38 protein-coding genes and 1 pseudogene (2 of these 39 running past the window's edge) are annotated in these 57,671 nt (G+C 45.7%); 15 read left to right on the top strand and 24 right to left on the bottom strand.

Annotation, left to right across the window (positions count from 1 at the left end; genetic code table 11):
- On the bottom strand, nucleotides 1-429 hold the 5' portion of the coding sequence (locus F1728_RS19275; RefSeq protein WP_145043838.1) for a hypothetical protein. The gene continues 66 nt to the left of window position 1, outside the view; 429 of the gene's 495 nt are visible here — the first part of the coding sequence; its start codon is at nucleotides 427-429; the stop codon falls past the left edge of the window.
- A gap of 620 nt (nucleotides 430-1,049) precedes the next feature.
- Between F1728_RS19275 and F1728_RS19280 the strand changes: the two genes are divergently transcribed.
- On the top strand, nucleotides 1,050-1,274 hold the full coding sequence (locus tag F1728_RS19280; RefSeq protein ID WP_145043836.1) for a hypothetical protein: 225 nt from the start codon (nucleotides 1,050-1,052) through the stop codon (nucleotides 1,272-1,274).
- Between the two features lie 11 nt (nucleotides 1,275-1,285).
- Here F1728_RS19280 and F1728_RS19285 read toward each other — a convergent pair whose 3' ends face one another.
- The 4 genes from F1728_RS19285 to F1728_RS19300 form a co-directional block, all read right to left on the bottom strand.
- Complete coding sequence (locus tag F1728_RS19285; RefSeq protein WP_145043834.1) at nucleotides 1,286-1,555, bottom strand: hypothetical protein; 270 nt, start codon at nucleotides 1,553-1,555, stop codon at nucleotides 1,286-1,288.
- 78 nt (nucleotides 1,556-1,633) lie between these two features.
- Nucleotides 1,634-2,425, bottom strand: a complete 792-nt coding sequence (locus F1728_RS19290; protein ID WP_155365450.1) for a hypothetical protein — start codon at nucleotides 2,423-2,425, stop codon at nucleotides 1,634-1,636.
- A 399-nt stretch (nucleotides 2,426-2,824) separates the two neighbouring features.
- A complete protein-coding gene (locus tag F1728_RS19295; RefSeq protein ID WP_145043830.1) occupies nucleotides 2,825-4,057 on the bottom strand; it encodes an aspartyl protease family protein in 1,233 nt (410 codons plus the stop codon).
- Between the two features lie 1,089 nt (nucleotides 4,058-5,146).
- A complete protein-coding gene (locus F1728_RS19300) occupies nucleotides 5,147-5,323 on the bottom strand; it encodes a transposase (protein ID WP_145043828.1) in 177 nt (58 codons plus the stop codon).
- 710 nt (nucleotides 5,324-6,033) lie between these two features.
- Between F1728_RS19300 and F1728_RS19305 the strand changes: the two genes are divergently transcribed.
- The 5 genes and pseudogenes from F1728_RS19305 (at nucleotide 6,034) to F1728_RS19325 (ending at nucleotide 12,955) form a co-directional block, all read left to right on the top strand.
- Entirely contained in the window at nucleotides 6,034-7,032 is a 999-nt protein-coding gene (locus tag F1728_RS19305; RefSeq protein WP_145043826.1) for a DUF1559 domain-containing protein, read from the top strand.
- A gap of 154 nt (nucleotides 7,033-7,186) precedes the next feature.
- Nucleotides 7,187-7,591 (top strand): transthyretin-like family protein, encoded by a 405-nt coding sequence (locus F1728_RS19310; RefSeq protein WP_145043824.1) that lies wholly within the window; start codon nucleotides 7,187-7,189, stop codon nucleotides 7,589-7,591.
- Nucleotides 7,592-8,566: 975 nt separating this feature from the next.
- On the top strand, nucleotides 8,567-10,102 hold the full coding sequence (locus F1728_RS19315) for a sensor histidine kinase (RefSeq protein WP_145043822.1): 1,536 nt from the start codon (nucleotides 8,567-8,569) through the stop codon (nucleotides 10,100-10,102).
- A 3-nt stretch (nucleotides 10,103-10,105) separates the two neighbouring features.
- A complete protein-coding gene (locus tag F1728_RS19320; protein ID WP_145043820.1) occupies nucleotides 10,106-11,560 on the top strand; it encodes a sigma-54-dependent transcriptional regulator in 1,455 nt (484 codons plus the stop codon).
- 220 nt (nucleotides 11,561-11,780) lie between these two features.
- Nucleotides 11,781-12,955: pseudogene (locus F1728_RS19325) on the top strand (IS3 family transposase).
- A gap of 490 nt (nucleotides 12,956-13,445) precedes the next feature.
- On the opposite strand, the gene F1728_RS19330 reads toward F1728_RS19325, so the two are convergent.
- The 5 genes from F1728_RS19330 to F1728_RS31745 all read right to left on the bottom strand — a co-directional run bounded on the left by F1728_RS19330 (nucleotide 13,446) and on the right by F1728_RS31745 (nucleotide 16,509).
- Nucleotides 13,446-13,703 carry a hypothetical protein gene (locus F1728_RS19330; RefSeq protein ID WP_145043818.1) on the bottom strand — a complete coding sequence of 86 codons (258 nt, stop codon included), beginning with the start codon at nucleotides 13,701-13,703 and terminating at the stop codon, nucleotides 13,446-13,448.
- 24 nt (nucleotides 13,704-13,727) lie between these two features.
- Nucleotides 13,728-13,982 (bottom strand): hypothetical protein, encoded by a 255-nt coding sequence (locus F1728_RS19335; protein ID WP_145043816.1) that lies wholly within the window; start codon nucleotides 13,980-13,982, stop codon nucleotides 13,728-13,730.
- Between the two features lie 768 nt (nucleotides 13,983-14,750).
- Nucleotides 14,751-15,188, bottom strand: a complete 438-nt coding sequence (locus F1728_RS19340) for a hypothetical protein (RefSeq protein ID WP_145043814.1) — start codon at nucleotides 15,186-15,188, stop codon at nucleotides 14,751-14,753.
- Between the two features lie 510 nt (nucleotides 15,189-15,698).
- Nucleotides 15,699-16,061 (bottom strand): IS66 family transposase, encoded by a 363-nt coding sequence (locus F1728_RS31740; protein WP_145043812.1) that lies wholly within the window; start codon nucleotides 16,059-16,061, stop codon nucleotides 15,699-15,701.
- 196 nt (nucleotides 16,062-16,257) lie between these two features.
- Nucleotides 16,258-16,509 carry an IS66 family transposase gene (locus tag F1728_RS31745; RefSeq protein WP_145043810.1) on the bottom strand — a complete coding sequence of 84 codons (252 nt, stop codon included), beginning with the start codon at nucleotides 16,507-16,509 and terminating at the stop codon, nucleotides 16,258-16,260.
- Nucleotides 16,510-17,499: 990 nt separating this feature from the next.
- Here F1728_RS31745 and F1728_RS19355 point away from each other — a divergent pair.
- Both F1728_RS19355 and F1728_RS19360 read left to right on the top strand, forming a co-directional pair.
- Nucleotides 17,500-18,174: a hypothetical protein gene (locus F1728_RS19355; protein WP_145043808.1), complete on the top strand. Its 675-nt coding sequence runs from the start codon at nucleotides 17,500-17,502 to the stop codon at nucleotides 18,172-18,174.
- Between the two features lie 158 nt (nucleotides 18,175-18,332).
- Nucleotides 18,333-19,481 (top strand): cysteine desulfurase family protein, encoded by a 1,149-nt coding sequence (locus F1728_RS19360; RefSeq protein WP_145043806.1) that lies wholly within the window; start codon nucleotides 18,333-18,335, stop codon nucleotides 19,479-19,481.
- 206 nt (nucleotides 19,482-19,687) lie between these two features.
- Here F1728_RS19360 and F1728_RS19365 read toward each other — a convergent pair whose 3' ends face one another.
- The 4 genes from F1728_RS19365 to F1728_RS19380 are packed head-to-tail and all read right to left on the bottom strand — an operon-like array spanning nucleotide 19,688 to nucleotide 24,036.
- A complete protein-coding gene (locus F1728_RS19365; RefSeq protein WP_145043804.1) occupies nucleotides 19,688-20,251 on the bottom strand; it encodes an HNH endonuclease in 564 nt (187 codons plus the stop codon).
- 7 nt (nucleotides 20,252-20,258) lie between these two features.
- Nucleotides 20,259-21,071 (bottom strand): phosphoadenosine phosphosulfate reductase family protein, encoded by an 813-nt coding sequence (locus tag F1728_RS19370; RefSeq protein WP_145043802.1) that lies wholly within the window; start codon nucleotides 21,069-21,071, stop codon nucleotides 20,259-20,261.
- Nucleotides 21,072-21,074: 3 nt separating this feature from the next.
- Nucleotides 21,075-21,992, bottom strand: coding sequence for a hypothetical protein (locus tag F1728_RS31340; protein ID WP_194242445.1), 918 nt, complete (start codon nucleotides 21,990-21,992; stop codon nucleotides 21,075-21,077).
- Nucleotides 21,985-24,036 (bottom strand): ATP-binding protein, encoded by a 2,052-nt coding sequence (locus F1728_RS19380; RefSeq protein WP_155365452.1) that lies wholly within the window; start codon nucleotides 24,034-24,036, stop codon nucleotides 21,985-21,987. The genes F1728_RS31340 and F1728_RS19380 overlap by 8 nt, the downstream gene beginning before the upstream one ends.
- Before the next feature lie 221 nt (nucleotides 24,037-24,257).
- On the opposite strand from F1728_RS19380, the gene F1728_RS19385 reads away from it, so the two are divergent.
- From F1728_RS19385 to F1728_RS19405, 5 genes are all read left to right on the top strand, one after another.
- The gene (locus F1728_RS19385) at nucleotides 24,258-25,712 is read left to right on the top strand and encodes a hypothetical protein (protein WP_155365453.1); all 1,455 of its coding nucleotides are present in this window, start codon (nucleotides 24,258-24,260) and stop codon (nucleotides 25,710-25,712) included.
- Complete coding sequence (locus tag F1728_RS31750) at nucleotides 25,709-30,979, top strand: FtsK/SpoIIIE domain-containing protein (protein ID WP_228030247.1); 5,271 nt, start codon at nucleotides 25,709-25,711, stop codon at nucleotides 30,977-30,979. The genes F1728_RS19385 and F1728_RS31750 overlap by 4 nt, the downstream gene beginning before the upstream one ends.
- A gap of 1,020 nt (nucleotides 30,980-31,999) precedes the next feature.
- On the top strand, nucleotides 32,000-32,641 hold the full coding sequence (locus F1728_RS19395; RefSeq protein WP_145043786.1) for a hypothetical protein: 642 nt from the start codon (nucleotides 32,000-32,002) through the stop codon (nucleotides 32,639-32,641).
- Between the two features lie 490 nt (nucleotides 32,642-33,131).
- On the top strand, nucleotides 33,132-34,487 hold the full coding sequence (locus F1728_RS19400) for a GYF domain-containing protein (RefSeq protein ID WP_145043784.1): 1,356 nt from the start codon (nucleotides 33,132-33,134) through the stop codon (nucleotides 34,485-34,487).
- A 73-nt stretch (nucleotides 34,488-34,560) separates the two neighbouring features.
- Nucleotides 34,561-35,898, top strand: a complete 1,338-nt coding sequence (locus F1728_RS19405) for a PrsW family glutamic-type intramembrane protease (protein WP_145043782.1) — start codon at nucleotides 34,561-34,563, stop codon at nucleotides 35,896-35,898.
- Nucleotides 35,899-36,220: 322 nt separating this feature from the next.
- On the opposite strand, the gene F1728_RS19410 is transcribed toward F1728_RS19405, so the two are convergent.
- Entirely contained in the window at nucleotides 36,221-37,336 is a 1,116-nt protein-coding gene (locus F1728_RS19410) for a hypothetical protein (RefSeq protein WP_145043780.1), read from the bottom strand.
- 179 nt (nucleotides 37,337-37,515) lie between these two features.
- Between F1728_RS19410 and F1728_RS19415 the strand changes: the two genes are divergently transcribed.
- Both F1728_RS19415 and F1728_RS19420 read left to right on the top strand, forming a co-directional pair.
- Nucleotides 37,516-39,084, top strand: coding sequence for a tyrosine-type recombinase/integrase (locus F1728_RS19415; RefSeq protein ID WP_145043779.1), 1,569 nt, complete (start codon nucleotides 37,516-37,518; stop codon nucleotides 39,082-39,084).
- A 328-nt stretch (nucleotides 39,085-39,412) separates the two neighbouring features.
- Nucleotides 39,413-40,804: a tyrosine-type recombinase/integrase gene (locus tag F1728_RS19420; RefSeq protein ID WP_155365454.1), complete on the top strand. Its 1,392-nt coding sequence runs from the start codon at nucleotides 39,413-39,415 to the stop codon at nucleotides 40,802-40,804.
- 220 nt (nucleotides 40,805-41,024) lie between these two features.
- Here F1728_RS19420 and F1728_RS19425 read toward each other — a convergent pair whose 3' ends face one another.
- The 9 genes from F1728_RS19425 to F1728_RS19465 all read right to left on the bottom strand — a co-directional run.
- Nucleotides 41,025-44,462: a DEAD/DEAH box helicase gene (locus F1728_RS19425; RefSeq protein ID WP_155365455.1), complete on the bottom strand. Its 3,438-nt coding sequence runs from the start codon at nucleotides 44,460-44,462 to the stop codon at nucleotides 41,025-41,027.
- A 9-nt stretch (nucleotides 44,463-44,471) separates the two neighbouring features.
- Nucleotides 44,472-45,353, bottom strand: a complete 882-nt coding sequence (locus tag F1728_RS19430) for a hypothetical protein (RefSeq protein ID WP_155365456.1) — start codon at nucleotides 45,351-45,353, stop codon at nucleotides 44,472-44,474.
- Nucleotides 45,354-45,403: 50 nt separating this feature from the next.
- A complete protein-coding gene (locus tag F1728_RS19435; protein WP_155365457.1) occupies nucleotides 45,404-48,295 on the bottom strand; it encodes a type I restriction endonuclease subunit R in 2,892 nt (963 codons plus the stop codon).
- Nucleotides 48,285-49,517, bottom strand: coding sequence for a restriction endonuclease subunit S (locus F1728_RS19440; protein ID WP_155365458.1), 1,233 nt, complete (start codon nucleotides 49,515-49,517; stop codon nucleotides 48,285-48,287). The genes F1728_RS19435 and F1728_RS19440 overlap by 11 nt, the downstream gene beginning before the upstream one ends.
- Entirely contained in the window at nucleotides 49,514-51,022 is a 1,509-nt protein-coding gene (locus tag F1728_RS19445; protein WP_155365459.1) for a type I restriction-modification system subunit M, read from the bottom strand. The genes F1728_RS19440 and F1728_RS19445 overlap by 4 nt, the downstream gene beginning before the upstream one ends.
- Nucleotides 51,019-51,990: a hypothetical protein gene (locus tag F1728_RS19450; RefSeq protein WP_155365460.1), complete on the bottom strand. Its 972-nt coding sequence runs from the start codon at nucleotides 51,988-51,990 to the stop codon at nucleotides 51,019-51,021. The genes F1728_RS19445 and F1728_RS19450 overlap by 4 nt, the downstream gene beginning before the upstream one ends.
- 310 nt (nucleotides 51,991-52,300) lie before the next feature.
- The gene (locus tag F1728_RS19455) at nucleotides 52,301-53,812 is read right to left on the bottom strand and encodes a type I restriction-modification system subunit M (RefSeq protein ID WP_155365461.1); all 1,512 of its coding nucleotides are present in this window, start codon (nucleotides 53,810-53,812) and stop codon (nucleotides 52,301-52,303) included.
- Nucleotides 53,813-54,223: 411 nt separating this feature from the next.
- Entirely contained in the window at nucleotides 54,224-55,129 is a 906-nt protein-coding gene (locus tag F1728_RS19460) for a hypothetical protein (protein ID WP_155365462.1), read from the bottom strand.
- Nucleotides 55,130-56,621: 1,492 nt separating this feature from the next.
- Nucleotides 56,622-57,671: the 3' portion of an IS91 family transposase gene (locus F1728_RS19465; protein ID WP_145043935.1), read on the bottom strand. The gene runs 174 nt beyond the window's last position; only the last 1,050 of its 1,224 coding nucleotides appear in the window; its start codon lies off the right edge, out of view; its stop codon occupies nucleotides 56,622-56,624.

A 57,671-nucleotide genomic window follows, 5' to 3' on the forward strand; every position in this document is an offset into this window, starting at 1 on the left:
ATACTCTTCTGATTCATGCTTTCGTAGATCTTCGTAAAAACTACGAAAACGCCTAATAAGATTGGTTGAGACATTTTCACTGTGTTCTGAGGCTAATAAAGTATCAGCATTTTCAGCAATTGCACTAACTTCCAAGTATAGTTCTTCGTGCTGCGATTTAAGACGCGTAGCTTCTTTGCTGAGAACCGGAATAATATTTGACGGACCGATGAAATAACCTAGTGCATCTTCAAGTGAGAAATGCATTGCTAAAAGATCACGTAATTCGTGGATTAATTCACTAAACCGCTTGGGTTCAAGAAATGTTTTATCATTTACTGAGCAAAGTGTATTGAGCAATTCTAATAGTTCATCAAGCTGTAAATTATTATCCTTTATTTCTTGTAGAAAAGCGGCATTAACTGTGATATTAGGTCTTTGTGTAATCATAATTATAAATCTTCCTGAATATTGAAAAGAGTATTGAAAGCCATTCAAGAATTATGATTTAAATCTGTCCCTAATACGGCTTGCTGACTCAGAGATATAAATCAAGTTTTAGTTCTTGAAAAGTGAACCAGATTGTTTCGAAGTATTTTCCTATCAAAGCAACTTTAACCAGATAATACATGCTATTAATAGGCAGGTGACAACAAGGCACTTTATACAGACCCAGACCCAACGATCTGCTTTCGAATGCTTGCGAGTTATCTGAAATCTGTCATGGATATCTAAACGATTTCTATTTTTTTTATATGGTACTTCTAGTGGCATAAGTTTCTCCTGAACCCATTAACAAACTAATCTTATTCTCCTTATCCATTGGGTTGCAAAATACGTACCGATGCGAATCGTTAAACTCGAAAATATAATAGAGAGAAATACTTTTCTAATTTCCCAATTTGTTTTAGAAGCAAAAATCTCCAAAAGTATCTCACTAGTTTTTCTAAGCTTAATTCCCAGACTGACATCTTGTAGAATATTGATACAGCCTGAGAGTAAATCATCAACATTTGGCCCTCATATTCTTTGCATGAGGATCAACTACCGTTACTCAGAAAATCAACGGTATGACCTCCGATGGAATTAGTGAAATGGAAAATAATCCAAACGCAAATAAGACGTTTACATTTAGATTTGCAGGGCATATCACAATGACAGTCCAAGAACTGATCACTAGAATGGATACAAAAGAAATTGTAGAAGGGGCGATGCTTTACAAGCTGGAGCTATTTGCTGTCTCGGACGTCTTGAATATTCAGCCTAAAATCGCGCCTAATTCTGAAGAAGTATGAAAGAGTTTTACTTACCAGTCACGATGATTGTAAACATTTGAAGCCGAGTTACTTTCATATTCAAGATCTTCATACATCTCAACTTTGTTTGTATCTTTCAACCATCCACGTTCAGCAGAAATTAGAATTCTTGTCTTGATTCGTTCAGAGGGTTCTATTTGAAAAACTGGATAATCAGCTAGGGGCTTTCCCTCAACATTATTAAGGATCTTGCTATTAATTTGTGAAACACCTACATTAACAACCATAATCAGTACAATCACAATCAGTATCTCTTTCATCGCTTACCTCATATTTCAGGATGCTTTTTGTCTGAAATGAATCACAAACTCAATTGGAGGCCAACTGGAGAACATTCTTTACCAACTAGCAATCATTCGTAAAATGAATGACTGTTCTTGACCTCCAGAGAATGCTCCGAAGCCTAATCCAGATTGGATTTGCAGTCCTTCCATTATTTCGTAGTGAATCTGGGGTACCACAATGAAACTAGACTCACCGTTGAGTTTTGAAGCATAGTTCGTTTCTACTCCCAGCTCCGTACTTTTGGCGACATTTGCAAAAATAGAAACATTCAGAATTCGTTCAAATGTTTGTGCGTTTTGTGATCCCTCCAGATCCATCCTGCCACCGAGCATAAATAGAGCGCTCCAGGTGTCATTGAAACGAATGCCTCCGAGATACAAGAGAGTCGTATTCCAATTGGCCCACTCCACCGTTGGCTCAACCAGCATTTGAAAACCGTGTATATAGTGATTGTTGAAGGCCGTTCCAATTGTCCATTGAAGTCCTAGTTTGTACTCTTCGAGAGTTGAGTTTTCAAATGGGAATTCAAACTCGATCGCGAAGTTATCAGCGATTGCGTACTCTAGCTCCGGCGCCCACTCAATTCCTTTTCGATCGGGCGTTGTCGGACCAAATCCAAATGGATCACTGTCCTCTGGATTAGTATTCGATTTTGACCATGGAAAGAGTGACAGTGTGTTTATCTCTATTTCACCTTTTCTGGCCCCAAGCGGCCTCACTAAATCAAACAGAAGGGGTTCTGGGATTTCAATACGGGAGTCATCGTTGTACTCAGGATATTCGTTTTCCACAGATTCCCATAAAGCAAGAGATGGAGGATCTTTTAAAACAGGTGTAGCATCCATTGGGTAGTCCGAGTTAATCAAGTTGGTATCAAGATGCTTTATATCTGCCCCCATGGCTGAGCTGGCAGTAATGGTTCCGAAAAGACAGCTGCCACAAGTTGTTAGCCACGTAAGACTGAAAAAAAGATTCCTCAACTGTATTCTCCTTTACTTGTTTGGGAATCAACGCAAGAAATAAGTGATAGCTACAGTGCTTCAAACCCAGGCGGATAAAGTGAGTAGCAATTCCTTAAATAAATTTAATCAATGTTTCTGATTTCAAAAACGATGACAACTCTCTCAAAATTTATGAGGTCCTTAGGTGCCTATTATCAAATTGATTTGTCAAAACAGAGAGGGTCCTTAGTTCTCAAATCGCTTCATGAATCTTCTTGTTTTGCTCCTAGTGATTGATTCAAATTATTGAGTAATCTTCGAAATCTGCTTTTCTAATTTTATGAGTACTGATCGACTTTCATCCTGTCGCAAAAAGATGAGACTGATAACTTCCCCTGGTTTCGTGGTGAGTAATTCATATAGATCAAACAGATCATAATCACTACACGAACCATATAGATCAAACAGATCATAATCACTACACGAACGGCCATTGATTTTTACCAAAATATCTCCCGGCTTGACCCCGGAACTTCCGGCAGGGCTTTTAGGTTTTACTGCATAAACTACTTTTGCTCCTTTAATCTGAATTAGTGACATCCCACTAGTGGCAGTGGAGTCCGGCAGTGAATATTTTGTACTTTTTTGGAGGTAAACATCTCCCTTAGGGAAGTCAATCAGAACTTTATAGCGTGATAGGTACCTGAGCCCAAACCTGCTATCACTACCTCGATCTAGATGCACGCTCTGATGCACGAACGGACCGACGGAAAGTTGTTTAACATAGCCAGAATTTGATTGAATTTCGCCGCCTAATGTAAAACTACGCTTAGATGCCGAGAAAGTAAGATTCCCTTCTTTGTCAAGAGAATCAAAAATCTTTTTATTTAAGCAAGATGCATTAGCACCAGTGTCGATGATAAAACTCGAGCTTTTATTTCCAGGTAAATCAGCGAAAACTCGTGGGACCCCATCCTGTATCGAAACTGGAAATTTTTCGCTTGTGTTTAACCATTGTCGAGGAAAAGTACTCCAGATTCGAAATCTACCTCTATCAAAATCAATTTCGATAATATGTTTTCGCAGAAAATCGGTTCCCAGAATTCCAAATATTTCCTCACCTGTTGCGTATCTAAGTGGTCTCAAATCACTCAGGATAATAGTTCCTACAAAGTTGAGATTTATATTACCAATCTTAGCATTGGGGCACTTGAATAGATCCGCTGATACACGTCCTCCTGGGGTTCGAATTAGATTCTGCTCTAATGGTTGCCCAAGTTCAGCTTTCAATGATTTGTCGAATACTGATTTGCTCGAACCTGTGTCGACTAGAAATGAAATTGTCCGTCCGTTTAAAGTGACAGGAATGAGTAATGGTCGACCAAATTTTCCCACAGGATATTCCAGTGCAGCTCGATTGGGAGCTAGATTCAGTTCTTCGTCCCCCATGAGTTCATTCAAGGGGAAAATTCCCAAGAATATGATATTCCAAATGCTGAGAATAAACCTGATTCTCGCTTTATAAATTCGTTTCATGTTCTTCTCGAGGATAGGATTCTTATAAATTGTGAGTGGTATGTACTGAGCCCAGCAATTTTATGAAAAGAAAGCAAAATCAATTAGAAATCGTCTGATTTGTACTTTATTCAGGGTTTTTTATAATCTTAAAATTTCATGTAGGTTTTTGCGGGAAGAAACAACTTCTGTGTATGTCTCAATTCTGAATAAATAGAAAAGAACTATTTTGCATATAGATAAAGTCCTTCAAAATGAACTGAATCCAGCTTACCTATATGTAGCAAACACAGGGTGGAACACCTTGAGAAAGAATTGAAGCAGCATTGCGAAGAAAACTTGATTCGTTTCGCGTTCCTTTCAGATATAGGCTGAATATTTAGGATGTGTCTCGAATTGCATATAACTGTGCCTGGCTAAAAAACGCAAACGACATGGATGTTAGGGGAGGGGTACACTACCTTGTTTTTAAATAGTGATGAATCGGTCTGTCATACACAGGAATGCCACAAGGTAAGGATGTACTATGGATTCACAGCAGCCTTGACCAAATATAGCATGATGATGCAATGCAGGCTCCAGTCAAGACCATCAACAGGGCGTTAATGGATCGGTTTGACTTAGAATCTATGTTAATTAATTGAAGTTGATCTGAGTGATCACTTTGCTTCCTATCCTTTAACGAAAGCAATTTAATTCTCTCAATGCCATTCACTTGCCTTAACTTTGACAAAGCAACCTGTTGATTATCTATTTTGCTTTCTGGCCTTGGGGCAATCATTTTACTGACTCCAAACTCAATTCTATTGACTGTATTTTTAACTGGGATGCTTATGAGTTCTGGAAGGCAAAACATATGCCGAATTTAGTAGCTCAATAAATATATTAATATCAAAAGGGTTAAAGTGTTTTTTTGAAGAGGTTTAATCTGTTTTGCCCTACTTGTAATTATTTTAATCGGGGTTCTACAGAAAGACTGTACCCATCGTATTGGCTGCCAGGTATTTGCCTCCTTGAAAAAAAAACGACAGGGTATTTATAAACATGACGCTGTAGTATGGAACTCATCCTGGATCGCTTTGACGGCGGCTCGTTTTCGGGAAGGACTTATCAGTTTCCCTCCGAGATATATTTCAGCATTTTGTTGTCCAGAGACAAATCGAAGGCCAGTTCTTTCAGTCGTTTGTTTTCGTCTTCCAGCTGTTTGAGGCGATTGGCTTCTTCCGATTTCATACCGCCGTACTGATTTCTCCAACGCAGATAAGTCGATTCATTGACTTCCAGGATCTACAGCATGGATGCCAGACCTTTACCAGCATTCAGCATCGCATCCGTATCACGCCGCTTGCGGAAAATTTGCTCGGGTTTATGACGTTTTCTTCTCTTGTTCATCAAAAGTTCTCCTCGTCAAAAGGACGCTAAGAGCCTTCTTAACAATTGGACCAGTTTTTGAAAAGCAGGCCAACTCCAGATTGGTAGGCGCTAAATTTCGTGTCGCATTGGAAGCAAGACTGTGAATTTCTCGCGGGCCTGCTACTGCCCAATAGCGTTTGAGTCGAACGGATGAACCAACTAGAGGCATATCGATTCATGAGTGATGAGTAGTACACTTATCATTGCATGCTGGTATTCGGCATGTCAGCCAGGCATTCTTGGTGCAGCACGAAAAAGTGTTAAAGGGCATGCAATTTGCATCTAGCCATTTCCAACAGAAGGCCTAGGAGAATGCTCGACTTCATTGGTAAATGGCTGTCGAAATATGCCCACCCTGGCCGTTTTTCGACAGGGCGTGCAGTGGTTACTTAAATGACACATTCTAAGTAACCGTATCAAATCACTCTGTATAAAGTATCTCTGAAGACGTACTGAAAATTAGAGGGCTTGCAGGGTTAGTATGGCTTTGGCGTGAAGGCCAGATGTGAATGCTTGAAATCACTTTTCAGGCGATACCGTCCCTTCTTGGTGTTTTTATTTAATCTTAAAAATCAGGAAATGTTATGAACAAAGAGCGAATGAAAAATGTGAATGGTTTTACTTTAATAGAGTTGCTCGTCGTTATAGCGATCATTGCAATTCTCATTGCTTTGTTGTTACCCGCAGTGCAACAGGCGCGGGAGGCAGCACGACGATCACAGTGTAAAAACAATCTGAAGCAAATCGGTTTGGCAATGCACAACTACAACGACACGCATCGAGTATTTCCCCCTGGATATGTAAGCGTTGACCCAGCAAACACTGGTTCTATTGAACAAGGACTTTATGGCTGGGGAGCATTCATTTTACCATTCCTGGATCAGGCTCCATTATTCCAACAGTTAAGAGTTGGTGATGTTCGACTGCAGGCTAATCTTACCAATCCGATCACAAGGGGTATTCTTGAAACACCAATTCCCATTTTTAACTGCCCCTCCGATATCGGCCCCGCCTTGAATACTTGGAACAATACGTCTGGCTATGATCGACGTGTTACGTCGGACGGAACAAATCGAATTGCGATTGCCAAGTCTAATTATGTAATGGTGTCAGGATCTGGAGACAGTACTACCCCCGCTGTTACTCCTGTCACCTATGGAGCCCACAACGGGATTGGTGCTCAGAATTCCAATACACGTATTCGTGATATTACAGATGGCACAAGCAATACTCTCGCAGTAGGTGAGCGTGCCTTTCAAGTGGGTCAATTACAAACTGGAGCAGGGACCGTTATGGGGTTCAGCGCGGTTACAAATAGTGGAATCAAAAATGGCGGAACTGCGGTACTTGGGATTGCTTATTGGGGGATCAACCAGACTGTAATTCAGTCAAACCATCAATCACGTAGTTTTAGTAGTCCACATGTTGGTGGCGCCCATTTTCTTATGTGTGATGGTGCTGTCCGTTTTCTGAGTGAGAATCTCGATTTCAGGGGAAACAGCATCGGTTCCGGCTTTCAAATAGACAGTACATTTGAAAGACTACTTTCCAAAAATGATGGACAGGTCATCGGAGAGTTTTAATCATACTTTGCAAGAATCGTATTCAACACTTGCTATCTCAACTAGACAACCAAACCTAGAGAGTAAAGGGGCTTATTGATTTGCTATGTCTAATCTTGCTTGGGCTCTATGGAGCTCTCAATTTAAAGTGACCGTACATAGAGAGGTTAGATAGATGGTTTCAATCAGTAGATTTTCATCACAGTTTTTACTTTTTATGATTATTTTCATTGCTCTGGGATGCGGTCAACGGGGAAGCGATCAGCCAGATTTAGGCTACGTTCAAGGAACAGTTACAATGGATGGAAAACCTTTTGTTGGCGCCATTATCGTATTCTCTCCGGAAAATGGTCGCCAATCAGCCGGAACCCTGGATGAGAACGGGAAATACGAACTTGAATACATGCACCACTCAAAAGGAGCCAAATTGGGAAGTCATACAATAGGTTTTGGAACCCCAACAGGCGAAACACTCGCCGTTCCGATCCCCAAAAAATATTTGTACGGTACAGAGACAGGATTAAAAGCAGAAGTAAAACCTGGAAACAATTCTTTCGATTTTTCATTGAAATCAAAATAGTCAGTTATTCCCAAAGATATAATCGATCATTCAATAATATGGTAAACCCATTGATGGAAACGCTGATTTACAATAAGACTGTATGGGCTGGTGGCCATTCGTGTGTGCTATAATTATTGTCGCGCACACATTCTGCTCCAGCGGGGGGCTAATGCGTAAAATGCAAACTGGTGGATCGTTCCTACTCTGAAGAAGGCCTGTAGATCAGTTACACTCCCCATCGGGATAACAAGCTGTACTGTTCGTTGCGAGTGACTCCAGCCCGTCAGTCCAATGAAAGCAAAAGTATGGAATCCAATCAGCTGTATTCTGGACGGAAAGATTAGCTGTTGATGTCAGACGATGACTTTGACCGTGAGGGGCAGATAATGGAGCATGGCCAGGCTGTTGTAGTTATAGATGTTGTCCGGTATTGTCAAACGTCGTATGCCAGAATGGTGCTCTTTTTAAAATGTTTCAAGTCAATGGCAGCTTCGAATACATTTCAAAGAACTATGTTGGCGATCTAGCTGGCATCGGGTGAAGCTTGGCTGTAGTCGTCCTGGAAAGCCTGCAGATAATGCGTATGTCAAATTTGTCTATAGTCACTGTGACAGTAATGTCTGAACCAGCACAGGTCTTTTCGCTGTAAGGTACTCATCAAAAACAGGATTCCTGACGGAAAGTTTGCAATGAGTGGAGCCCCAACTGGCACAGAGTTGAAGGAAGGTCAATCTACAAAACCTTATCTTATTTCATCTGGCTCACCAATCGAAAGGAGTGATCGGGTGGCCACCGATCTAAATGCATTATTGTATCGATATTGCTTTCCAATCACTTTTAAATCGAAGACATAGGCGTTCGTGTTTCCAGATAAAAAGAGCCCCTGGCATTCAACTCTACAGTAAACAGAATGAGAACCAACGGTAGTTTTTGATATTATCGTCGTTTATACGAACTTATTCTGTCACGTTTCATATAGCTTAGGATGGCAGATTGAAATTTACGACAACAATTCGAATCGCAGGCCCCATTGTGCTTGTCAGTTTGTTACTACTGGTTGTCGGAGTATCTGGAGCATGGTACGTGCAGAGATTGCAACGACAAACTTCTGAAGTTTTGAACCAAAACGTTGCCAGCATACGTGCAGCAGAAGAGCTCAATGTATACTTGCTGCAAATTCGTTTTGGATTGAACAAATTTTTGATTGGAGGCAATCGTGATCGAATTGATCATGTTAAGAAAATGAAACCTCAAGTCGACGAATGGCTTAATAAAGCTAGTCAATTGGCTAACTCTTCTGAAGAACAGAAAGCCATAGAAGTGATTAAAGGAGGTCTGGAAAAGCTGTTCTCAAAATTAAGTCAACTCACTCTCTCCTCTGATCTATCAGCTCTAAGGCAAATTGTCGAGATTCTTGTAGAGGAAGAGTTGTCAAATCATATTCTGCCTGCTGCAGCTCATTTTCTAAACATCAATGAGCAGAAATTGGAAGCGAGCAGTAGTGAGAATAAACTGTTCGCCAATCGTCTAGTCCTGGTGCTTTTTCTATTGGGAACATGTGGATCAATTGCCGGGTTGATTACCGGCTATGGAGTGGCAAGTACCATTAGTCGATCAATTGTCAAACTAACTTTGCCCCTGAAAGATGTAGCAGGGCAATTAAACGAAGTCGTGGGGCCAATAACAATGTCGGCTGACTTGGAGATCGAAGATATCGAAAGTGTGTTGAAGACTATTTCTGATGAAATTGCAACAGTAATCCAGCAATTGCAGGACCGACAACGAGAATTAATCCGCTCTGATCAATTAGCAGCCCTAGGACAATTATCAGCGGGCTTGGCTCATGAGCTTAGAAACCCATTGATGTGTATGACTGTATTAGTACAATCGGCACTCTCTGATCAAAACCGAGCGCTGGATGAGAAAGATCTGCGTGTACTTGATGCTGAAATGCAGAGACTTGATCGTCTCCTACAAGAGTTTCTCAATTTTGCACGTCCCGCAGCTACAGAATTAACAAGAGTTGACCTCCGTAATCTAGCAGTACAAACAGTTGAGTTCCTAAGGCCAAAAGCAGATTTGGTTGGAGTTAAAATCAGAGTAGAAACTACTACCTACCCTATTTTTATTCTTGCTGATGACAAACAAATGCGTCAACTGATACTCAATCTGTTGCTCAACGCAATTGATGCAATCTCAACAGAGGGTACTGTCGAGCTAGAATTATCAATCGATCCTATTAATTCACAATACTGCCTCCTTGTAATCCGGGACGAGGGATGCGGGCTCGCACTAGAAGCTCTCAATCGCGCGTTTGAACCATTCTTCAGTACCAAGAATGAGGGACTTGGAATGGGACTGGTTACTTGTAGGCGAATTGTTGAAGCACACCAAGGAGAGATTACGATTGCAAATGGCGTAGAGAAAGGTGCGGTAATAACAGTTCGCATCCCCATGACCACTAGAGGTATCCTGTCCATGGGAGAGGATTACTCTGAACTTGATAATAGTCCCAAGAACGGAGCATGAACCTTGGCAAGGCTACTCATTATTGACGATGAACCAAATTTGCTTTACTCATTACGGAAAACTTTGCAGGATACGGATCTCGAAATCATTACTGCAGAGACAGGTAGTGCAGGAATTAATTTAGTCAAAGAATTCCAGCCGGATACTGTCATTTTGGATGTCCGCTTGCCAGATATGTCTGGGCTAGACGTATTTAACGAAATTCGTCTAATTGACAAAAGGCTCCCAGTAATAATATTTACAGCCCATTCTACAACTGAGACGGCAATAGAAGCGACAAAAAGAGGAGCATTTGATTACTTGCTCAAGCCAGTTCAATTTAATGAACTCCGGGAAATTATGAACCGTGCTCTTGAAATAAGTCGAATGAGCCATGTTCCAACTCTCTTTGGTGATACAAAATATAATTCAACTGCAGATACTATTATTGGCCGTTCATCAGCTATGCAAAAAGTGTACAAAGCAATTGGACGTGCAGCACCTCAAGATATCACTGTTTTGATTCAGGGAGAAAGTGGAACAGGAAAAGAAATGGTGGCCAAAGCTATCTATCACCATAGCCAGCGTAGGGATGGGCCTTTTATGGCAATAAACTGCGCCTCGATTCCAGATGCATTGCTAGAAAGTGAGCTGTTTGGTTATGAGCGTGGAGCATTTACTGGTGCGGATCATCAACGAGTGGGAAAGTATGAGCAAGTGGATGGGGGTACGTTGTTTCTTGATGAAATTGGAGACATGTCTCCATCCACACAAGCTAAAGTATTACGGTTACTTCAAGACGGAAGTTTTGAGCGAGTCGGTAGCAATAAGACTGTCCAATCTGATGTCCGAATTATCTCTGCAACGAATCGTGATCTTTATCAGATGGTTGAATCAGGTGAGTTTCGCCGGGATCTTTACTATCGCCTGAATGTATTCTCTATAGAACTACCTCCGCTCAGACAACGCATTGAGGATATACCTGCTTTGGTTGAATATTTTATTAAAACGGCAGGTACTCAAGTTGCAAGTTCCGTTCGTAGTATCACCGAAGATGCTCTAGAAATACTGATGGGACATGACTGGCCTGGAAATGTACGCGAACTTCAAAGTACCATTAAGCATTGCCTTATTCAGTCTGTGGGGGAGTTGATCACACGTGAATGTCTCCCTTCAAGCTGTCTGTGTAAGCAGGTTCATGAAGATTCAACAACAAATACAATCGGTAATCTTAATTCTGATTCACTCTTAGAGATCCACAAGCTTGTCGAAGATCTTCTATCAACTGGAGAAGAGGATCTACACCGAAAAGTACACTCTGAGATTGATCGAATCCTACTGCCATGTGTGTTGGGACACGTAGATGGTAGCCAGGCTCAAGCAGCAAAGATTTTAGGAGTTGCACGTAGTACCTTGCGAAACAGGATAGAAGATCTGGGAATAAGTATTGAAAAGCGAATACTCACCGAAGAAGGTTGAAACATGACCCTTGCAATTGTAAGTAGCTTGTTCTACCCGACTCTAAAAATGAACTATATCCCCTCGGATTGGCATGCGCCCCTTGAATTGATGATCTAATGGGTAAAGACAAGGTGATGTCGCCCTTTAATCGATTTCAATCAATTGACCTGCCCCCCTTAACCGCGTCCAGAACTTGATATACTAATCAGGATTCTGCACCAATTGAGGAGGAGGCAGCATGCCCACCATACCTCATTCATCCGAACAAATCATTTTAAAATGCCGGGAAGCGGAGGTCCATCTCGCTCAGGGGATGACGATTCCCCTGATGTGAAAGAAACTGGGAATTCACCAGCAGACGTACTACAAGTGGTGTCGTGAATACGGCGGTTTGCGGATGGATCTGGCCAAACGTCTGAAAGAGTTGGAAAAGGAAAATGCCCGACTCAAAAAACTGCTGGCAGAGTCTGAACTGGATAAAGCCATTTTGCGGGAAGCTGCCTCGAGAAACTACTGAGCCCGTCGAAACGGAGTAAGGCGGTGAATTTCGTAAGAGATTCCCTGGGACATGATCAGGTCTCGGAACGCCGGGCCTGTCGTGTCCTGGGACAATACCGTTCCACGCAACGGAGGCAGCCTGTGGTTCCCTCAGATGAACCCCGGCTGGTTCGGGAGATCATCGATCTGGCGAGCCAGTATGGCCGTTATGGTTACCATCGCGTGGCCGAGTTACTGCGACGGCGAGGCTGGAAAGTGAATCACAAGCGAGTGGAACGGTTCTGGCGACAGGAAGGCCTGAAAGTACCACAAAAACAGCCGAAACGCCGGCGACTGTGGTTCAATGACGGCTCCTGTGTCCGGCTACGTCCCCGGTATCGCGATCATGTCTGGAACTACGATTTTGTGCATTGTCGCACACACGATGGCCGGGCCTTCCGGATGCTGACCGTACTTGATGAATATATCAGGGAGTGCCTGTGCATTGATTTGGAAAGGAGGTTGAACAGCGAAAGTGTTCTGGGGCGTCTGAGTGACCTGTTTGTGCGTCGTGGAGTCCCGGACCATATTCGCAGTGATAATGGCCCAGAGTTCACGGCTGAGCGTGTTCGTGACTGGCTCCGCAGGGTAGAAGTGAAGACCTTGTTCATTGAACCAGGCAGTCCCTGGGAAAACGGTTACATCGAATCGTTGAACGGAAAACTGAGAGATGAATTGCTCAACGGTGAAATCTTCGATACGTTATGGGAAGCCAAAGTACTGATTGAACGCTGGAGGAAAGATTACAACTCCATCAGACCGCACAGTTCACTGGGCTGCAGAGCCCCGGTACCGGAAGCGAAGCTGTTCTGCTCGCCTGCTTCCGCTCCGCTCCAACAGGCGAGCAGAACAGCCATGAAAACAACAGAACACTAAGTCGCATGACTGGTGTCATTCGTGGGGGCACGTCAGGGAACGTCCTGTAAACCGACGGCAGTCTGCAAGGAAGATTACAAAAGGCAACTTCCACACAGTTTACAGGGATACATTACGTCGGCAAAATTTGTAAGTTGCTGTGAGTTTCCGCTCGGGCTATGTTCTCATTTCAACTGCACAGCGAAATTACCCAATCCAACCTTCATAAGACTTCATACAAGTTTTTTAAGAAGGTCAGTACTAACATGAATCAATGCCGGATTAGATCGATGTGATGCGAAAACTTTAAACGATCGTTATTTAGCAGATCCGGGAATCTAAATGAGGCTTCCGGTGAGTATCTGGGGAGTCGACTCGTCAATTTTATACATCGATCTTTAAAACTGATGTAAGTTGGAGACGTTCCTTCGCCTTTGTGTTTTGTCGAACTGCTGTGCGCTAGGTTTGACGCTTGGGAAACATAACAACCAAGATCTCGGAGCGACTCTCGTTATTCTACGATTTCTGCGAACCACGCTTCTGCTTGGCCTTGATCATCCACACGAATGACGATCGGCATGTTTGTGCGCGACACCCATTCTGCATACAGCGGATTAATCGCATGAATACGTGCTTCTTCAGCGAAAGGCAAATTCAGTGATGGAAAGTCTGACGGGCGGTTAGGGATTTTTAGGTGCTTTGGTTCCTCGGTGAAGTTTCCGATAACAGCCTTACCACCATCAATCATGACACCGTAATATCGCGGCATTATTTCAACTCTTCGTCAAGTGGTTCATTCATTGTCAATATACCAAGCATGCACCATACCATTGTCATCTACTCGACACAAGATGCGGTTTGAATCATGGCGAACGATAGCAAAGTTACCAAGATAATGCCCTAGATTCTCGCGGTGATAGTCGACATTCGGAGTGATCTGCAGTCCGAAGTCAGCTGGCCGATCCGGTGTTGGGATCGGAGGCTGACCACCGTGTGACGTGACCATGATGTCGCGAATAGATAAACCGTGAATCACATAATATCGCATTGAATTTGTTCCTTTGTTTGGCAGATAGGTTCTGCCATCCATTGTGTGTTCCAAGTAACAGGGGAATTGAGTTGTGCAGAAACGAAGCAAATATGTCAGATTTCATTGGTGATGTGCAAGCTGACACCTTCACTTGACGGCTTACATCGACTCGATAGTCGCCTACATCTCCGACGTGCGCTCCACCGTGTTCAACGGCATCTATAACGTAATCGGTAACTGCATCTCCAAATTTATTTCGTACAGGTCGGAGTGGATCACGTTCAGGGGCGGGGGAAGCAGGCGATGGGCGGTTCTCAAAACGGTAGCGAAATTTTCCCCAGGAAAAAGATCGCTGTAGCCTAAAGGTTCGTCACGTGGCATAATTGAACCCTTCTCTTAGTTTATATGCTTTTGAATGTTTATACCCGACGAAAGCGATGAAAAAACTAAAATGCCATCTAATAGCGGGTTCGTTGGTGCAGAATAGGAATCAGTGGCTAATGTTAAGTGTGCTAGCGTTTTCTTAGGTCTTGTACTTGATCGTTTGGTTAGACGTTATGTTTTTATACATAACTAATCAGCACCAGGGTGGGTATAAATATGTTTAACTGTGAGTGGGCCGTCAAGCGAAATTTTAGTAATTTACAATGAACAAAGAATTTGATTGAATAGCTCAAGTTGAGTAAGTGGAATTCTGGAAGCCCCAAAACTCATTGAATAGGTACGACAGCAGTTGAGGACGATACAATATGACTACCTCAAAGGGGGCACGTCCTAAGAATCTAGTTATAATAATAATGAATGACAGAATTCCATGTAGTCAGCAAGTAGCTCGTAAATAATTAGATTTTTATCTCCAATCCACAACAAGGGAGAATAAAAAAATTCAAATGATTCAAATTCACCAAAAAAGGAAGTTACTCCGGGATGAATCAAGGTGTTAGGGTGTGCACTCTCTAATATTGAGTTTGTAACTATCGCATAAGCAGGACCAATGCTCAGTATATAAAACATTAAAAAAATCAGGATTACATAACTTAGAAATCGGATGATTTTTCTCTGCTCTTTCTTGATAATTTTACCAGCTTTACTTGTATCAGTGATTTGGAATTCAAATAGGATTTGTATCTGCATTTGAAGCGCATCTATTACTGTATTCGTTTGCATCGGCAGCCGCTTTAAGAGTTTACTTCTCGGCACTGCATAGCCTGGTCGATCCAACATTTTATATTTACAACCTTTGTCATATTATACGTCTTGTTTACCGATCGATTCACCTCTATGAGCATAACCTCTCTCCTTCTTGTTCTCATCTAAAAATGTATCTTCTTCAACTTTTTGGACTCGCATGTTTTGTAGGTTTCCCACCAGTTTTTGAAAGGTAAGACCAAGGGGTTTTTCCTATAAGACTAGGCTTACCATTTGCTAATTTGAACCTAAGAACCCTTGAGCGATATGCAGCCTTTTTTAAACTGCCTGTAAGAACAACAACTGCAATTTCCTTTAATCATACCTTGGGACTGAGACACCAGTTTGCCCAGAATACGTATTGCAGAAATAATCCCTGCGGATAGAATTTGTGTATTCGTCATCAGCAATCAAAAAGTAGTCGCCATCAGGAATCATAATTGCAACCTCCAGATTATTTGTAACCGTTTCAGGAAATACACGGTCTATCAACGGGCATCGAAAGATATGCCTTTGAGAGTCATGAGTAACTGAATCACGGTCGGTTCAGCGTCGGCGGGTGTAATGGGCTTCGGGGTGTTGCTTCAGCCATTGGTCCGGCAGCAGTTCTTCCAGACGATCGGTGGCGTGATCGGTGATTCGACTCAAGACATCACGCAGATAGGCAAACGGCTCTACCTCGTTTGCTTTGCAACTGGCCATTAGACTGTAATGCACTGCGGCCGCTTGGCCGCCCCGGTCACTGCCGACGAACAGATAATTCTTCCGGCCAATAGCACAGGGACGCAAGGTGCGTTCGGCCAGGTTGTTGTCAATCGACAGAATGCCCTCCGTACAATACAGCGTAAACCCGGACCAGCGGCTTAACAGATATTGAATCGCGACTGCCACCGGGCTTTTCGGTAACAGACTGCGCGGTTTCCGTCAACCAGTCGCAAAACTTTTCCAAAATCGGTAACGCCTTGTCCTGTCGCAACTGTCGGCGGTGTTGCCACCAGCGTTCGCGGTCCGCCGACTGTTCCATATCCGACTTCAACTCGCCGGCTTCCCGTTCAATCGCGTATAACTACTGGATAAACGATAATGCCCGGTGAGCGGCTTCCGGCTACACGGTCCGCGCATCGTAAGACTTGCGTCGCGCATGCGCCCAGCACAAAACCTGGTGAATCCTGCCTGACCGGTACAGTTCTTCGTAGCCGGCATACGCGTCTGCCTGCAGATAACCGCGAAAGTGCTCTAAAAAGGCCTGAGGACCGGCACGTTCCCGGTTTGGGGTAAAATCATAGACGGAATACGGATGCCCGGGATCGCCACAGTAAACCCAGAACCTACTTGATCGGTTGCGATATGAAAGCACACCCTCATAAGATGGTCTATCAGGCTATGGGGTGGGATAAACAATTAACCGAATGGCAGCAAGCGAACTGTACAGTTTAGAAGAACCACATGAAACCACTTGGGATTTATTGAAAAATACTTTTAGTTGGACAAGTGGGGTAAGGACAACGTAGAATTATTTGGTGACTGAGAAGTCCTCAATTTCGTATGATTTAGCGAGAGAAATTTATCTGTCGGAGGTCTACTGAATGGTGAGATAAGATGGGGCGATGATTGTGTGAACTGAGTTGTTAAATCGGGTGAAACTGCAAAGCATAGCGTAACAACACTACCCGAATAAACTCAATGTTATCTGAAATCCTTAATTTTCTCTGAGAACTATCCGTATGTAAACTTTTTTGACTTGTCCTATTATTTTGTCCGAAGCCGTTAACTTAGTAGCCATTTACCGCTTTTCTGCCGTTCGCTCTTAAGGAATCTGTGCGTGACCGGCGAGGAGCAAACAAAGGAAGATGCGGTGTGCTCCTCTTAAGAGGCTTTTCTTGGCTTTGACAAGCCACGTTTGGTCGGTTTCTTATCGCCAGAGGACGTGTCTAAATCCCGTACTTCGCTGGGGGAGCAGCAAGGGGCAATATTGTGATGTAAGTTAAGGGCTTATTTTGCAATCAATTGAACCTATTTCAGCACATTCCGCTGGTATGCTTGAATAGACGCATAAGACTGGCTCTACTAACAGCATATAATCGTTTGGGTAGGCTGAGAAAACACCAATATAGAGGGCGAGTTGGTGGCATTATCTGCACGTGTCGATAATTTATGATGCCAATCGCGCTGTGATCCAGCAGAGCGATATCACGCAGCGTGTGACCGAATTTACTCCAGATGGATCTGTTTGTTCGGTGAAGGATGACGTTCGGCGATGAAGGGAAGCTAGACAATGTGCAACTCGAAAAATCATTCCCCTGGCTGTACCTGCGGTTTTGGCGGTTACGGCCATCGAGGAAGGCGAGTGTCTTCGCCTGGCAGTGCGAATGCTACTTACAGCTATACACCGTCATCAGTACAGACCAAACCACACAAAGAGCTATTTCTTGAACGGTTTCCTGAATTCACCAAGACACGACGAGTTGCGGCATGCTTCGTCAGGCCGAATGCAACTTGTCCCGTCTGTGGCGAACGAGTATTTTACTACCAAAACGATAATGGCAGTCGAGTTTTCTTCGATGAACTTGGACCTCCTTGGCCAAAGCATCCGTGCACGGAAACGGGAATTATTTTGGCCCCTGGAACTCAGTTGGACCTGACTTTTAGCATTCGCAGTCAAGCAGTGGTAACGGAGATCCTAACGTGGCAGAAGCATTATCGTGCCGAATTTGAATCTGAGTTCACGACGAAGTATGGGACCAAGCCGTGGCAACTCGCCGTCATAACCAAGCGGATGAAAGCGCAAAAACAGGTCTTCACCATTGCCAAGCTGCTGAAGCAAGGGCGTGTGACGAAAGTCTACTTCTCGTGTAAGGCCCTGCCGAAGTGCTGTAAGAGTGGGTTTCTCATCGCAATTGGCAAGCGGAAAATCAGTTTCATCGATACAGTGACGCTGGCTCCCATTGAGATCACGATCAATCGTTATCGCGGCGCTAAGCCTTTTTTGGATGCAATGGAAGACACGGAGATCTTGCCATAGTCTAAGAGAAATGATGCTGAGCCAGGCGATTCTGAGTTAGGGGCGTTCGGCCTCAAGGTAGATTCCGCCTCGCGACGGACTTTGTAAGCATGCTTTGTCAATATAAGCCGCAAAGCGTAAACTGATCGTTTTGCTGCAATATCAAATAGAAGTTAATTATGAAATTGATCTACCTTGACCATTGTTCTACGACTCCCATTGATCCGAGTGTGCTGGATGCAATGCTTCCTTTTATGCGCGAGTCCTTTGGTAATCCTGGAACACCACATCCCTTAGTTGGTGGAGTTGTCCAGCGAGCTGTTCGTGATGCCCGTGAAGCTGTGTCTGCTCTGATCAATTGCAGACCGAACGAGCTGATTTGGACGAGTGGAACAACGGAATCAAACAATCTTGCGATTCTTGGTCTGGCAGAGAAGACCCCTCTGAATAAAAGGCATATCGTCACCCAAGTGACTGAGCATTCTGCTGTTTTGGAACCATGCCAATATTTGAAGTCGAAAGGATGGCAGGTAACCTATCTACCTGTCGATCAGTTTGGACAGATTGATGCTCATCAGCTTGAAGACGTTCTCACGAATTCCACATCGCTTGTATCGATCATGTGGGGAAACAATGAAATTGGCACGATCCAGCCTATCGCGGAAATCGCGAGAATATGCGCCGAGCGCGGCATTGTGTTTCACTGCGATGCGACACAGGCAGTCGGAAAGGTATCGGTAGACCTAGAAAGTGTTCCCGTTTCGATATTGACTTTTTCAGCCCACAAACTTTACGGGCCAAAGGGTGTTGGAGCCTTATTTATTCGTGATTTAAACAAAAAGCAATTGATCGCACCACGCCAATTTGGTGGTGGACAAGAGAAATCGTTACGTGCTGGAACCTTGAATGTCCCTTGCGTTGTTGGCATGGGAGCCGCGTGCTCACTTGCAGTCGAAAACTACTGTCGGTGGAGCGAAGACACGGCAAAACTGCGGGATTACTTTGAGGCCATACTTCTTGATCGCTTGACACAAATCTCGCTCAATGGCCAACCTACCAATCGATTGCCACACATTAGCAACATTGCTTTTCATGGCGCCGATAACGAAGGAATGCTGACAATGCTGCCCGAGCTGGTTGCCAGCACGGGATCGGCATGTCATGTCGCGGATTTCGCTCCCAGCCATGTGTTAGCGAGTTTGGCGAAGGTTCCTGACGTTACTGAGTGTTCCCTGCGATTCGGATTCGGGAAGGGAAACACCAAACAGGAAGTACTCATCGCAGCTGATGCAGTCTTCAACGCCGTCACGCGATATCGTGCAGAGTAAAGCCATTCTATTTTGTCACACGACCAGGTGCTCACGGTGCATCTGCAAGTATTGTTCGGTGTCGATAGTCGGCTTGGTTCGAAATCGCAAATCGCTTGCGATACCAAGAAAAGTCCATTCATGTTCCGGCAACTGAGTGCTCAGTATGATTCTTCCGTCAGTGTCAAACGAAATCAAATAAGAATCAAATAAGAATCAAATAAGAATCAAATAAGAATCAAATAAGAATCAAATAAGGCATCAAGTGTTGCCACAAGTGGCAATCCATTATTTGGGTCAATGCGTTCGTCATCACTGCAATCTCGCCAAGGCTTTATATGCGATGCCCTAACAGCGAAGGTTGTACCAGTCACCGCACATCGGTCGTTCCATAACGCAAGAACTCCTTTGCGGAACTGTCCCTGTCCGACGCGGGCAAGGATCAACTGCTCTTTCGTTGTTGATGTTGGTTCGCCTTGCAGTATCCCACGAACGTCGCCTTCAAATTCAACAGATAGTTGAGAATCGCCAGTTTGTTCTTCACTCGTGTCCAGCCATTCAATCAGTCCGTATGTGGCAGGGGCAGCCCGATAAAATCGTTTCCCTAGACTTGAATGAACGATGTCGACGTTGTTTGATCTTCGACTGAGTTCGATTGCAAGTGCTTTCTCAGGGGTTTGTGCCCCGAACTCGTAGTATCCTTTATCTTCTATGTGGCTATGTAGCATTGATACATGAGTAGGTACGCCTCGTTCCTTCAGAGCTTTTTCAGCAGCCTCATGAATAAACATTTATGCCTCACAGTTGGCAGATCAAGCAGCCATCTTCACGCCCGGGGTCGTCTTCAAACTCAACATCCGTGAGAATCTGAATAAGCTTTGGCGATTTTCGCTTCTTGCTCTTCTTCTCCTCCCATTGTCGTTCGATCTCAGCCATTCGCTCAGGCCTTTCAAGTGCTTCGAGCGTTTCATCGCCACACCAGTAGAACGCGTTACCATCTTCGTTGTACTTCAACTGGTCAAACTCGTAGGCCTTTGCTTGCTCGAACAAATCCGGATAGGTCTGCTTCAGTCGCACCCATTCGATCTTCTGTTGATAGAAGCAGAAGAAACAACCCGATCGCGTCCTTCCCCAATCTGTATACTTCGGCAATCCCAAACCGGACTCTTCCAAGATGCGCATCACATCCTCGTATACAAGGCCGTCTTCACGGAACGGATACACCGTTTCGATGTTCGGCTTCGCGCTAATGTATCCTGAGCGACTTTCGTCCGCCCGCAGACCGATGTAATTAACGACAGGATCGTCGCCAATCCATTTCTCAAAGGGCTTCAGTTTGAGGTTCTTAGTACACCATCGTCGCATATTCGACGGGATCATCCCTCGGTAGACCTTTAACCAGTGGTCGAAGCCACGATTCGAATTGCTCTTGAGTATCGGCTTACCAAGAATCGCTTCCAATCGGTCAAGATACTCGTAAGTTTCATCCAATTCTTTGAACGTGTCGTGGAAAATGTACTCCATCTCCGGCACGCGATCTCGCATATAAATTGCGAGCGCTGCACTGTCTTTTCCGCCGGAAAGACTTAGGATGTGTCTTTTCTTATCCATGTGCTATTTCTCGCTTATAGAAAGTACAACTGAAATTTTCTTTAATTTGTCGCGGTGAGTAGGCTCCCCCAGCGACACGCCAAATTGTTGAACTTCGCTGGTCACGTTATCTTCCAACACCTTCAACTTCGTGATGTTACTTCTCGTGGAGTCAGTCACGACAATTTTGTCTGGTACAACGATTGGCAACTTGTGCAATTTGAAGAATCGCGTCTTAATTCCGTCGTGTGCTGCTGCCACCTCCGACGTTTCTAGCACAACCTTCCTGAGTAGTGATAGGGAATCATACTTGATTACCGCAACACGGCTCTGGCGTGAATGAAATGCGATAGCTTCAATTTTGGAATCTTCTCCGATCGGAAACAAGTCGCCGTTGATATTTGCAAACAGCTTGATTGCCACTTCACGATGCAAAGGCGGCTGCACTTCTAACCCAACCCGGCTGTGCTGTGCGAAACACGCCTGTTGCAATTCAATAGCTCTGGACATTTGAAGGCGGGATTCGTGCCGGTATCCGCGATCTTGAAGTACGCGTCGAATGGCACCATGGGGGATAGAAATCATCTGATTGGGGAACCAATCAACTGCTTTCCATTCAGAGTCGATCCGCAGTAGTCCAGTGGTAAGCTGGCTTCTTGGCGATTGAGTCGGTTCGCGAAACGAACCCGGCACAAGCAGAATTGAATCTAGCCTGTCTCGTGTGCGTGCGTCCCGCTCTTTTACCTTCCGTGCTTTCCATACATGTTCAGGAACGAATTGTAGGTCACAAGACGCATTCACAACTGCGAAAGCGATGCTGTCTGTGCTGTGAAAGAAAAGGTCACCCAACTGAACGAAAGGGAGATCGCGATCATCGATGGCTTCCATTCTAAGTGTTTGAAGGACATTTTCGTATCCATCCTGTGAATCGGAGTCATTCATCAACATCTCCGGGAGCGCTTTCTTTTTCCCACGGATGTGATCCCCAAGCATTTGTAATAGGCTCCACCAGTGATGCAGCATATAATTCCCTCAATGAGTCTGACGGATTCGAGGCAACTGGAAGAAACTCGGTAAATCTCAACTGATCCAATCTTTTCAGGCTTCCAGCAACAGCGACTGTGGTAAACACTTGATCAACAAGGTAAGCACCAAAGAGCCGTCGAATGTAATCGCCAAGTGGATGTCCCTCATCCACCAATGTTAATTCACAAAGAATTGCGTAGTCCTGTAATGGCAAAGTGCGAAGAACATTCATGAATCGTCGAACGGCCTGCCCTTGTACCAATTCTTCCTTTATCTCACTCAGCTCCAACTCCTTTATATTACCGCCAAGAGTAGTTTCTAATGCATCAACAAGTTCGTGAATAGTATGGCACACGTCTGAATTGTCAGGAACAAAAAGCAATGTGCGATAGACAGTCTCAGCATCGATAAGTCTGTGCTTGGGCAAGTACCTGAAAAATCCTCGCAGAAGCTTCGTCTCCCGCCGGAAATTTTCTTCATCTTGTTCCACATCTGGCTTATCTGACATGAGAACAATAAATGCGCGGTGTGATTTGTAGATATCACGTGCAACTTCCTGTGATTCTTTCTTGCCCCTCTTGAGATCGTAGTCCAAGAACACCACGCTTAGGCCATCCACACCTTCCAATGCTTCTTTCGATGCGAATGTTTCGACCTTTACTCGCGGAAATAGTTTGATTCCTTCAATGATAGCGTTCAGGTCACTCCGCCGTCGGTTGAAGTCAGCGAAAACATTACTAATCTCCTGAGAAATTGCTTTGAACTGGTCTTGAGAATCAAATAGTGCAGCGACTTGCTCATCTGAGATGGAATTTGGGTCTTGAGTAACAATTCCTGTCGTGGTGAGGAGCAAGTCGGTTAACTCTTGCTCGTCGGTAACTTCACACAGTGCTTGAAGGTCGCTGAACAGACCACACAAATCATCATAGCAGTAGTCGAACGTGGCACGGCGATCGCGTAGTTTCTCCCCAGTTGCACTCGATACGAGGTAGTCGATGTGTCCACTGAACCTGACATCCTTTGTGCCGTTCTTGCGCTCCACTAACTCAAACTGAGTCTCAAGGATCCCGTGAGATCTCTCCGTTAATATCTCGTTCATTCGGGGAACAGGCACTCGTTGCCCGTTGAACTTTAGTGTTACAGAGATTCGTCGGCTACTTATGAAGGGATCGAGGAGCCTCGCGATATCATCATTGGCGATTTCGGCCAACTTGGAGTAGGACCAGTTTTCGTGTAGGCGCGAAATCCAGATCATCGTCCCCCGTTTTTCCCCAGCACCGATTTTTTCTCCTTTTTTAGGTTCAACATCAACATCTTCGATTAGCTGTCCAAGTTCATCACCAAAGTCATCCCAATTAATTTCAAGCACATTCCAATACTGGTCTGCTTCAGAAGCGGTACGCACCCAGAGGTGTTTTCCCAACCGCATTGTCGACAGACGACCAATTCCCTTTTCTCCGAGAATTGTCTTGTTTGAATTGAGTCGTTCGAGTTTTCGATGCGGGGTTCCAACGGTCAGATAATTGGTATCTAGATCTTCAAGTGACATGCCGTGGCCGAAATCGGTGAAACTAATCGAGTTCGCGTCCAGCAATAGCGATGCAAGTTCATCCAGATCGCAGGTGGCTTCGACATCACCAAGCCATTCCACGATGCCTTTAGCTGTCGGTTCCGCATTCTCGCGGATCAGGTTCTTCGTCCGCGTCAATGTCTCAGCAGCGACGTCACGTCCTTTATCGCGGCGTTGGACGTCAGGCGAATCTGTTTCTCCAACATTGGAGATTTGATCCAAAATCGATTCAACAGTCTCAACTGGGAGGCGACTAACAACATCGACAAGAACTCTCTTGGAGCCAGCATCGAAAGCGTTTTTGATCAACTCGTAAAACGCAATCCCATCGGAGCTGATTAGCTCACCCCCGAGTTGCAGAATCGTCCGGGCTGTCACTTTGAATGGCATGTCTAACTCTTAACCCCTAGAACTGAGGGTAGATGTGTCAATATGACTTGCGACGCTACAGCGACTGCTAAACTGGGATTCTCTTCAAATAGGCGTTCCATTTTGTTTGTCAGTGCTGCTGCCTGTTTGTTATTAGGTATCTCTACGACGCAGCTCGCCTCCTCACCGCTTACCTGCAGAATGCCGATGCGCATTGACTGACGATTTGGGGTCACCGAATCTTGGACAACCAGACGCCTTGGTTGATCTTCCTTGAGTTGCTTGGCATTGCTGAATCAACTAATCGCAATGGTCAACTGCTGGATGAGAAAGGCAAGTTCTATCCGTTAGTATTCCAGCCGTATCGGAGAATGATGCTGCGGAACATCCTGTACAACAATCAGATCATGCCCTACATCCTTGACAAATTTCCGGATGACAGTCGCGCTTGGCGAGAGTGGGAAACATGGATGAAGGAGAATGCTCGCGGGATCGTCGAACGTGACTTTAGTTACATCGCAAAGCGATTTACAAGTTTTGAGGAGTTTACGAAACTGATCGCGATGCTCCGTTCGGCGACCGTCGAAAGTGAATCAAATCGGCGGTGGTCCTCGAGATTTCTCTTTCCATTTGGTGAAGAATGCCTTTACGAAGATGTCCGAGTCACAAACAAGGGAACCCCATCTCGTGAGTACATCAATTTTGGCCGTACTGGTGAATTGCTCTACCTGATGCTCTGCAGATCGACGTCAGCCGATCAACTGAAGCCACACCTTGCCGGCGTAGTCACAAGTAAGAATCCTTGGAATGCCTTAGTCGCACAACTCCAGCATGGCAAGCACGATTATACTGATCCAAAAGGAAGGAGTTTTCTGCCATACAAGGCGCACTCTGCATTCGATCTTCTGGGCGAAGATATATTGCATGTGTTTGATCTGAAGTTACCACGTTTCGATGCCTACCCACATATCACGTTGCTGTCAGCACTTCACATAATGTTGTATCAGCTGACCGTTGCACATGAGGTTACAGGAACTGATCGCCCCATCATGGTCTGTGAAATCGTCGCTCCCCGCAAAACACTTGTGCGAGAGCTGTCAATTCAGAGCTTCCAGGCCAACAGTCAGCTTTCGGAACGTGCGATTACTGCGTTTATTGATGTAATCCCAAAATCGGATCAGTGGCAGAACGCCACAATGACTACTGATGCGTACCCCAGGTGCAAGGAATTGCTAAACCACGAAGTCGCTTGGCCCCGTGATGACAGCGATTACGCTGGCCCGCCAGACCCAGATTCGCTAATCAAAAGTCTTCGTCAGAGGGCAATGAACAAGCATCGTCAGAACGCAGGGAACGTTCATCGTTCGTATGGAAGATCAGTCGGACTCGTTTCCAAACGCGGCACTAATAAACTCCGATATGCACCGAACGATGCGTTTCTCAAGGCTCTAATTTTGGCGAACGTGCAAGATCGTCTGGAATTCAAAGCGTTCTTGCGGTTGCTATTTGACCGGTACGGAATCGTGATTGGCGAACGTGAAGCAGAAAGTGTGATGGAAGATACCGACTTCGACAAGAAGGTGTTTCAAGCGAACGCAATCCGATTGGAACAGCGACTTAGTAGCCTCGGAATGGTCAAGCGACTATCAGATGCCTGTGCTTACGTTCTTAATCCTTATGCGGAGGCGAGCCGATGACACCTGCCGAATTGATAGGGGATGTTTTCACTCGACACCTTGACTCAACAATCGAATATGTGAATGACGAAGGCACTGCTCGTTTGATGATCGACCACCTTTCGGCTCATCAGACAATTGAGATTGCGACAGCAGTATTGAATCACAATGTTTTGAAACACATTGTTGAGCTTAAAATCAACAAAGACTTTGTCGGAGAGACTGATCTCCCTAACGAAGTATTGACGACCGACCCAGCAACATACTTCCGAAATTACAAATGCTGTCAGCCGATTCTACTGGTCGCCAGTACCGGTGACGACGAGGACCAATCGCTAAAGGAGTTAGTCCGGATCGGTGCCGATGAATTGAAATCAAGCCCTGATCTTTGGATCGCTGCCGCGAGTGCTGGGTTGGCGATCTCTGATGATCACAAGCAATGGTGGGAAAAAGCAATCACCGGATTATTTGAATTGCGCGTCGTCGCGTTGGAGCGGCTTGCGGAATTCATCGTGCGCACCCGGCAACTAATCAATACCGAGGGGCTACCAATCGGAACGGCTTTAGGGCAAGCCTTACCAGCTCTGCGCTTTCCAAAAGATTCCACCTTCTTTGACAAAATTAGCGAAACCACTCGAACTCACAAGTCGGCATGGAATCGAGAATTTACACGAGTGTATCGCAAGAATGCCTGCTTCTTGGAAAAGCAGACTCCTTCGCAACTCTTACTTAACGAAGAGGATTTGGCAAAGTCGTTTGAAAAGGTGCGGGATGACATCGGCGAACACTTGCACCCGATCATCGAACGATTTATCGCAGCTCCAAGCGGCTGGAATCAAGAATCTGCTGCGTTAGCAAACTGTGAATGGGAGGACGTTCGGCCCCTGTTCGATGGACTTCGTCGAGTGAAGTTGAATTTGGGTGAGGAGACTAAGCAATTCTATGATGAACTCAGCCCCGATTTACTGAGTGAAGAAGACAACGATTACCTCGATCTACTTGCTAAACGCAAGAAACTTGGGGAATCAAACGAGGAAGACCAGGCTTTCTACGAATCACACCGAAACGAGATCAAGGACGAGCGTAAACTCCGATCCGCTTGGGACAAGTTCATTTACGGTCAAGCGAGAGAATGCACTGATTTCGTGGCTGGTTTGGCTGCAGGTATCGAATCCCTATTCAACCAAGCGTCGGAAGCTAAGAAGCGTACACTTTTGATTCGCTGTGACAGCGCGAACAAACGAGACTTGCGAGGCCTGAACATTCAAGCTGGTGAATACTTTGCAACCCGATACGCAGGACTGAAGTCGCTACTGGGCAGCAAGGTGAAATGGGATGTTAGCAAGTTATTTGAATTCCCGGACCTGATTAAAGAGTGGCGAGACAACAAGAAGATCAAACTAAACACGTCACAAGCCAAAAAGGCATTGCAACTCAAGTTCTTTCTGGAGGTCGAAACCGAGACGTCCGAAGGTGCAACCGATAAGTCATCTACTCAGCTCGTATGGTTTTATGATCCAAGTTCGGTCAGCAGTGAATTTGTGGCTGACTGGAAGCGGTTGGTGAAGCACCCGCTCGTTCGATGTCAAACTGGTCTCGATCCGATCAGCTCGAAGGGAATCTATCAGGCGGTCAGCTTATCCGATGTGCGTACTTTTCGACCTTCTTACGACCGAAACAAAGGCTCGTTCGTCGCAGCGTACAATAAAAAAGATGATCTTCAAATTTGTTGGCGCGACAATTTAGCGACGGTGAAATCCAACGGCTTAGTTTCTGACGCAGTCGCAGCAGACTTGGAACAGAAGTTTGACCTGTTTGTCGACGACTACGTCAAGGCAATACAGGGCTTTACCGAGTTGGGAGTCACGGGTGAGGCACTCATAAAGCAGCTTCGATCGTACGCGTCACTGCTGACATCGATCTACACCGACGCAAAAGGGGACAGCAATCGCCAACTACTTCTACGGCCATTATTGGAAATTGGTTCCGTTGCGATTGATACCGACGTTGCGACAGTCGTTGTCGCTCCGTGGCATCCACTGCGGATGGCTGCGATTGCTCGAAAGGCTCAGCTCGTTGGAGAAATCATCCAACGATTGTTGACGGAAAAACAAGTTGAGTTCGGTGACCAACGTCTTTACTTCAAGGAACTGATCCGCGAATTGGAACACCCCTTTTATCCGGAGGTTGTAATCGGATGGATAGAAAATGAAGCGCACTTGCTTTCGGTTACTGATACGGTAGGCGACTATAGCTTACACGAACCTCCGGTTCAGCAGAAGAAACGGATTGCGGCGACGAATGAGAATCCAGCGCCTGCCGCAGCACGAGTCATAGAACTGCTTAATCAGTACGTCAAGCTGCATCCGCATGAGCGGGCGAACTTGTCACTCGTTCTCTTCAACAGCGACTCATCAAAGCTGCCACAAGCCGTCGTAAACAAAATAGGTACTTTGCATGAAGATGACGAAGAGGTTCACTGCCAGATAATTCTGCGTCATACTGAATCCAAGAGACTACGACACCTGTATCAAGAGATAATCGAGTCAGCGGACGAGGACGTTGATTCTTACAGCCCCAGTGAAGCTACGCAAGATTTTCTGGCCAGGCTGAGGATTGGTATTCTCGTCGATCAGGCAGCCCCGCCCGATCCGAAAGATGGCTGCCCTTATGATGTATCGTTCTCACAAGATGTGATTGCTCGCCATGCCGAGCTTGACTGGTGTCTTGAAGCGTATAGCCCTGTTCCGCTCGATGAACTCATTCCACCACGTTGGTCACGTCGTCGTCCAGCAGCGAAAGACGATTTGAAATCCATTGTCTACTTGTGTTGTCCGGTGCAAAGCAAAGAAACTTGGGCGTTTCTTACCGCAGTGACCACTTTCAAGAAAGGGGACTGGGACGGAAATCCAGACGCTCGTCTGTTACCTGTCAGGCAACTTGACTTCAGCAACAGTCAGACTGCTCAAATCTTTGAAGAAACACATAACCTTGCAAACTGGGTTGTAAATTACGATGAACTACTTGATCGGCGACAGTTGCAAAACCAAAGCGTCCGCATCATCCGATACAAGCAATCCGCAACCCAGGGCCGTAACCTTGTGATTTCGTCCAAGGCTAGTTCTGGCTTGCTCAAGACGATGCTCAAGAGCCGTCTTCGCCAGTTGCTTTTAGACTTGAGTGACGAAGATTACGACAAACTAGCTGAGAAGCTGATTGACGATGCTAATGCGATCTCAGGCGATCTCGCTCTTCGAGCAGCAAAGCGAGGCCGAAGTGCTAACGAGTTGATCGGAGTCGTCTTGAGTCGATATTTGATTCGTCATGAGTTTACGGGAGAACGCTACTTCGGATGGTATTTCCTTGATGACTATGCCGAATGGCTTGGTCAACGCGAGGAACAAATTGCCGACCTCATGATAGTCAGCCCAGAAGAATCTGATGATGGTTTGCTAATTTCAATCGTGGTTTCTGAAGCCAAATTCATCAACGATTCTAGTCTGGCCTCGAAGAAAAAAGAGAGTCAAAAGCAATTACGTGACACTGTGCGACGAATCTACGAAGCGTTATTCGGTAACCCCAACCGTCTGGATCGTGAACTGTGGCTTGCAAGACTTTCTGATTTGGTTCTTGATGGCGTTCAGTTTTCCGCAGGACAATCTCCACAAGTCAGTGTGTGGAGGCACGCAATACGCGCCGGTGAATGCAAGATCATGTTACGAGGATACTCGCACATCTTCGTCCATTCTTCAGATTTCTCTGATACAAACTCATTCCCATTGGAGCAGGTTGAGAATTGCTATCAGGAGGTATTCGCCCGCAAAGAGCTTCGTGATTTAATTCTCACGTATTGGAACGATGATAATCCGACAGATGTGCGCAATCGTGAATTTGATTTTCCACCATCAGACGATGACCACAAATTCCTTCCGCCGACATCCGTCAAACGTAAGGTGGATACCATTTCGCGGCGGTCTAGTGCAGGCGACATCAGTGCCCATACACCAAAAAACGCACCTGATAAAATCGAAATGCCAGTTCGGACCAATGAAACTCTAGAAAACAACAGCTCCTTGGAAGTGACTGACAACGGGATCGCTGAAACTATTGTTGATCCAATAGATAGTTCTGATGGGACAATATGGGCTTTTAGTAGCCTAGAGTTAGTCGTCAATCGTCACGTTGAGGAACGTCAAGTTACCGAAGCAGATACAGAGTGGCTGAACCAAACTGTAAAACAAATGAAGACGGGGCTTCAACAGTTCAATTTGCAAGCCAAACTGAAGTCTGAAGCGATGACGCCGAATGCTGCGCTCTTAAAGTTTGAGGGTAGTTCTCACTTAACAATCGATCAGGTTGCCAAGCGTCAGTCAGAATTTATGACCACGCACGGACTGAATATCATTTCAATCCAGCCTGAGCCAGGAATTGTTTCAATCGCAATCGCACGTCCCCAGAGAGAAGTTGTCGACCTTGCTACGATTTGGAAGCAATGGACTCATGTAAAGTGCGATGGTAATCAGAATATCGCCATTGCAGTACAGGAGAACGATGGTTCAATCTTATTCCTTGACCCAAGTCAAAAGCACGCGCCGCACACGCTTATTGCTGGATCAACCGGTAGTGGTAAGTCGGTTTTGATGCAGAACATATTGCTGGGCATTGCTGCGACAAACACGCCGCAACAAGCCGAGATAGTGCTGATTGATCCGAAGCAAGGCGTCGATTACTTCCAATTTGAGGACTTACCACACCTCGGTGGCGGCGTGATTGTCAACGACCAAGAAGCAATTACCCGGCTACAAAAGCTCGTAGTCGAAATGGATTCTCGCTATCTGAGATTCAAAAACGCCCGCGCCAACAATATCACGTCTTACAACGCCAAAGTCGACGCTTCTGATCGGATGCCTACCATTTGGCTTATCCACGACGAATTCGCCGAATGGATGATGGTCGAAGAATATAAGGACGCAGTTTCAACGACGGTCCAGCGTCTAGGAGTCAAAGCCCGTGCCGCAGGCATCTACCTCATCTTTGCCGCCCAACGTCCCGATGCTAACGTGATGCCCATGCAGCTCAGAGCCAATCTCGGGAACCGCCTCATACTCCGCGTTGACAGCGATGGCACGTCCGAGATTGCTCTCGGAGTGAAAGGTGCTGAGAAACTACTCGGCAAAGGACACCTTCTCGCAAAACTTGAAGGCGAATCTAGTCTTATATATGCACAAGTCCCACTCGCATCGGATGATTTCTCAAATGCAATTATTGAAGCCACAATAAAACGATAAAAAACTGCATTATTTCAGTAACCAATTAATGAAGCGTTCTGGCCTACGAGTTCCTTCAACATTTATTATGATAGCAATAGTTATACAAGATGTTCAGTGGGAAGCATGTATTGCTGACTTTAATCAATTCTGGACAGACATTCATGGGTTAGAAAACAAGCTCAAACAATAGTGGTGCATGCTTCGAATGTGGCAAACAGACACCCAACTCCTCTGTAATGCCCTTGCATTTTGACGACACTACGATCTTTGGTCTTTTTGATAATGACGGCTATTTTTGGATCGGTGACCGCGATCCTAAGGCCATTGGGAAGTTGATTCTGCAACGACTGGTTATTGCAGATAAAACAAAAAATCTTTAGTTGGTCAGTCTAGTTCCATGTTTTCTCAGGTCGAGACGACTGCTGCCCCCCCTGACTGAGATATTTGGGGCATAACGAGTAGTGAGGTGATATCGTACTGAGCTATGTGCGAAGTTTGGTGTTCAAGAAAGATCAGTAGATCAAATAAGAGTTATCAGAGCCTTACCGGGATGTGTTGAAGATCACGGATGACCGAATTAATCCGGTAGCGCGGAGGTTGACATGACAGTGTCTTTTTCCGAGCAGAATTGGTTCATCCATGTAGTCCGCCGCGTGATACTGTGGATGTTTGTATTGCTGAAGAAGAAGGATTTCAAGTTTTCAATCAAAATAAGAAAAATCAATTTCAAAACCTCAAAATCCTTGACACGCATGTACATTTCTATATATTAAAACTCATCGGTTCTGTAGCAGGCATTATCCTCTATAGTAGGCACTAAAGCTGGCGCACGATACCCCTTCCTTTCGCGATTTGCGGATTTCGTTAGAGAGGAAGGGGTTATCTATTTCACCCTTTGTATTTTTTGTAACTGGCATCAAGAGTTCTAAGTATCATCCTTTAGGGACTCGAATTCCTCTGTCGTTTGTTTCTATTTAGTGCCCGTGACATGGATTTATCAACCCTGATTACTCATGAATAAATATTCTAGAAAAACAAATGTGGAGAACACAAACTGGAGTTCGAACGCTAAAATGCGCTGAGGCTAAATTGATACGTGAATCACTTGCCCAAATGTGTGACATGCTCAGAAAAGAGCATCTACAATATGCAGAACAATGGGAATACGACGTCCGTGTTTTTGATCATTTGGCCTGTAACCAGAGAATCGCTCTTCTAGCTGAAGTTGCAAGATACCTGCTGACTGAAACTGATAATTACCCCTCTTTGAATGCTATAAATGAGGGAACTGTTGGTGCAATCTATGCGAATATCAGGGTCAATATTATTATTGAATTAGATGAGTCAAATTTCAATGATAAACCAGAAATAGCTGAGATTAGTAGTTGGAGATCGCTCATCCTAGCTGCCTGTGCGGAAGCTGGATTCGAAGATCTACCTGATACTAATAATCATGACTATAATGAGTGGAAAATAAACTTAGATATCTTAGAAGAGCAAGTATTATGGGATCGAGATTTTGAGAGTAGTAATTTTTATCTTGATCTTTCTCCGGAAACCGGGAAGCCTCTAAAAGACTATATGCGATTAGATGATGACTACTTTATTGCAATTCCAGCTGCCCCAACTGATAAAGAGGTGGAAATTGCACTTGAAACTCTTATGAAATTGACACGGTAGCCTAAATGTAAACAACGATCAGAAAAAGTCTATTAAGCCTGCAGAAAGTTTGAATTGGCTGTTCTGAAAGAAGATTCAGGGAAATGGTCTTTGGAACAACCGGGATATCAACTCACTGGTGGGCATATATAGAGCGAAATCTGTAATGATGAAATAACAATCAATGCCCCAAATTATCTTTAAGGAGTATTAGATACAATAATCGTGGCTTAGATTGACCACAAAAACAATACAACTTGATTGACGCGCGAGCGTCAAGAACTGCTTCCTCAGAAACGACCAACCTGAGCTCACAAAGCTCTTGTATGTACAGAAGCAGTGCTTGAGCCGCGCCCCGTACGGGGCGTTGGCCAGGTACTGTTCTGTACGCCCCTTGGTCGGGGTCTGAGGAGCGGGCCTGGTCCAGCGTCCTTATTTTTTGCTCACCAGCGTTATCGACACTCGCGATCCACAGTTTCTCATTTCCTGAATAGAAATGAGAAGTCCTTTGATGGGAGTGAGTGATATGGAGTTCCCACGGGTAGATTCCAAATGGTGGCTGGCGAATGGCGATCAGCATGAGGGTCCGTTCTCTGTTAATGAAATTCTTGCTCGGGTGGCTCAGTCCAACCTACGTCACGATCAACTGGCATGTCCCGTTGGAGGCAGTAAGTGGAAACCTCTCACAGAATGGGACGTATTTGCTGAAACTATAGATCGTTCTGAACACATCCCGCTTCCCCCTCCGTTACCGTCACAAAAACCGGGAAATGTTCCCTGGAACCCGACTCATCTCTGGTACCTGGGATTGCTTTTCAGCCCTCTGTGGCTGGGGATTCTAACCGCTCTTAACAGCAAAAGACTGGAACAGAAAATATCAGTCTGGGCACCTGTCGGATTGGGATGCGGCTGGCTCGTTGCGGACATCTTATTTGATCAGTTCGTTTTAAGCTCCTTGATTGTCTCAATCTTGCTGCTGGGGGGATTTGCGTTCGCGTTTTGGTATTTGCTCCTTGAAAAACAGCAGGAACAGTTTGATTCGATTACGGAGACCAACAAGAGCCCTGGTAGCTGGTTAGTCCCTTGTCTAGCCGGATCTCCGTTGGCCCTGCTTCAGCTGGTTGGACTTGCCGTTGCATTTCTTCCAACTAGTCCACGGGATGTCTGTAGTGAGTTTCTAGCCGCTGATTCTCCCCATGAAGCAAAACAATATACCACACTTAACATGACTCCGATTCTTCGGCAGTTTGAACTTCTCGAAACTCTTACCAAGCAGCTTCCAGAATCACAGGAAGACGAAAATGAGATTGAATACTTTCAACTGACTGACGAAGCTGAAGCTGCTCCCGATGTCGGGGGGTATTTAGTTGGTTACCGATCTACTATGCCGGATGAAAATGGTGGTGCTTTCACCCTGAATGGATATTTTCATTTATTAGAAGTTAAGGGGGAATGGAAAATTGACAGCTGGATCATTACACACTTCAACAATCAACCCCTGGATAACGGCCCCACATCGATGTTGACCTTTTTCAAGGGGATCACAGACGAAATGCAGCGGCAGATTGATCAGAAATCTTCAACCGCAAAAGGTAAAAGCCCGCTGAAACGAGATTACTCTATTTATAACTATGGGATCACACCGACAAACAACTCTCTCTCGTCTGCTCCCGTGAAGCAAGAAAACTCACAGCCCAATCCAGCTCCTGAAGACTCAAAGAAAAAGACTGAAACCAAGAGAAATAATCTTCCTACTCTGATTGTTTCGTTACTACAAAGTATTTTCGGTGAATCGGGAGGCCGAATTGTGTTCATTCTGATCATCATCGGAGTGCTCACTTATAACTGGAGAAACAGCCATTCCTGATTCAGTTACAGGAATTCTATCAAAAAGTCTAAATTGCAGATGTGATTTATTTTTTTTTAGCGGAACACCAGCGATGCCAGATCGAATAGTCAAACCAAAATGGTGGATCTCGAACGGTGAGAGGCCAGACGGTCCGTATGACGTTGATATCGTACGCGAACGAATCAGGACACGCGAGCTCTTTCCGGATAACCTTGCCTGTCCGGTTGGCGGAGAGGAGTGGAGACCACTTAGAGATTGGAAGGAAGTGTTCGCAGACGCTATTTCTGTTGCCGTATCACGACTTCCACCACCTCCCCCGATCAACACCACCGATGATCGTTTTCAGGTGAGATCTGCACCAGAAGAGTTAACTCTTCAACCAGGTAGAGAAAGGAGACCAATCTCAGAAAATACAGAGGGGCAACCTATCACCTCATCTGAACCTTATCCCAATATTGCCTACGGCGCTGATGTCGCATTTGAACCCTATCTCCAGAATCTCCAGGACCTAAAAAAATACGTGAAATCGGGCTGGATCTTATACCTACTGATAATGGTTCCGTTTTTTCTGCCAGACTTTGGTTCGACTCCCGGTAGTCCCTGGTTCCTTGCTATCATTGCGACAATCATCGGTGGCATTCTCTTCTCTGTTTTGATTCAACCCCAAGAAAATGATTATGGGATCGGTATCAGTGTATTCGTCTTTACATTCATCATTGCAATACCGTTGCTTTTTTTCTTCCAAGAAATGGCTTCCAAGTATGCAGGAACTCCTTTTACGGAGGTCATGCAGTCCGGCGGGGGGCGTTTCAAACTTTTTATGTGTCTGACCTGGTTAATCGGAAATGGCTATAACCAAATCTCTCCTGAAGATATGGGAGCGAGCCTACCTTTCTTTTACCATTTAGTTGCAATGTTCTCAAGTGTCGCTTTATGCGAAGAAGTGTTGAAACTCATTCCAGTATTATACGTGGCGAAACATACCGTGGGGGACTGGAAGCAGAGATGCTTGTTTGTAGGAGCCATGTCAGGGCTCGGATTCGGTGTTGTGGAGGGAGTGCTGTACCATTCCCAGGTATATCAGCCCCAGGCAATGTCGCTCTCGATCTATTTGATTCGTTTCTTCTCAGTAGCGACGCTTCATGGCTGCTGGACGATTATTTCTGCTGCCTGTTTTTATCATCTAATAGAAAATCCAGATGATAATACTCATAAACCACCAGAAGATATCTTTGAATGTACGTTTTTGATTCTAGTTTCGGTGATCTCTTCGATGATCTTGCACAGTCTCTATAATGTGCTCGTTACTTGGTCATTGTTCCTGGGATTATTAGTGGCCTGGTTGACAGTTTTTATCACGGTACGAGTATTTGACGCTCGATCAGAGCTTCAGAACCTGCCTTGTACGGATTCAACTGGAACGAAGTAGTCACTCTGTTGCCTTAAATTCAAATTCCGCCTCGCAAAACAGCGGAATCAAGAGGCGCATCGTGGACCCAACACGGAAAACTGGTAATATTTAGCTGAATGAAGCATATTTTCGCTATTTCTCACCTGGTGGCAGTCATCTTTTTCCCCATCGTCTCTGTCTTGATCGCCTTATCCTTATCAGTAGCACTGTAGACCTAAATTTTGGCCAAAAACGTGTCATAATAAATAGGATGGAAAATGCTTATCTATTGCTTTTCCAAGCCGATTAAATGGGACGATAAATTCTCAGATTCTTAGTACTTGGTGACTGTTTATTGACTTCATGTTCCCACTGCTTCCCGACATTTTTTCAATCGACGTTGTAATTCTTGTCTGGTTTTTCGGGTACTCTGAAAATTTTTATCCAACTCTAATGGATCGAGCTCAGCACCCTCTAGGAATTCTGTAAACGCTTCATCGATATTTCTTACCTTTCGGTTCAATCGCTCTCTATATCTGGCATACAAACCACATTCCAGGAAAACAAACATTTTCAGCATGGTCGAAAATCTGTTGTATCCCCACCCTGGTTTATCTTCTCCCGGATTATCTTTGCCGAACCAACCCTGAAGATGTTTTTTATGACCATACATCAAATGATGATTTGCGATGTCATGTAATTTCAGATCCTGATCAGCAAGTAAATACCAGGGAATAAACAGTGTCAGTCCTGCTGCTCCATCGACTTTCTCGCTGTATTGGGAAGCCCCGACTGGATTCGAATGCATCGGAACCGGAAGATGTGGTGTCGCCAGTCTTTCCAGACTCCAATCGTAATAAAACTGAGTATAACCTGCATAAAAGGGTCTCTGACTTTTGGGCAGCGGGGTAGTGTCTCTCAGCATCTTCATAGGAGGCACACTAGGGAACTCCCCCCTTTGTTGAATCATTCCCCACCACTCCCCCAGAAACACTGTGTTGGAAAGCTGAAACCCAGAATCAGTCACCAACCAGCCAGCATATCCAATTTGGCGTTCCTGGGCCTGTAACTTATACTTCTCTTCCTCCTTGAAATAGTTTTTGATCATGAGCTCAGAGCAACCATTGCTTCTCATGCAATCTTCAATCGTTAAACGAAGATCATGACTGATTCTAGTATGCTCAGCCTGGAAATGGCGGGTACCGTCATTATAAGGAGGAAAATATTCTTTTAGCAGGGGATACCAAAAAGGCTGTTTTAAAAAGAGCCCCATCCCTGCGATCTCATTCAGATCATACTCAAACTGAAGTTCTTGTTTACTCCACAGACCGGGAAGATGTTTATTCAGGGCATGTATAAAATCAACTGGCAAGGCATAAATTACATCTTTATCCAGGCATAATCGATCTGGATATCGCCTCTTCAGCTCGTCCCAAGCGGTATGGTTCTTTTCTTGAATCTTTGAGTCCTGCGACATTCTGAGCCTCCTTCAACAGCATGCCATGATGTATACAAAGGTGCAAATAAATATAATCTAATCAATGACTCCCCAATTGAGGTAAACGAATTCTAAAACGCTTACCTCGATATTGTCCGTCCATCTTGGAATATTTCTGCCGGATCTTATTTTTTCTTCTAACTATCCGGTGTTTTCTGATGTCCACAGATGTGCAGATAAATTCTAATCAGCCTGATCGGGAAAAAGAACGTCAGGATGCTGCTCCTGATGATTCTTTAAAGACCGTCCGAAAGTCACCCTTTAAATCTCGCGAGATGGTTCGTTCAGAACTGATGGGAGATCATACCCATGAAACGAGTGTTGGTGTCAACGTCCACATCTACGAAAGAGATGGGAAATATCTGGCGCGTGGCCGTTTTGAAAGAAGACCGTTTGGAGAAACACTAGGAACAGATCTACAGGAAGCCAAATCTAAGCTGAGAGAATTACTGCATAGGCTTGACTCTGGCACATTTGTTCCCCCGAGTGACGCCCGAAAGCAGATATTAAAAACCAGAAGAATTCCGAACCTGACTCTGCGCCAACTTTGTGATAGATTCTTGAGCGAAAAACGCAAAACCCGGGGGAAAAAAACTACCAGAAGCTATATGAATCGGCTTGCACCTGCCCTGGATTATGCGGAATTAGCTCAATCACTTAAAAAATGGCCCGCTGCAAATTTACTCAACAGAGACTTTGCTCTCGGCTTAGTCGAATTTCTATTCAACCGAAAGGTGACTAGGAACGGTAGCACAAATGCTCCCACAAAACCGATGTCCGCACGTCAGATACAAAATTGTCTGGACACGTTAAGGATGGTTTTAAAATGGGCCTGTAGAGCAGACGTACGCAATCTTCCACCTGATTTTGTCAATCCTGTTTCGACCGACCTTGTTGAACATTCATTTAATAAAGATCCTCTCCGGCAATGTGTATTTCCACTTGAGCGAAGGATCGAGCTCCTAAATGCCATGGATGACTGGCAATTCAAATCACTGAGCATACTTTTCGTATTGCCCCTCCGTGTAGAAGATGTCGCAGGCCTCCTCGTCAGTGATGTGGACTTCGAAAAGCAGCAGGTATACTTCGGAAGTCGCTTTGGAGGATCAGACTTTAATAAAGGAAAAGTTGATGTTCAATTTCCGTTTCCTGAAGATCTGATACCTTTGTTTCGTATGTCGGTGGGAGAGCGGGTTGAAGGTCCACTTTTCCTGAATCGGAAGATTTACCAAGGGAAATCCTCAATAAGATATGCATTCGACTCGAAGTCAGATTTAGAACAACAGTATCAACATGAATTAGCTAAGGCTCCGAAAGGTACTATTCTTAACAGCCAGGATCGGAAAGCTGCGTTCCGTAAGTTCTTGAGCAAAGCTGGTGGCGTTACCAGTGCCTATGTAGGAAAACAACTGCGTCAGGTAATTGGAAAAGGTCAACCTGGTAAACCACATGACTTCCGCGGTTCCATAACACAGGAGATGAAAGAAGCTGGTGTACCATTTTTAGAATTACGGTACCTAACTGCGCACGCTGTGAATGACATTATTAACGTGTATTCCGGCCTGAATCCCAAACAAGAAATCGCTAAATATTACGACAAGATTCGTCCCCTGCTGGAGGCGATTAAGACTCGCACGGAACAACTTGTAACGTCGGAAATAAGTGCTTGCCAAAGTCGATCGAATCCAGTACAAGATACATTACCTGAAGGTGGTCAGAATGTTTAAATTCGGTTGGTGCACCGCTGGTGCACAACTGGTGCAAACGCCAGACAGCCGGATCAAGTGTGTGGTTGCAGAACCAAAAAACCATCGAAGTAAGCAACTGTTTTATTTTCAATTAGTTACGCACCATTAGGTTTATTTTCGCCGCGTTAAAATCAGCTTTGAAACCACCCAGGCGGAGAGTCCCCCTCTCTCCGCTTATTTGATTGCCGTTGAGTTATAACCCTATAACTCAGCGGCATTTGCTTTTTCTGGACCGCTCCAGAGCTTCCCATTTGTGGCACTTTTTGTGGCGTTTTGTGGCACGGGGGTTCTCTGAAAGGTTCTGCTGATGAAGCAATCATCAAAACAAAATCGGAAGACTTCGTTCCGAATCGGCAAAGTCCGCGGCGATCTGCGCGGGAAAATCTGGTACCTCACCTACCACGAAAATGGCAAGCGTTTGCGACCCAAAATTGGTCCGGACAAAGAACAGGCCCGGCAGATGGCCGCGCGTATTACTTCCCAGTTAGAGTCTCACACTCATTCTGTATTCAATTTTGAACCCGTTCAAATCGATGATTTGCAAACCAGATGGCTCAACCATCATGAACAAGTATTGCGGTCCTCATTACAGACCATCCGCCGCTACCGTGCTGCGACAACTCATCTGATTAACTTCATTGCGCAAAAAGGAGTTGCTTCGAAAACATCACTATTCCAGGTCGGACATGCAGAAGAGTTCGTGCATTATCTGCGTACGATCAAAGTCGCTCCCAATGGTCATGAGAATTCGCAGAAACGCCCCCTGCTCGACAAAGGCATCAAATACATCCTGCAATGTTGCCGAAGCATGTTTGGCTACGCGATAAAACGACGGCACCTTTCTCCCTATGCCGAAAATCCGTTCTCCTGTCTCGACCTGGACCGCATCCCGATCGAAAATGCCAAAGCTGTTTCTATCTTCAGTCCCGATCAGGAAAAGGCATTTCTGGAAGCCTGCGATGACTGGCAGTTTCCTATCTTTCTCACGCTCATGCTGACGGGGCTCCGGCCAGGAGAACTCACGCACTTGCTGTTACCAGACGATCTCGATCTGAAAACAGGAATGCTCTTCGTCAGAAACAAACCTCATTTAGGCTGGCAGGTCAAGACACGTAATGAACGTGAAATCCCATTGATTGATGAACTGAGAGACGTTCTGAAAATCACAGTTGGTGATCGACTCACGGGGCCAGTCTTTTTGCAACGACGTTATTTATCAGCCTCAGCAACACCTGAGCTAAATGGCCAAACTGAAAAGCAACTTGAAGAATTACTCCAGCAACGGGTAGTTCAGGAAGAGGCTGACTCCGGCAAGGCCATCAATAGAAGTCAATGGATGAAACTCTCACGAACGATCTGGCGCGATAGTGGTGCGTTGAAAACCGATCGAATACGAACGGAATTTATCAAGCTGACCAAGCAAATTAATCTACCACAGCTTACCGCTCCCAAATCGCTCCGACACCTCTTTGCCACATGCCTGCAGGATGGTAACGTGGATCCGTTAATCCGCAGTGAATTGATGGGGCATTCTACTTCCGCGACGAATGGAGCGAGCCATGGTTTGGGGATGACTGCTACATATACACATTCACGTCCTGAAACCAAAAGAAAGCAGCTTATAAATGCATTAATTCCCCGTGCTGGGAAAAAGGTAGCTGAAGACTGGCTCAAAGGACTAAATAGAAAGCGTTTTTGATCAATAGAAAGAATCCGACTATCTAGTGGCTCAAAACCGGCTCACTTTGCCCTGAATTAGCGTTAATCTGACCGATTCAATCAAGCAAGAACTTATCCTGCTGATTAAAAATTTAAAACAATTCTAAAGCCGTGCATTGTTAAAAGAATGATCACCACCTGAAACTCGTCATACTAATCATGACAAACAGAATATTGAAATATTGTGAAGTACATTTGCCTTATGACTGGGTAATAAAGTTGCGGATAGCACCAACCACTTCATCCTTGTCATCTTCTGTTTTTAGCCACTCTGCTCTAGTACTACGCACCCATTGCTTAAGTTCATCGTCGCTTGTGAAATCAGGTGGAGGATAGATACTTGATAATAGATGGGATGCCCGCCTTAAGCGTATCCCAAACCTAAACCATGCCAGCTCACCTGGTGAATTGCAACCATATTTCACGCACAGCGGAAGACTTGCCAAACATATTGGAACTTCTCCATCGAGAATCTGTTCTGCGATTGAGAGTAAACCTCCAGCTATTAATGCGAGCGAAGACCAGACATCCTGACAAACCGAAAGTGCTTTAGGAATCGGTTTCCCTCCCGTCCGATCAATTGATATTTCATCAACAGTATCACCTGTAATAATACATGCAATCTCTGCTATACTCTTCCCTTCCATCCAAGCTCCCAAAGGCAATTCTGCCGACATCCAGGCAGCTTCCCATGTTTCCGATGGAGTCCAATCAAGATCACGAACATCAAGATTGTTTATATCAGAGTGACTTACACACTGATTAAACTCTTCTGAAATATGCTTAATTTTTTCTGGCTTAAGATAATTATGAAGAAATCCTGGTGGCACATTTGAGATAATCTTAAGTAATTCCTCTTTCCATATTTGAACATCCCATGTAGAGAAATCCATAGGTAGTTCAGGGCGGATACGATTCCAAGCCTGATATAAAGCGTGCATAAGAAAAAAATCAAGCCCAGCTCTTTGAGCTGCTATCGGTAACCACTCTGGAGCGCCAGTAGATTCAACATACTCATTGGCGACTGATTCGAGGTGGGCGATGTTTTCTTCGTTTACATCAGGTTCACCATTTTTCTGCCGCAGGTAAGCTGCATAAGTTTTCTTCAAGACAACATCTGGCTCAATCTGATTTTCATCTCCCCCAGTAAGTAAAGACATAACCTGCAATTCTAGTTCACTTGCATGATCTGTCCTTAATGCATTAGCACAAACAGCATCCAAAAAAGGAGCCAAACCACTTTCAACACGTACCGAACCATCGTGCTGCTGTAGGTAATCAACCTGGGCTCTTGCTTTTATAAGTGACTCAAAGTTATTAAAGGCTACTGGTTTGTCTGGAACTGCAACTACGACCCCCTGATTTGCAAAACCAGCGCGTCCTGCCCTTCCTGCTGCATTTAATAATTGTGAAAATTTCCTACGATTAACCTCGTCAACCTCTTCTCCTCGAGTATCTCCGATTCGCGATCCCGCAATCACGACTGCAATCGCGGGTAAATTGAGGCCTTGTGCCAGTGTTCCTGTAGCAAACATCAGCGGAGCACTTCGAGATCGAAACATTGATTCTGCAGCAATTTTCTCTGTTTCCAGCATCAGAGAAGTATGTACAGAAACCCCTTTATCGAGTAGCCAAAATACTTGAGATTCGGTCCCTAATTCATACTCAGCCAAAACACGACAGACTTCTACAATCGAATGTCGTGATGGTAGCTCACTTAGAAATGAATTAGAAAATTGAACCTTTTTTCCATTATTGAATGGATAGTGCTTATTGGCTGGAGTGAATACCAATGTCTGAATATCAGATTCAGTAAATTTCCTTGCAATACTAATAGCACACTGATTCACCCAGCTGTCACCCTCCCAAAAGTATTTCCAATCATCCAAGCGTTTTATACGCTTTACTTTTAAAGGTGCTTCGCATTCTAATTGACAAACAGAGTAGTCTATTGATTCCTCAGATTGCCAAGGCCCCTGGAGGTTGACTGCCAACGCGCATTTTGAGGAAAACGCTCTTTTCTTGATTCGATCAGCACGTCCCTTAAGCCACTCAATCGCTTCCTTTGACTGTTCTTGAACAGAATGATTATCGACGCCTAAGACACCACGAAGTGTTCTCGTCGGCCTCCAACGAATAGTTACAGCCTGACTTTTCAAACCAGATGCCTCACTAAGCCATTCGGCAAGCTCTTCCGGATTTTGGATGATGGCCGACATCAACAGAAATTTAACGTCATCAGACCGAATCATCAATTGCGTCAAAACCAACTCCGCCAAAGGGCCTCGTGTCGAACCCGTATCTCCTAATAGATGACATTCATCAAATACTACCAGACGGCAGTCGTTAAATGCTTCAGGCGATAAACGTAAAGCAAGAGCGCACTTTTCTGGTGTCATTACAGCAACTGAATTAACGGGCATCTTATTAACCCTGTCAGCTGTAAAAACCGAATACTCCTGGTCACCAATAAATGCAAATATCTCTGTCCCCAGCTCTTTAAGCCCCTTACCAAGGTCACCACGAATCTGTTCCGTCAGGGCATTAGTTGGTGCTAAGTACAATACCCACCCACTATGAACTACTTGTGACACAGCAAGTTCACCTACGAATGACTTTCCACTGCCTGTAGGCATCGCGACAACTGCGTTTTGAGCATCACCGATTAGAGATTGTTTTACATATTCAAAAGCCGATGGCCACAAGACTGGTCGGCTGATCGAGTCTTCATTTCCCAAAGCGCGATTTAGAAGGTAATTCTGGTATTTTCCGGATTCATCTAATGGAAGAGGTACTACATGAACCAAAGCTCTCGTCCCTAGCGCAGGAAAGACTAAGCGAATTAATACACCGACATAATACAGACGACTGTAATCATTCCCGTATAAAGATATTGTATTGTCGATACTTTCTCCTGACAGAACACCAATAAACTCTTCTAAGCTTGCTACAACATTACCCAACTGTCCCCTGGTACCGATTAACCAAGAGCTGAACTCTGTCACTATTTGTCCTAATTGCAAATAGAGTCGACACAGTGTGTCTTCCTCAAGCCCAATTGTTTCCAAGGCATTTGAGCTGGACAATTCATAATCAAATTCATCAGAGAAAGGTGGGTACATACTCATGCGACATAGTTGTTCTATTCGCTTAAAAAAATATTCTGCTGCATGATCGACCAGAGATGCATCTTCTGAATCCATCATTCTGAAGACACGAAGTACCCCAGCTGCGCAGGCATCATACCCTGCTAAGAGATAAAGGAGAGAAGATTCGAGTCTGGCATAGCGTTCTGAGGATCTGATATGGCTCTCAGATATTTCTTTGTCTATTGTACTTGCAATTTCCAGATAGTCAGCCATCAGGGCGATTGCCTCAGCCGCAACAAATGCAGCTGCTTGCCGAGCATTCTCTTCTCGTCCTTCATCTAAGACCACATGAAAAATCAGTGTATTCGCAAGACGACGGAGAAAAGATTGAACGTTTGCAAGCCCCTCAAGATCTGATATTGAACTGTTGATTCGATACTCAAGCACTGCCAAATACGCTTGTGATAATGTGCGTACGGACTCATCCGCGAACAATCCCTCGAACTCTGGAAAATCAGTAAAGAGAGCCTTGGCATGTTGATCAAACATTAATCACTCCTAACCCATACTTGCATAAAACCTCATCCCTTCACAAATGACATCAAATACTTCTTTTGCGTTTTGAACTGAAAATGGAACAAGACATTTATTCGAAACGGGTACTGAGAGATTTCCTATTGATGGTCGTTTTCGAGTCCAGTTCTTCGTGTGAGTTTCATCGAAACAAACAAATGGTATATAACTGCGTTCATTTCTCCAAAAACTACCGGCAATTTGGCTTTGCTCAGATTCAGGTAGAGCGGATCGCATTTGAACTACAGCTGCTCGAATCTCGATATCCCTCTTATTGCTGTCGACCTCTCTAAGTTTTCTGGATGCATCAGAAACACCTTCGGATGGATTGTCAAAGTAAGCTTTGCACTCTCCTGCGGATATTCCAATAGCAGTTGACCGATAGATCGCGATTAAATCCAATCCATGGTCATGTACATCATGCTTCACACTAGTCTTGACTAAGATTTTTCCCATAGGATGATATTCCTGATTATTATCAGATAGATGTATCAGCATGTGGCTGATTGCTTCCCACATCCAAGGATTACGTTCCATTGTTTTGAAATTATCGTCAACATCAGCATTACCAACTACAGATGTGACATCGTTGAGAAGATCACGTTCAAAATATTCCTCATCAAAGAGTGCTTGGCGGATGCTAAGATTAGCCTCGATGGACTGTGAAATACAAGAAACAAGATAAACCGCAGTTGCTGCGAGCGAATCTTTATGAATAAAATTTGTCACTTCTAAAACAGAATGTGTTTTGCACTCTGAATGTGAAATCAAAAGAATACTATTCAAAGCGGCCAGAGCGTTACCTACATCCGCAGGAATATTCTTGGGGCCAGCGTACGCAGCTCTGATATCTTTCTTAATAGACATGAATCAATCCACATTTAAAGCAACCAATTGAATTCATAACCTTGTATCTTTTAGTAATACTGTCGAATGTACCCATAAGCTCGATCGAACAGTTCCTGGTCGCCGTGTAGTTTGAAATCGAGCAGGACTCTGCGGAGTGCCTTTTTGACTTCTCGCTCGCCACCGGAAGTGCTTTGCCAGCCGTCGAAGCGGACGATTCTTACGATCTCGTCTATCTTGTCGACAATGCGTTCCACGATGATCGGCGTTTCTTCGTTTTTGACTTCCTGGAATAGTTCCGTCAATGCTGCTTTCGCTTTGGCCTGTTCATCAGCGGGTTCTATTTTCTGTTCTGCTTCAACGACTTCACGCGCCAACTGCAGCAGTTTCTTAAGGAAGGCTTTGCTGTCGTCCAAACCTTTTTCATGCCGCTCTCTGAGTTTTTCCAGGCGTTCTCCCAGTTCGACAAACTTGGGATCGCCAGCGTGTTTCCGAAGTCGGGCGATCAGTTGCATCGCCACCCGCCTGGCTTTGGCCCCGGCATCCTGAACGGCGTCGATCACATCCGCGTCCATGATCAATGTCTCGAGGTCGTCGTGGACGGCATCCAGATGCGTATGCTCGTGGATCAGTTCAATGGTTTTCGCACCTAAAGCATGCCAGAGCAGCTTGCCGTTGCCGCTCGCTGGTTTCACCGATTCATAAACCTGAGTCAGCCAGCGATAATCCGCAGTGTAGGGATTCAAACAGGCATCGGGTGAGAGGGCCTCCCAGAGCCGCGACAACAGAGAATACTCCGCGGCGAACTCATCCCGTTTTTCATTGTTCGGGAGACAATCCTGAGCCAGCATTAAGCCTTCGTATCCTTCCAGGCTGCGATCAACCTCCGGAAAGAAACTCAAGCAGGCCTGCAAGCGAACCGGCAATTCCTTTTTGAGCTCGTCCAAGTTGGAGATGACCAGCTGCACCGCTTTCTCGTCGAAGGTTAATGCCTGGGCGACGTCATCAAAGATCCCAATGTAATCCACAATCAATCCGTGGGTTTTATCCTTCAGGACACGGTTTGTTCTACAGATGGCCTGCAGCAGGTTGTGATCCTTCATTGGCTTATCCAGGTAGAGTACCTGCAGGATCGGTGCATCAAATCCGGTCAACAGTTTGGACGTAACGATAAGCAGCTTCAGTGGGTCATTCGGGTTGCGAAATCGATCCAGCAGCTTTTCTTCCTCATCGCGGTCCCGCTTGTATTTCTGATATTCGTCCTCTCCCTGCGTGACCGACATCACGACTTCCGACAGTTCCGGATCGCCGGTAATTTCGTCGATCATTTTTTTGTAGAGGTCACAGCACTCCCGGTCGAAGGCGACAATCATCCCCTTGAAGCCATTGGGGTCGATCTTCGATTCAAAGTGATGAAAAATATGTTCGCAGATCCCCCTCACTCGTTCCGGCGATTTCACCAGGGCAGCCATTTTTGCCGCCCTCTTGGACAGGTCATCCCGATCCTGTTCACTCAGGTCGCCGGTGATCTGTTTAAAGGCTTCATCGATGGCTGTCTGGGCGATGTGCAGTTTGACATCGGGTGCTTCGAAATGTAGAGGCAGGGTCGCCCCGTCCCGAATCGAATCCTGGAAGGAATAACGCGTCATGTAGCCCTGATCGTCTTCATCAGCACCAAACGCATAAAACGTGTTTTTATCGGCCCGGTTGATGGGGGTCCCGGTCAGGCCAAACAGAAACGCGTTCGGCAGTGCCTGGCGCATGGCGCGTCCCAGGTTGCCTTCCTGCGTCCGATGGGCTTCGTCGACCAGGGCGATGATATTACTGCGATCATTCAAAACACCATCAACCTCACCAAACTTGTGGATCGTGGTGATGATCACTTTGCGGAGATCCTGAGCCAGCATCGTCTGCAGGGCTTCACGACTCTCTGCTTTGATCAGATTGGGAATGTCGGCAGCATTGAAGGTGGCTGAGATTTGCGTATCCAGGTCGATACGGTCGACGATAATCAACACGGTGGGATTTCCCAGTTGCGGGTGCATCCGTAATTTCTGAGCGGTAAAGACCATCAACAGTGATTTCCCGGACCCCTGAAAATGCCAGATCAGACCTTTTTTGATGCGACCTTCGACAACACGGTCAACAATTAAGTTCGTCGCTTCATACTGCTGATACCGGCAGATAATCTTGATCCGTCGATGCTCCTTGTCTGTCGCAAAGATCGTAAAGTTCTGCAGGATATCGAGCACGACTTCGGGATGGAGCATACTGGCAATACTCTGCCTGACATCATCCAGGGTCCCTTCGCTGTGATGTTCCTCGTCCCGCCAGGGCCCCCATTTGGTGAGAGGCATGCGGATGGAACCATAGCGAAACAGTTTGCCCTCGGTCGCAAAGCTGAACAGATTGGGAACGAACATCGCCGGCACACTCTGTTCGTAGTCATCGTGAATCTGACTGGCGCCATCCACCCAGCTCACCGCAGGCCGAACCGGCGTTTTTGCTTCCCCAATCACCAGCGGCAGCCCGTTGACCAGCAGGACGATATCAAACCGCTTTTCCAGCTGGCCCACTTTATATGTCCACTGATTGCAGATAATCAGCTCATTGTTTTCGGGATGTTCAAAATCGATCAGGCGGACCGTGGTATGCTCCCCATTCGGACCAAAGGGGAGCGTTTTGTTGCCGAGCAGCCATTCGACCAGAGCTTCATTCGACCGCACCAGGCCATCATTTTGCACCGCCAGCAGAATCGCCCGCAGTTTGTAGAGGACTTCATCCGCCCGATCCGGCTGCTCTGCGATTTCAGGATTCAGTTTGATGAGTGCTGCCCGTAGGGATGAATCAACGAAGACATCAGAAGTATTTCGGAGCAGAGAGGGACCTGGAATATACTGCCAGCCGTTCTGCAGGCAGGCATCTAAAACCATCTGTTCGACTGAGTTGGCTTCATTGAACATGGTAACTACCTAATAAATGCTTACAAAGCGTTTTAGAAAGCCTCTGTAAGTATTCCAAGTTCGACTGTATTGCCTTGCACTTTTTGTCAACGCATCGAACCTGTGCAACCGCTTCTCGCTGAGTATTCAGCCTCGGTACTCGGATCGGTAGTTTACGTTGAGCCTTGATACCTACGTAAGCTCTAGTTGATTGGGATGACCATTGTTTTAGTGTCCGTTGGATGAAACATGACTGTAACGAATAATAGAGGAAGTCTCTTTGAATTTGATCTTCGTCTAGCACTCGATAGTATGTCACTTGCGGAGTTAACATGATGTAATCAGTTTTTAATTCAGGGACTATGGCAACTTCCCCAACGGTACCTTTGTGTGTTAGTAGCACATCCCCAGGGTAAGCAAAACCTATGCGTAAAGTATCCCCAAGTTGTTTCTCGATGAACTTGCAACCAATCAAATCGACTGCGCTATTTCGTACATTATTAGCCATTATGAATGGGATGCCAGCTTCCACGAAGCTTGCCGCTTTGGGATGAGACTCCCCATGGTTTCCATCCTGAGGTTGGGCGATTGCTCCGTCTTTGACGAGTGCTTCTATTGTTGTTTTCCTCCATTCATCATCAGTCGGCTCTGAAGGCTGGATGACTTGATCAATCAAAGCAGCTCGTAAGGCAAATGTATCTGACAACACTTTTTCATAGGATTGAATTGCCATATCGCCTGTACGCAAGATTTCAGCAATCCGCTGCTGCTCATCTTTCGGCGGGAGTGGGAACTTGTACGCAGCGATATCTCTCCATCTTACATGTGGATTTGTTGAACCGATCGCCATCGACTGGGCGTAATCCCAAAAGTTATCGGTTCGAAAAACAAACGGAAGAAAATGACTGTAGATCTTTTCATTTGGCTCTAGAGTCAATGTCTTCTCTCCACATATACCATCGAACTCTGCAAAGGCGATCCGACGTAAATGGGGATTTCGCGTGGGGAATAGTACCTGACCTTGACGAAACACTTTGTAAAATGTTGGGGGTAAATCTCCGTTCTCAATATTTCCCCAACGAGAAATATGTAAACACTCGGGGTCAAGATGTTCGACTTTAATAAATCGTTCAAATCCAGCTGCTGCTGGTTCTCTCTCCAGCTCTTGTTTATGAACGACAACATCACCCAAACGTACTGTCAACCAATCTTTATTGTTCACTTCGTCACTTGAGTTATTCATTGCTTGCCGCTCCCTTTCAACTGTACGAGAAGGTCATTCATCGAATCACGAAGATGTACGGAGCTTGATTGCCAGGATTGGATCGCTTCTTCAATACTTTTCGACTTAGCTACAGTATTTGAATCTTCTGAAAGGGACGGTCTTGCAGATACATAAAGAGGCAATCGCAGGTCGCTTTCGTTTTGCTGGATTTCCTTCAGTGTGACGACTGATGCAAAGTTCGGTATGTCCACAAAGCAATCGTAAGCATCACGGATTTTTGAGATATGCTCGGAGAGTAAGAAACTCTGTGCTCTCTCGCGGCTAACTTCATTCTTCGCATCAATAAACAAAACCTTCTTCCGTCGCAAACGCGGTTTATTCGTTCTGCAAATGACGACCGTTGCAGGCATTGTCGAGTTATAGAACAAATCTTTACCAATCCCAATGACAGCCTCCACTACATCACTCGCGACTAGTTTCTGTCGCATCTTACGTTCTGAATCTCGAAACAACACACCGTGTGGAAACAGAATCGCACATCGACCATTCTTTGGCGTGAGACTGCAAATGATATGTTGCCAAAAGGCATAGTCGGCACAGTTTTGCGGTGGAGTACCATAAACAGAACGTCCCCAAGGATCAGCACTGAAGGCGGCGCGGTCCCATTGTTTGATCGAATACGGGGGATTGGCCAGACAGAGATCAAACTGTTGCAACTGATCTCCGGTGACGAATTTGGGATCGGAGAGCGTATCTCCTCGGACGATCTGGAAATCTTCAATGCCGTGCAGAAAACAGTTCATCCGGGCGATGGCGGAGGTCATCAGGTTCCGTTCCTGACCAAAGAGCTTGAGTGTCCGCCATTCTTTTTTATGCTGTTTGAGATAGGCCATACACGAGAGCAGCATGCCCCCACTGCCGCAGGTGGGATCGTAGATCGATTCGCCTGGCTTGGGTTTCAATAGCTCGGTCATCAGATGCACGACCGTCCTGTTCGTGTAGAACTCGGCAGCCGTGTGCCCGGAATCGTCGGCGAATTTCTTGATCAGATACTCGTAGCCGACACCCAGTTCATCTTCAGGACAGTTGGCAACAGAGAGCGTGAGTTTACTGAAGTGCTCAATCAGTTCTTTCAGAGTATGATCGGGCAGACGGTCTTTGTTCGTCCACTGCGCGTCGCCGAAGATGCCATACAGCTTCTCCGGGTTAGCAGTTTCAATTTCCCGCATGGCGTCCTGGATCGCCTTGCCCACGTTTTTACTGACCTGACGGATCTGGTTCCAGTGAGCGGTTTCCGGGATCTGAAAGCGGTGGTTCTCGGGAAAGAGCGCATAGTCTTCATCGCCGTCCGATTCTTCCAGCGCCTGTGCGACTTCTTCGTCATAGACATCACACAGACGCTTATAAAACAGCAGCGGAAAGATGAACTGTTTGTAGTCGCCCGCATCAATATACCCCCGCAGCAGCACCGCAGCGCCCCAGAGATAGCTTTCAAGTTGGGATTGGGTGATGCGTTTTGTCATCCTTGCTCCCCATTTGCTTTTGTGAGGCTAATTCCAGCTTCTCCAGCTAAATTAACCCCTCCCCCAATTTCCCCAATCTCGTGACTTTTTTCTGCTTCTGAGACCGGCATCTTTTCAATTTCTTTGATGTTTATATATTTACCGACATAATCACTTATTTTTTTATATGAATCTGAATTTGAAAATGTGCGGTCTTCTTTCACAGTCCATGTATTCTGATTTAGTTTTACACTAAACGAGTCTAGCCGGGTCAAAATACAGCAATAAAAACTTTCAAGTTCGATGTCGAAAATCGGTTCTAATATTAGATTTGTGCAAACGTATCTGACCTTAAGATCGCTCAATCGAGGGTTTATAAATTTAAGTATTCCATCAGTTTCGTCTGCTAATTTAATATAACCATTCGTATCCCAGCGACCATAATCTAACATTGGTGAGAGCCATGCACGTTCAATATTCTTCTTTTTATTTCTTATTGAAAGATAGTCTTTTGGTTGCCCAAGATAGACGTGTAATAGATACCGTCCACTATTGGTTTTAGTAGTGTCATCTTTTGAGCATTCGATAGGAACTAACGTCATCAAGCGTATAAGATCAGCGAGTAAACCAGCTGTGTTCTGCATTTGCGCACTTGTAGTAGTCCGGAAGAATTTTGCTTCCAACCAATTATTATGTCGCCAACCATAGGAAGATAATGCATGAGACGCTGTTCGAAATCCTTCTAAACTTAGATGTAAATCTGCTCTTAAGTGTCTTTCTTTTCCTGCTTGCATCTTCCAGAAATCACTTTTGCGGTAAAGCCGTTCCTGTTGCAATGCCGCTAAAGGTGAATTTATATTACAGGCATTGAGCTGCTGTAATAACGCCAAAGAAAGTGCGCCAACGATCCCTCCTTCATAGCCTTGAGTAGGAAACCGGCTACCAGTCAAAATCTCTGGTAACTTCATAAAAGCTTGTTCAATTATCATGTATTATTCCTATGTTGATAACTAAGAACATTTTTCTATGTCATGTTTCACACTATTGTCATTACAGTTGCTGGTTGAACAATTTGTCCTGCAGGCGGCTCAGGAGTTGTTCCAAATTGTGGATCGAGATAAAAATCTCTACCGCATGGGCAATGAACAGGGTTTTGGTTCCTACCACCAACACCACGATAAACAAACAGTATCGGATGGTCACAATTAGGGCATACCCATGCTACATTGTTGCCTAGAGCCATTGCATTTGTTAGTTGGTTCTGGTGTTGAAACTGACATCCGGTAAGAGTCCAGCCCATTATTTGTTTTCCTTTGCTAAACCATATTCTTGAAGTAAAGCAATCAAATTGTTTTCTGCTTTATAAGCTTCTTCTAAACTCGTCTTCAGATTTGCCAGTGCCTCTTCCACAGTAATCGTCTCTTCCTCAACCACCGGTTCTACATAGCGGGGTATATTCAGGTTCCAGTCGTTTTCCTTGATTTCATCCAGTGAGACGAGGCGAGCGGCGCCTTCGACGTCTTTATGATCTTTGTACCACTGGTAGATTTTGTCGACGTGTTCGGGGAGCAGTTCGTTCTGGGCACGTCCTTTTTTGAACTCTTTCGAAGCGTCGATGATCAATACTTTTTTGCGGTGCTTTGCGGGTTTCTTATTCCGAAAGACCATGATGCAGGCGGCGAGTCCGGTGCCATAGAACAGGTTCGGCCCCAGGCCGATGACGGCATCGAGAATATCCATGCCGAGCAGCTTCTGTCGGATCTTGCCTTCCGCCCCCATACGGAACAGAGCCCCGTGAGGCAGGACGACCGCCATGCGGCCTGTTTTCGCTACCATGGATTTGATCATGTGCTGTACCCAGGCGTAGTCCCCGCTTTTGGCGGGGGGCATTCCTGCGAAGTTGCGTCCGTAGGCGTCACTGGTCCAGACCTCTTCGCCCCATTTTTCGAGAGAGAACGGGGGATTGGCAATCACACAGTTGTAGGTGGCCAGATTGTCTCCCGTGTGAAAAGCCGGGTGGCGGAGTGTGTCTCCGCGAATGACTTCGAAATCTTCCACGCCGTGCAGGAACAGGTTCATGCGGGCGATGGCGGAGGTGGTCAGGTTTTTCTCCTGGCCATAAAGTTTGCCCCAGAGTGTCTTGATGTTGCCGCCCGCCTCGCGCACATGGTGGATGGCTTCAATCAGCATGCCCCCGGTACCACAGGCCGGATCGTAGATGGTTTCTCCCTCACGCGGGTCCAGAATGCGAACCATCAGGTTGACAACACTGCGGGGAGTATAGAACTCGCCTGCTTTCTTGTTCGTGGCATCGGCGAATTTCTTGATCAGGTATTCATAAGCCTGGCCCAAAATATCTGCCCGCGCCGATTTGTTTCCCAGCGGCAGTCTGGAGAAATGCTCTAACAGATCGCGTAACAGCGCGTCGGAAAGCCGATCTTTGTTCGTCCATTGGGCATCCCCAAAGATCCCGTAGAGCGTGTCTGGATTGGCCTTCTCGATCTCACGCATGGCACGGGAGAGTGCTTTGCCGACATTGGATGTTTTTTTACGTACGTCTTCCCAGTGACAGTCTTCCGGGATCTGAAAGCGATGGTTTTCGGGGAAGAGTGCGTACTGACGATCGCCGTCTGATTCTTCGAGTGCCTCAGCGAGTTCTTCGTCGTAGACATCAGAAATGCGTTTAAAGAACAGCAGGGGAAAAATGAACGTTTTGAAGTCCGCAGCGTCAACCGGGCCGCGGAGGATGTTGGCCGATTCCCAGAGATGATTGGCAAGCTGGTTTAGTTCAAGGGATTCCTGGTGGCTCATCAGCTGTGGTAACTAACTTTTGCTTAACCACTGAACCACCATAAGCCCATTTTGAAAAGGAACTTAGGCCGGAGCAGTGCAGTGGAAAGAAGGATGCAGATAGCAACTTACAGAAAGTGTGCAGATAGTGAACAGCCTACCAAAGTCGATGGGAAATGGCAATCTGCCGGGGAGATTTCAGGTCCCTCAGACCGTGCGGCGTGGCTGCCCCAATTTCCCAGTATTCAAAAATGAACAACCAGTATCGCTAAATTCTGGCCCAAAATGCGGCATATGAATTGAGTACTTCGATTTAGCTTTCAGAGTTTCCGTTTTTTAATGCTCTGGGTGAAACCGCACCACAACTCTGAGGCTCAGTGATAAAGATGTGTGTGAAGTTCCCCAGATTGAAATCACAACTTTTCAATCACTTCAGTAATAACCGTTTTTACGATCACTTACATCATAGCCGAGACCTTCCAGGATTCGTGAAGCTTCGTCATACAGGCTCCAGACCTTTTCTCCGCATCGCTCTCTAAGTTCATCCTTTGTGATAGAGGCCAATTCGTCCGTATCCGAGATTTTGGCTCGTTCGAAAGCGATACGTGCTTTTGAAGTCAGATCGAGTTCCGAAATAAGAGTATTCTGCGGTGGGGGAACATGATGGATTGATGGAGCGGGCAGGTTGGGTGCGAGAGGACACAGCTCAACCGCATACCACTGGGCCCATTCACGCCATTTTTGAAACTGTTCATTATCATATTCAAGACGTCCACAATCCACTGCCTCATCCAGGGCATTCAAATACTTCTGGATTCTTTGTGATTTGGACCAGCTGTCTACACAGGAATCAAGATTCTCGCGTCGTTCTATTTCCTTTTGGGAAAACTCTTTTCGTGATTGACGAATTACAGCGGCTTGTTTCTCTTGGCGTTCCTTACATTCCCTATCGAGTCGCCGAACACGGAGGTCATCGAGCCAGACAACCAATTGCAACGCCACCTTTCCCAGTACATCTTCAAGACGTTGCTTCTTTCCATCCGACCAGGTTCTACGGAGCCCATCTCCCCATGAGTCAATATTGAAGGTCAGTTTTCCAGTCGCTTCATATTGGTAGCTATAACGATTTGGGATTTCGTGCCGACGTGTCTGCTCCGTCAGACAGAGTTCTACTGTGTCTTCGCCACGCGAAAATCTGGTTCCCGGATTTCCAGCAGACACTGTTCCGCCAGTCGATTCCCAATACTTGATTAAAGCATCCACCAGACGTAAGGCTCGCGTGAGTGATTTCTTTGAAACCGTGATCCCCAGACATTCTTCGCCATGTACGGATTGCAATCCGCGATCCCTGTATCCCGGTTCCGCGTTTCTCAGCTTCTGTCTGGAGAGAGCAACCAGTTCGTGAGGGCGGACCAGTTTTTCATTTACTTTAATAACCGGTGCTGGGCCAGAACTGGTTGCTGGTTTATCAAATTGCCTGCGGAACAGTCGTATTTCCAGGAGATCTTCTTCATCGATCTGGGATAGTTCAGTCTGGGGCGATGGTTTTCCAAATTCGATCTTCGCCCAATGTCCGATTGGAGGCGTTGGGATCTGATGCTTACGGCAAATCTTTTTGAGCCCCACATCTGACAGTCCAAACTGGGGAGCAAGCTTCGACATGGGCTCAGACCAGACTCGCTCGTAAAGTTGCTCTCTTGTCAATTTAATAGAGTCTTCGCTCATGAAAAGCCCCTTTATTTTGAGAAGACTTCATATTAAATTTTGCGGTAGATTTAATCCAACATTTTCTTGTTCAAGACAAGACCAAGATAGAACCATTTCCAGAAATTAGATCGTTAATGGGTAGGGTAGTTAATTGTTCTTCTGTGGATAACTATATTTTTATCTGCTTACGGTCTAATTTTAAAAGCAGGCTTTCATATTTGACTGATTCTCCATGTCAATCACCAAAGAAGTAGCGACCTAAGTATCGATTTCATTCAAGAACCTAAATTATGGCCAAAAACGTGTCATAATTAATTACAGGAACAGACAAGAAACCAGGAAATGGGACAAGTTGAAATAATTAGATATCAGGTACTCGCGGAAATCTTAGTCACACCATCGAGACGAGTCCCAATATCTAAATTTTGGTCCAAAACGTGTCATAATTATATGGGGATGAATTAGCTATCGATGATCGCTGTTAATCCTCAATTCAAACTCTTCATCAGTGAAAACGCTCCGTATTGCACATGAATGTGGGGCTTTTTTTTATTTTACACATCCCCATTAGAAAGGAGCATTGTTTGAAATAAATGATTTTAACGTTCGTCTCTGTCGCCGCGCTAAATGCTGTTATCTTTAGGTCGATTAAGTTATGAAAAAGTATAGTTAGTCGAATGAGGAGGACGTAATCGCAAAGGCACCAATTGTTTTGAGAAATCAGTTCATATAAGGTGGCCCACTGTCGATCTAAATTCTGACGGAAAACGCGTCATAATAAATAGGATTATATGCAGCGTGTTAGCATTCAGGTGGAGCGGTATTTCAGGGTACTCAACACGCTGCATATGATCTATTGGACTGAACCGCAGGGGCGTTTTCGACTATGGGGATTGAATGCCCGCAGGGTGAAAACAGCGTTCTGTTTTCTCTGTGATTGCGGGTATGATTCTCCGATGGGATCGTTCGCTCAAGCGTCGAGGCAGGCCGCTGTGGCGGGTTGTAATTGCCAGGACGGTTGTGCGGGGCGTCCCGAAGACGGAATCCGTCACCGGCGCAGACCCCGACCGGAACACTCTATGAAGGGAGATCAAAACGAGGGGCCGGTTCTCTTGCAGAAGACTCATGAGGTATCACAGACCTCCCAGAGTTCGGAAGCCGGCAGCGAGGCACGAACAAAATATGGAGCAGGAAGTCGCTCCCAGCGGGAGTGCAATTCCTGCGACCTCTGGAGTGCGGCTTGACCACAGGAGGGACAGATTGCAGACGATTCCCCGGGAACCGGAGACGCTGCCCGAGGACGTTTTTCGCTCAGAGGCCCCGCTCCTTCCAGCAGTCCGCGGCACAGCGCGATCTTCTCTGCCCGGAAGCGATTGGCCAGAAAGCCATAATGCCGAATCCGCATCAGCCCATCTGGAAGCACATGCTGCAGGAACCTGCGGAGAAACTCCGTGGCGGCGAGCGTCATGGTCCGCTTCCGACTGCCTTGGGCGTAGTCTTTATAGCGGAACGTGACCTGGCCGTCTGCGACGTTCAACAGCCGGCTGTTCGAGATCGCCACGCGGTGCGTGTAGCGTGCCAGGTATTTCAGTACCGACTCGGGGCCGCCGAAAGGCGGCCGGGCATACACGACCCATTCGGTCCGCACGGACTGGTTGAGAAGACGCTTGAAGCCCTGGGGATCGGCGACGGAAGCCAGCCGCCCGGGGAATTCCAGTTTTCCCGCGACATACGTCTGATTGAGCAGGTTCAGAAACTTGCCGCGAAACAGCCGACTGAGTACGCGCACGGGCAGGAAGAAATCGGCCCGTCCCGCGACCCAGCGTGTGCGGTCGGGCGCCAGTCCGCCGGAAGGGACCACGCAATGCAGGTGGGGATGCGGCATCAGGGTCTGTCCCCAGGTATGCAGCACGGCCAGAAACCCGATTTCCGCCCCCAGGTGCCTGGGATCGGCGGCGACTTCCAGCAGCGTCTGGCTGGCCGCGCGGAACAGCATCCCGTACATCAGCCGCGGGTTGGCAAGCGTCAGATCCACCAGCAGGTTCGGCAGCGTGAACACCACGTGGAAGTAGGGAACCGGCAATAGTTCGGCTGCCCGCCGCTGCATCCACTGCGCACAGGCAGAACCCTGGCACTTGGGGCAGTGGCGATTCCGGCAGGAATTGTAACTGAT

Origin of the sequence: Gimesia benthica (genome assembly GCF_009720525.1) — a bacterium.
GTDB classification, from domain to species: domain Bacteria; phylum Planctomycetota; class Planctomycetia; order Planctomycetales; family Planctomycetaceae; genus Gimesia; species Gimesia benthica.

Excerpts from the sequence above, each read along its gene's own strand:
- F1728_RS19280 (WP_145043836.1), top strand. The coding sequence starts at position 1,050 with ATGACCTCCGATGGAATTAGTGAAATGGAAAATAATCCAAACGCAAAT.
- F1728_RS19285 (WP_145043834.1), bottom strand. The coding sequence starts at position 1,555 with ATGAAAGAGATACTGATTGTGATTGTACTGATTATGGTTGTTAATGTA.
- F1728_RS19290 (WP_155365450.1), bottom strand. The coding sequence starts at position 2,425 with ATGGATGCTACACCTGTTTTAAAAGATCCTCCATCTCTTGCTTTATGG.
- F1728_RS19295 (WP_145043830.1), bottom strand. The coding sequence starts at position 4,057 with ATGAAACGAATTTATAAAGCGAGAATCAGGTTTATTCTCAGCATTTGG.
- F1728_RS19305 (WP_145043826.1), top strand. The coding sequence starts at position 6,034 with ATGAACAAAGAGCGAATGAAAAATGTGAATGGTTTTACTTTAATAGAG.
- F1728_RS19310 (WP_145043824.1), top strand. The coding sequence starts at position 7,187 with ATGGTTTCAATCAGTAGATTTTCATCACAGTTTTTACTTTTTATGATT.
- F1728_RS19330 (WP_145043818.1), bottom strand. The coding sequence starts at position 13,703 with ATGCCGCGATATTACGGTGTCATGATTGATGGTGGTAAGGCTGTTATC.
- F1728_RS19335 (WP_145043816.1), bottom strand. The coding sequence starts at position 13,982 with ATGCGATATTATGTGATTCACGGTTTATCTATTCGCGACATCATGGTC.
- F1728_RS19340 (WP_145043814.1), bottom strand. The coding sequence starts at position 15,188 with ATGTTGGATCGACCAGGCTATGCAGTGCCGAGAAGTAAACTCTTAAAG.
- F1728_RS19360 (WP_145043806.1), top strand. The coding sequence starts at position 18,333 with ATGAAATTGATCTACCTTGACCATTGTTCTACGACTCCCATTGATCCG.
- F1728_RS19365 (WP_145043804.1), bottom strand. The coding sequence starts at position 20,251 with ATGTTTATTCATGAGGCTGCTGAAAAAGCTCTGAAGGAACGAGGCGTA.
- F1728_RS19370 (WP_145043802.1), bottom strand. The coding sequence starts at position 21,071 with ATGGATAAGAAAAGACACATCCTAAGTCTTTCCGGCGGAAAAGACAGT.
- F1728_RS31340 (WP_194242445.1), bottom strand. The coding sequence starts at position 21,992 with ATGAATGACTCCGATTCACAGGATGGATACGAAAATGTCCTTCAAACA.
- F1728_RS19380 (WP_155365452.1), bottom strand. The coding sequence starts at position 24,036 with ATGCCATTCAAAGTGACAGCCCGGACGATTCTGCAACTCGGGGGTGAG.
- F1728_RS31750 (WP_228030247.1), top strand. The coding sequence starts at position 25,709 with ATGACACCTGCCGAATTGATAGGGGATGTTTTCACTCGACACCTTGAC.
- F1728_RS19395 (WP_145043786.1), top strand. The coding sequence starts at position 32,000 with ATGTGGAGAACACAAACTGGAGTTCGAACGCTAAAATGCGCTGAGGCT.
- F1728_RS19400 (WP_145043784.1), top strand. The coding sequence starts at position 33,132 with ATGGGAGTGAGTGATATGGAGTTCCCACGGGTAGATTCCAAATGGTGG.
- F1728_RS19405 (WP_145043782.1), top strand. The coding sequence starts at position 34,561 with ATGCCAGATCGAATAGTCAAACCAAAATGGTGGATCTCGAACGGTGAG.
- F1728_RS19410 (WP_145043780.1), bottom strand. The coding sequence starts at position 37,336 with ATGTCGCAGGACTCAAAGATTCAAGAAAAGAACCATACCGCTTGGGAC.
- F1728_RS19415 (WP_145043779.1), top strand. The coding sequence starts at position 37,516 with ATGTCCACAGATGTGCAGATAAATTCTAATCAGCCTGATCGGGAAAAA.
- F1728_RS19420 (WP_155365454.1), top strand. The coding sequence starts at position 39,413 with ATGAAGCAATCATCAAAACAAAATCGGAAGACTTCGTTCCGAATCGGC.
- F1728_RS19425 (WP_155365455.1), bottom strand. The coding sequence starts at position 44,462 with ATGTTTGATCAACATGCCAAGGCTCTCTTTACTGATTTTCCAGAGTTC.
- F1728_RS19430 (WP_155365456.1), bottom strand. The coding sequence starts at position 45,353 with ATGTCTATTAAGAAAGATATCAGAGCTGCGTACGCTGGCCCCAAGAAT.
- F1728_RS19435 (WP_155365457.1), bottom strand. The coding sequence starts at position 48,295 with ATGTTCAATGAAGCCAACTCAGTCGAACAGATGGTTTTAGATGCCTGC.
- F1728_RS19440 (WP_155365458.1), bottom strand. The coding sequence starts at position 49,517 with ATGAATAACTCAAGTGACGAAGTGAACAATAAAGATTGGTTGACAGTA.
- F1728_RS19445 (WP_155365459.1), bottom strand. The coding sequence starts at position 51,022 with ATGACAAAACGCATCACCCAATCCCAACTTGAAAGCTATCTCTGGGGC.
- F1728_RS19450 (WP_155365460.1), bottom strand. The coding sequence starts at position 51,990 with ATGATAATTGAACAAGCTTTTATGAAGTTACCAGAGATTTTGACTGGT.
- F1728_RS19455 (WP_155365461.1), bottom strand. The coding sequence starts at position 53,812 with ATGAGCCACCAGGAATCCCTTGAACTAAACCAGCTTGCCAATCATCTC.